Origin of the sequence: Nocardia sp. NPDC005998 (assembly GCF_040614395.1) — a bacterium.
GTDB lineage: Bacteria > Actinomycetota > Actinomycetes > Mycobacteriales > Mycobacteriaceae > Nocardia.
On the sequence record NZ_JBEXUI010000001.1, the window covers coordinates 74,451 to 129,820 of the forward strand.

At 66.9% G+C, this 55,370-nt stretch carries 57 protein-coding genes, 1 tRNA gene and 1 pseudogene (1 of these 59 only partly in view); 36 read left to right on the forward strand and 23 right to left on the reverse strand.

Going from position 1 to position 55,370, the window contains the following annotated elements; all coding sequences use genetic code 11:
* The 8 genes from ABZ293_RS00335 to ABZ293_RS00370 form a co-directional block, all read left to right on the forward strand.
* The coding region (locus tag ABZ293_RS00335) for a hypothetical protein (RefSeq protein ID WP_355176492.1) at window positions 1-448 on the forward strand (448 nt) is incomplete at its 5' end.
* On the forward strand, window positions 400-3,045 hold the full coding sequence (locus ABZ293_RS00340) for a tetratricopeptide repeat protein (RefSeq protein WP_355176494.1): 2,646 nt from the start codon (window positions 400-402) through the stop codon (window positions 3,043-3,045). The genes ABZ293_RS00335 and ABZ293_RS00340, both read left to right, overlap by 49 nt.
* 80 nt (window positions 3,046-3,125) lie before the next feature.
* A complete protein-coding gene (locus tag ABZ293_RS00345) occupies window positions 3,126-3,383 on the forward strand; it encodes a hypothetical protein (protein ID WP_355176496.1) in 258 nt (85 codons plus the stop codon).
* Window positions 3,384-3,636: 253 nt separating this feature from the next.
* Complete coding sequence (locus ABZ293_RS00350) at window positions 3,637-4,686, forward strand: DUF5336 domain-containing protein (RefSeq protein WP_355176498.1); 1,050 nt, start codon at window positions 3,637-3,639, stop codon at window positions 4,684-4,686.
* Window positions 4,687-4,769: 83 nt separating this feature from the next.
* Complete coding sequence (locus tag ABZ293_RS00355; RefSeq protein ID WP_355176500.1) at window positions 4,770-6,335, forward strand: DUF6350 family protein; 1,566 nt, start codon at window positions 4,770-4,772, stop codon at window positions 6,333-6,335.
* Between the two features lie 125 nt (window positions 6,336-6,460).
* On the forward strand, window positions 6,461-7,093 hold the full coding sequence (gene purN / locus ABZ293_RS00360) for a phosphoribosylglycinamide formyltransferase (RefSeq protein ID WP_355176502.1): 633 nt from the start codon (window positions 6,461-6,463) through the stop codon (window positions 7,091-7,093).
* Between the two features lie 80 nt (window positions 7,094-7,173).
* Window positions 7,174-8,751 (forward strand): bifunctional phosphoribosylaminoimidazolecarboxamide formyltransferase/IMP cyclohydrolase, encoded by a 1,578-nt coding sequence (gene purH, locus ABZ293_RS00365; RefSeq protein ID WP_355177108.1) that lies wholly within the window; start codon window positions 7,174-7,176, stop codon window positions 8,749-8,751.
* A gap of 312 nt (window positions 8,752-9,063) precedes the next feature.
* Entirely contained in the window at window positions 9,064-9,228 is a 165-nt protein-coding gene (locus tag ABZ293_RS00370; RefSeq protein ID WP_355176504.1) for a hypothetical protein, read from the forward strand.
* A gap of 229 nt (window positions 9,229-9,457) precedes the next feature.
* Here the strand turns inward: ABZ293_RS00370 and ABZ293_RS00375 are convergent, their stop codons facing one another.
* The gene (locus tag ABZ293_RS00375) at window positions 9,458-9,910 is read right to left on the reverse strand and encodes a hypothetical protein (RefSeq protein ID WP_355176506.1); all 453 of its coding nucleotides are present in this window, start codon (window positions 9,908-9,910) and stop codon (window positions 9,458-9,460) included.
* A gap of 253 nt (window positions 9,911-10,163) precedes the next feature.
* Here ABZ293_RS00375 and ABZ293_RS00380 point away from each other — a divergent pair, with 253 nt between their 5' ends.
* On the forward strand, window positions 10,164-10,742 hold the full coding sequence (locus ABZ293_RS00380; RefSeq protein WP_355176508.1) for a LysM peptidoglycan-binding domain-containing protein: 579 nt from the start codon (window positions 10,164-10,166) through the stop codon (window positions 10,740-10,742).
* A gap of 64 nt (window positions 10,743-10,806) precedes the next feature.
* Here the strand turns inward: ABZ293_RS00380 and rpsR are convergent, their stop codons facing one another.
* The 4 genes from rpsR to rpmB are packed head-to-tail and all read right to left on the reverse strand — an operon-like array spanning window position 10,807 to window position 11,818.
* Window positions 10,807-11,061, reverse strand: a complete 255-nt coding sequence (gene rpsR, locus ABZ293_RS00385; protein WP_355176510.1) for a 30S ribosomal protein S18 — start codon at window positions 11,059-11,061, stop codon at window positions 10,807-10,809.
* A 33-nt stretch (window positions 11,062-11,094) separates the two neighbouring features.
* On the reverse strand, window positions 11,095-11,400 hold the full coding sequence (gene rpsN, locus ABZ293_RS00390) for a 30S ribosomal protein S14 (protein WP_355176512.1): 306 nt from the start codon (window positions 11,398-11,400) through the stop codon (window positions 11,095-11,097).
* A complete protein-coding gene (rpmG, locus tag ABZ293_RS00395; protein WP_354957193.1) occupies window positions 11,400-11,570 on the reverse strand; it encodes a 50S ribosomal protein L33 in 171 nt (56 codons plus the stop codon). Before rpmG ends, rpsN begins: the two co-directional genes overlap by 1 nt.
* A gap of 11 nt (window positions 11,571-11,581) precedes the next feature.
* The gene (rpmB, locus tag ABZ293_RS00400; protein ID WP_354957194.1) at window positions 11,582-11,818 is read right to left on the reverse strand and encodes a 50S ribosomal protein L28; all 237 of its coding nucleotides are present in this window, start codon (window positions 11,816-11,818) and stop codon (window positions 11,582-11,584) included.
* 143 nt (window positions 11,819-11,961) lie between these two features.
* Between rpmB and ABZ293_RS00405 the strand changes: the two genes are divergently transcribed.
* The 3 genes from ABZ293_RS00405 to rpmF are packed head-to-tail and all read left to right on the forward strand — an operon-like array spanning window position 11,962 to window position 13,743.
* Complete coding sequence (locus tag ABZ293_RS00405) at window positions 11,962-13,290, forward strand: GTP-binding protein (protein ID WP_355176514.1); 1,329 nt, start codon at window positions 11,962-11,964, stop codon at window positions 13,288-13,290.
* Window positions 13,287-13,568, forward strand: a complete 282-nt coding sequence (locus ABZ293_RS00410; RefSeq protein ID WP_355176516.1) for a type B 50S ribosomal protein L31 — start codon at window positions 13,287-13,289, stop codon at window positions 13,566-13,568. Before ABZ293_RS00405 ends, ABZ293_RS00410 begins: the two co-directional genes overlap by 4 nt.
* A gap of 1 nt (window position 13,569) precedes the next feature.
* A complete protein-coding gene (gene rpmF, locus ABZ293_RS00415) occupies window positions 13,570-13,743 on the forward strand; it encodes a 50S ribosomal protein L32 (RefSeq protein ID WP_355176518.1) in 174 nt (57 codons plus the stop codon).
* Window positions 13,744-14,378: 635 nt separating this feature from the next.
* On the opposite strand, the gene ABZ293_RS00420 is transcribed toward rpmF, so the two are convergent.
* From ABZ293_RS00420 to ABZ293_RS00445, 6 genes are all read right to left on the reverse strand, one after another.
* Window positions 14,379-15,395: a glycoside hydrolase domain-containing protein gene (locus ABZ293_RS00420; RefSeq protein WP_355176520.1), complete on the reverse strand. Its 1,017-nt coding sequence runs from the start codon at window positions 15,393-15,395 to the stop codon at window positions 14,379-14,381.
* 445 nt (window positions 15,396-15,840) lie between these two features.
* Window positions 15,841-16,713: an MHYT domain-containing protein gene (locus ABZ293_RS00425; RefSeq protein WP_355176522.1), complete on the reverse strand. Its 873-nt coding sequence runs from the start codon at window positions 16,711-16,713 to the stop codon at window positions 15,841-15,843.
* On the reverse strand, window positions 16,706-17,263 hold the full coding sequence (locus tag ABZ293_RS00430; RefSeq protein ID WP_354958393.1) for an ATP/GTP-binding protein: 558 nt from the start codon (window positions 17,261-17,263) through the stop codon (window positions 16,706-16,708). The genes ABZ293_RS00425 and ABZ293_RS00430 overlap by 8 nt, the downstream gene beginning before the upstream one ends.
* 91 nt (window positions 17,264-17,354) lie before the next feature.
* Window positions 17,355-17,729 (reverse strand): DUF742 domain-containing protein, encoded by a 375-nt coding sequence (locus ABZ293_RS00435; protein WP_354958386.1) that lies wholly within the window; start codon window positions 17,727-17,729, stop codon window positions 17,355-17,357.
* Window positions 17,730-17,736: 7 nt separating this feature from the next.
* The gene (locus tag ABZ293_RS00440; protein WP_040695425.1) at window positions 17,737-18,144 is read right to left on the reverse strand and encodes a roadblock/LC7 domain-containing protein; all 408 of its coding nucleotides are present in this window, start codon (window positions 18,142-18,144) and stop codon (window positions 17,737-17,739) included.
* The gene (locus ABZ293_RS00445) at window positions 18,141-20,972 is read right to left on the reverse strand and encodes an ATP-binding protein (RefSeq protein WP_355176524.1); all 2,832 of its coding nucleotides are present in this window, start codon (window positions 20,970-20,972) and stop codon (window positions 18,141-18,143) included. The genes ABZ293_RS00440 and ABZ293_RS00445 overlap by 4 nt, the downstream gene beginning before the upstream one ends.
* A gap of 371 nt (window positions 20,973-21,343) precedes the next feature.
* On the opposite strand from ABZ293_RS00445, the gene ABZ293_RS00450 reads away from it, so the two are divergent.
* The 8 genes from ABZ293_RS00450 to ABZ293_RS00485 all read left to right on the forward strand — a co-directional run bounded on the left by ABZ293_RS00450 (window position 21,344) and on the right by ABZ293_RS00485 (window position 29,459).
* Window positions 21,344-22,030, forward strand: coding sequence for a response regulator transcription factor (locus tag ABZ293_RS00450; RefSeq protein ID WP_354958384.1), 687 nt, complete (start codon window positions 21,344-21,346; stop codon window positions 22,028-22,030).
* 7 nt (window positions 22,031-22,037) lie between these two features.
* Window positions 22,038-23,513, forward strand: a complete 1,476-nt coding sequence (locus ABZ293_RS00455; protein ID WP_355176526.1) for a HAMP domain-containing sensor histidine kinase — start codon at window positions 22,038-22,040, stop codon at window positions 23,511-23,513.
* 70 nt (window positions 23,514-23,583) lie between these two features.
* Window positions 23,584-25,053, forward strand: a complete 1,470-nt coding sequence (locus ABZ293_RS00460) for a trypsin-like peptidase domain-containing protein (RefSeq protein WP_355176528.1) — start codon at window positions 23,584-23,586, stop codon at window positions 25,051-25,053.
* Between the two features lie 80 nt (window positions 25,054-25,133).
* Window positions 25,134-25,628, forward strand: a complete 495-nt coding sequence (locus ABZ293_RS00465) for a MogA/MoaB family molybdenum cofactor biosynthesis protein (RefSeq protein ID WP_354958381.1) — start codon at window positions 25,134-25,136, stop codon at window positions 25,626-25,628.
* A 697-nt stretch (window positions 25,629-26,325) separates the two neighbouring features.
* Window positions 26,326-26,994 carry an MspA family porin gene (locus ABZ293_RS00470; protein WP_355176530.1) on the forward strand — a complete coding sequence of 223 codons (669 nt, stop codon included), beginning with the start codon at window positions 26,326-26,328 and terminating at the stop codon, window positions 26,992-26,994.
* 62 nt (window positions 26,995-27,056) lie between these two features.
* A complete protein-coding gene (locus ABZ293_RS00475) occupies window positions 27,057-27,728 on the forward strand; it encodes an MspA family porin (protein ID WP_355176532.1) in 672 nt (223 codons plus the stop codon).
* Window positions 27,729-28,040: 312 nt separating this feature from the next.
* On the forward strand, window positions 28,041-28,715 hold the full coding sequence (locus ABZ293_RS00480) for an MspA family porin (protein WP_355176534.1): 675 nt from the start codon (window positions 28,041-28,043) through the stop codon (window positions 28,713-28,715).
* A 75-nt stretch (window positions 28,716-28,790) separates the two neighbouring features.
* Window positions 28,791-29,459, forward strand: coding sequence for an MspA family porin (locus ABZ293_RS00485; protein ID WP_355176536.1), 669 nt, complete (start codon window positions 28,791-28,793; stop codon window positions 29,457-29,459).
* 133 nt (window positions 29,460-29,592) lie between these two features.
* Here ABZ293_RS00485 and mscL read toward each other — a convergent pair whose 3' ends face one another.
* The 4 genes from mscL to ABZ293_RS00505 form a co-directional block, all read right to left on the reverse strand.
* Window positions 29,593-29,997: a large conductance mechanosensitive channel protein MscL gene (gene mscL, locus ABZ293_RS00490; RefSeq protein WP_355176538.1), complete on the reverse strand. Its 405-nt coding sequence runs from the start codon at window positions 29,995-29,997 to the stop codon at window positions 29,593-29,595.
* Between the two features lie 112 nt (window positions 29,998-30,109).
* Window positions 30,110-30,799: an SAF domain-containing protein gene (locus ABZ293_RS00495; protein ID WP_355176540.1), complete on the reverse strand. Its 690-nt coding sequence runs from the start codon at window positions 30,797-30,799 to the stop codon at window positions 30,110-30,112.
* A 111-nt stretch (window positions 30,800-30,910) separates the two neighbouring features.
* Complete coding sequence (locus tag ABZ293_RS00500) at window positions 30,911-31,207, reverse strand: FmdB family zinc ribbon protein (RefSeq protein ID WP_355176542.1); 297 nt, start codon at window positions 31,205-31,207, stop codon at window positions 30,911-30,913.
* A gap of 69 nt (window positions 31,208-31,276) precedes the next feature.
* A complete protein-coding gene (locus ABZ293_RS00505; RefSeq protein WP_355177109.1) occupies window positions 31,277-31,864 on the reverse strand; it encodes a 5-formyltetrahydrofolate cyclo-ligase in 588 nt (195 codons plus the stop codon).
* An 86-nt stretch (window positions 31,865-31,950) separates the two neighbouring features.
* Between ABZ293_RS00505 and ABZ293_RS00510 the strand changes: the two genes are divergently transcribed.
* The 6 genes and pseudogenes from ABZ293_RS00510 to ABZ293_RS00535 form a co-directional block, all read left to right on the forward strand.
* Window positions 31,951-32,907: a UTP--glucose-1-phosphate uridylyltransferase gene (locus tag ABZ293_RS00510; RefSeq protein ID WP_355176544.1), complete on the forward strand. Its 957-nt coding sequence runs from the start codon at window positions 31,951-31,953 to the stop codon at window positions 32,905-32,907.
* A gap of 126 nt (window positions 32,908-33,033) precedes the next feature.
* Window positions 33,034-34,293 carry a gephyrin-like molybdotransferase Glp gene (gene glp, locus ABZ293_RS00515; RefSeq protein ID WP_355176546.1) on the forward strand — a complete coding sequence of 420 codons (1,260 nt, stop codon included), beginning with the start codon at window positions 33,034-33,036 and terminating at the stop codon, window positions 34,291-34,293.
* A 12-nt stretch (window positions 34,294-34,305) separates the two neighbouring features.
* The gene (locus ABZ293_RS00520) at window positions 34,306-34,956 is read left to right on the forward strand and encodes a GNAT family protein (RefSeq protein ID WP_355176548.1); all 651 of its coding nucleotides are present in this window, start codon (window positions 34,306-34,308) and stop codon (window positions 34,954-34,956) included.
* Between the two features lie 370 nt (window positions 34,957-35,326).
* Complete coding sequence (glpR, locus tag ABZ293_RS00525) at window positions 35,327-36,505, forward strand: gephyrin-like molybdotransferase receptor GlpR (RefSeq protein WP_355176550.1); 1,179 nt, start codon at window positions 35,327-35,329, stop codon at window positions 36,503-36,505.
* Between the two features lie 134 nt (window positions 36,506-36,639).
* Window positions 36,640-36,712 (forward strand) — tRNA-Ala (locus ABZ293_RS00530).
* Window positions 36,713-36,933: 221 nt separating this feature from the next.
* Window positions 36,934-37,088 (forward strand): annotated as a pseudogene (locus tag ABZ293_RS00535) (Tn3 family transposase); the annotation flags it as partial.
* 22 nt (window positions 37,089-37,110) lie between these two features.
* Here the strand turns inward: ABZ293_RS00535 and ABZ293_RS00540 are convergent.
* Window positions 37,111-38,697, reverse strand: a complete 1,587-nt coding sequence (locus ABZ293_RS00540) for an FAD-dependent oxidoreductase (protein ID WP_355176552.1) — start codon at window positions 38,695-38,697, stop codon at window positions 37,111-37,113.
* Window positions 38,698-38,805: 108 nt separating this feature from the next.
* Here ABZ293_RS00540 and ABZ293_RS00545 point away from each other — a divergent pair, with 108 nt between their 5' ends.
* Complete coding sequence (locus tag ABZ293_RS00545) at window positions 38,806-39,291, forward strand: MarR family transcriptional regulator (protein WP_355176554.1); 486 nt, start codon at window positions 38,806-38,808, stop codon at window positions 39,289-39,291.
* 333 nt (window positions 39,292-39,624) lie between these two features.
* On the opposite strand, the gene ABZ293_RS00550 is transcribed toward ABZ293_RS00545, so the two are convergent.
* Both ABZ293_RS00550 and ABZ293_RS00555 read right to left on the reverse strand, forming a co-directional pair.
* Complete coding sequence (locus ABZ293_RS00550; protein WP_355176556.1) at window positions 39,625-40,548, reverse strand: NADP-dependent oxidoreductase; 924 nt, start codon at window positions 40,546-40,548, stop codon at window positions 39,625-39,627.
* A 73-nt stretch (window positions 40,549-40,621) separates the two neighbouring features.
* Complete coding sequence (locus tag ABZ293_RS00555) at window positions 40,622-41,347, reverse strand: SDR family oxidoreductase (RefSeq protein WP_355176558.1); 726 nt, start codon at window positions 41,345-41,347, stop codon at window positions 40,622-40,624.
* Window positions 41,348-41,395: 48 nt separating this feature from the next.
* On the opposite strand from ABZ293_RS00555, the gene ABZ293_RS00560 reads away from it, so the two are divergent.
* The gene (locus tag ABZ293_RS00560; protein WP_355176560.1) at window positions 41,396-42,292 is read left to right on the forward strand and encodes a LysR family transcriptional regulator; all 897 of its coding nucleotides are present in this window, start codon (window positions 41,396-41,398) and stop codon (window positions 42,290-42,292) included.
* 204 nt (window positions 42,293-42,496) lie between these two features.
* Here the strand turns inward: ABZ293_RS00560 and ABZ293_RS00565 are convergent, their stop codons facing one another.
* Window positions 42,497-43,480: a YafY family protein gene (locus ABZ293_RS00565; protein WP_355176562.1), complete on the reverse strand. Its 984-nt coding sequence runs from the start codon at window positions 43,478-43,480 to the stop codon at window positions 42,497-42,499.
* A 104-nt stretch (window positions 43,481-43,584) separates the two neighbouring features.
* Between ABZ293_RS00565 and ABZ293_RS00570 the strand changes: the two genes are divergently transcribed.
* The 5 genes from ABZ293_RS00570 (at window position 43,585) to ABZ293_RS00590 (ending at window position 50,034) form a co-directional block, all read left to right on the forward strand.
* Entirely contained in the window at window positions 43,585-43,983 is a 399-nt protein-coding gene (locus ABZ293_RS00570) for a VOC family protein (RefSeq protein WP_355176564.1), read from the forward strand.
* A 365-nt stretch (window positions 43,984-44,348) separates the two neighbouring features.
* Entirely contained in the window at window positions 44,349-47,612 is a 3,264-nt protein-coding gene (locus ABZ293_RS00575; protein ID WP_355176566.1) for a BTAD domain-containing putative transcriptional regulator, read from the forward strand.
* A 73-nt stretch (window positions 47,613-47,685) separates the two neighbouring features.
* Window positions 47,686-48,114 carry a DUF4267 domain-containing protein gene (locus tag ABZ293_RS00580; protein WP_355176568.1) on the forward strand — a complete coding sequence of 143 codons (429 nt, stop codon included), beginning with the start codon at window positions 47,686-47,688 and terminating at the stop codon, window positions 48,112-48,114.
* On the forward strand, window positions 48,101-48,574 hold the full coding sequence (locus ABZ293_RS00585; RefSeq protein WP_355176570.1) for a DUF2871 domain-containing protein: 474 nt from the start codon (window positions 48,101-48,103) through the stop codon (window positions 48,572-48,574). The genes ABZ293_RS00580 and ABZ293_RS00585 overlap by 14 nt, the downstream gene beginning before the upstream one ends.
* Window positions 48,571-50,034, forward strand: a complete 1,464-nt coding sequence (locus ABZ293_RS00590) for an amidase family protein (RefSeq protein ID WP_355176572.1) — start codon at window positions 48,571-48,573, stop codon at window positions 50,032-50,034. The genes ABZ293_RS00585 and ABZ293_RS00590 overlap by 4 nt, the downstream gene beginning before the upstream one ends.
* 82 nt (window positions 50,035-50,116) lie before the next feature.
* On the opposite strand, the gene ABZ293_RS00595 is transcribed toward ABZ293_RS00590, so the two are convergent.
* From ABZ293_RS00595 to ABZ293_RS00605, 3 genes are all read right to left on the reverse strand, one after another.
* A complete protein-coding gene (locus ABZ293_RS00595) occupies window positions 50,117-50,809 on the reverse strand; it encodes a type 1 glutamine amidotransferase domain-containing protein (protein WP_355176574.1) in 693 nt (230 codons plus the stop codon).
* A gap of 83 nt (window positions 50,810-50,892) precedes the next feature.
* The gene (locus tag ABZ293_RS00600; protein WP_355176576.1) at window positions 50,893-51,072 is read right to left on the reverse strand and encodes a hypothetical protein; all 180 of its coding nucleotides are present in this window, start codon (window positions 51,070-51,072) and stop codon (window positions 50,893-50,895) included.
* A 405-nt stretch (window positions 51,073-51,477) separates the two neighbouring features.
* Complete coding sequence (locus tag ABZ293_RS00605; RefSeq protein WP_355176578.1) at window positions 51,478-52,239, reverse strand: SDR family oxidoreductase; 762 nt, start codon at window positions 52,237-52,239, stop codon at window positions 51,478-51,480.
* A gap of 160 nt (window positions 52,240-52,399) precedes the next feature.
* On the opposite strand from ABZ293_RS00605, the gene ABZ293_RS00610 reads away from it, so the two are divergent.
* Window positions 52,400-52,975 (forward strand): helix-turn-helix domain-containing protein, encoded by a 576-nt coding sequence (locus ABZ293_RS00610; RefSeq protein ID WP_355176580.1) that lies wholly within the window; start codon window positions 52,400-52,402, stop codon window positions 52,973-52,975.
* 342 nt (window positions 52,976-53,317) lie between these two features.
* Here ABZ293_RS00610 and ABZ293_RS00615 read toward each other — a convergent pair whose 3' ends face one another.
* Window positions 53,318-53,917, reverse strand: a complete 600-nt coding sequence (locus tag ABZ293_RS00615; RefSeq protein ID WP_355176582.1) for a helix-turn-helix domain-containing protein — start codon at window positions 53,915-53,917, stop codon at window positions 53,318-53,320.
* A 72-nt stretch (window positions 53,918-53,989) separates the two neighbouring features.
* Between ABZ293_RS00615 and ABZ293_RS00620 the strand changes: the two genes are divergently transcribed.
* Window positions 53,990-54,943, forward strand: a complete 954-nt coding sequence (locus ABZ293_RS00620; RefSeq protein WP_355176584.1) for a TauD/TfdA family dioxygenase — start codon at window positions 53,990-53,992, stop codon at window positions 54,941-54,943.
* A gap of 5 nt (window positions 54,944-54,948) precedes the next feature.
* Window positions 54,949-55,370, forward strand: partial view of a DUF3159 domain-containing protein gene (locus tag ABZ293_RS00625; RefSeq protein WP_355176586.1) — the 5' portion only. It continues 214 nt past the right edge of the window; the window shows 422 of its 636 coding nt (coding positions 1-422); the start codon lies at window positions 54,949-54,951; its stop codon lies off the right edge, out of view.

Sequence of the window (55,370 nt, forward strand, 5' to 3'; positions counted from 1 at the left end):
TCTGGTGCTGGTGTGGGCGGTGTCCCGATCGGCACCGACTCTGTCGCTGCATCGTTCGGTGGAGGTGTGGCTGGTGCGCCGTTCGGCATCGGTCCGGCCGCTGCATCGTCTGGTGCTGGTGTGGGCGGTGTCCCGATCGGCACCGACTCTGTCGCTGCATCGTTCGGTGGAGGTGTGGCTGGTGCGCCGTTCGGCATCGGTCCGGCCGCTGCATCGTCTGGTGCTGGTGTGGGCGGTGTCCCGATCGGCACCGACTCTGTCGCTACATCGTCCGGCACTGGTGTGGCCGCCACTCCGTTTGGCAGTGGTGCGTCTGGTTTCCCGTTTGGCACCGACCCAGGCGCTGCAGCACTCGGCGACGACCCGACCGTCGCGCAGTTCGGCACCGGTATCGCAGCGATGCCTTTCGGTACCGGCGGGCCCGCCACGCCGCTCGGCGATGACGTGACAGTTGCGTCGCCCGGCGCTGATGTGGCTGCACCCACCGAAACAGCAACCGCACACCCCGCCCTGGCCATTTCCGCCCCGTCGACCAGCTTCGTCGGTCGCAGCCGCGAATTCGCCACTCTTGGCACCCGCCTCGCCGAACCTGGGCTGACCACCCTGGTCGGCGTCGCGGGCAGCGGAAAGTCCCGCCTCGCCGCCGAACTCGCCCGCGCCGCCGCCAACTCCGGTCGAGCGGTGGTATTCGTCGAACTGGCTCCGCTGGCCAAGGCCGAGGATGTGCTACCCGCGGTGGTCGCGGTGCTGGAAGCGAATGGGCTTACCGCCGATATCGCGATCGATCCCGATGATCCGCTGCCAGGAATCATTGCGGCGCTGGGCAGTTCGAGCGTCGCGGGTAACTCCGAAGCGCGCAGCGATTCGGATGTGCTGAGTGATTCGGGTGTGCTGAGTGATTCGGGTGTCCGCGGTGATTCAGGTGCGCGTAGTAGTGCAGGCACGCACCGTGGCTCTCGTACGTCGAATGACTCAGGTGTTCTGGAGAGTTCGGCGGCGCGGGGCGATTCGCGTGCAGTGTCGGATGCCAAGGGCGGTTCCGGTGTACGGCGTGACGTCGACGGCTCGCCTCCAGCATCGATATCGGCGAACTCGGCTGCTGGCCGCGATGATGCCGCGCGGCGAGTCCTGCTCGTGCTCGATAACGCCGAGCACATTATCGATCCGGTCGCCGAATTGGCGACGGCAGCAGTGGATTCCAGCGTATTGGTCACCTCGCAGCGGGCGTTGGGGGTCGCGGGCGAGTCGGTCTATCCGTTGGCGCCATTGGAACGCGGTATCGGGGTCGCGCTGTTCATCGAGCGGGCGGGGTTGCACGGGTTGGTGACTGCTGGCGAGCGGGAGGATCTGGTGCGGATCTGCGCGGCGGTCGACTGGCTGCCGCTGGGGATCGAATTGGCCGCCGGTCTCACTCGCACGCTGACGATTTCGCAGCTGGCCCAGCGCATCGACGATCGGGTGCGGCTCTTGGTGGGTGGTGCGCGCGATGCCGGGGGCGGGCGGCATACGAGTCTGCGGGTGGCCCTCGACTGGAGCTATGAACTGCTGGCCGAGCGGGAGCGGGCGGTCCTGCGCAGGCTCGGCGTATTCGCCGGTGGTTGCACATTGGAAGCGGCCGAGGCTGTTGCGTCCGGAGATATTCCGAGGGAAACGCGCGATAGTGCAGGCCTCGTGGTCGGCGATATCGCTCCCGCACTCGCGGATCTGGTGAACCGAAGCTTGGTCACCGTCCAGAACTACGGTGCGACAAGGCGATTCGCTCTCCTGGAGACGATCCGCGACTACGCCCTCGCGCAACTGGCGGAAACCGGCGAGACCGATCCATTGCGCGCCAAGCATGCGGACTGGTGCTTCGATCTGGTGCGCCAGCTCGGCAAGCCCGACGATTTCGCGACGGCCGAATCGGTGGCCGCGGTTTTCGCCGAATGGCCGAATATCCTGGCCGCACTCGAGGGCGCCCCTGGAACACCGAGAGCCGCCGCGGGTCTGCGACTCGCCACCGCAATGCACGTCCCCTGGCTGGCCAGGGCATGGTTCCGCGAGGCACGTCGACACTATGGCGCACTGATCGAGTCGCTGCCCGCAACATCGATCGCCGAGCCCGGCGATACCGCAGCCGAGCATTCCGGCAGCACGCCCGCTGACACCAGCGCCGCGCAGCGCAGCGGTCCGACCGCAACCGCGACCGTGTCACCCGCCGAATTGGCCCAAGTGCTCAGTCATTACGGCTTCCATACCCTGATGACCGGCGACTTCGACTCCGCCGCAGCGCAATTGGCCAGGGCGAGCGAATTGGCCGCGCCGCTGGACGATATCGAACTCGCCCAGACCGTGCGCTACTACCAGGGCATTGTCGATATCGAACGGGCCGAGCTGCCGGCGGCGGTCGCTCGATTGCGCGAGGGTGAGCGGCAGGCGGTGCGGATCACCCAGGCGTCCTCCTTCGCGGACGCGCTCGGCACCGCACTGCTGTACTCGGGTGATGCCGCGGGCGCCCTCGCCGCCTATCAGCGCTCCACCGAGGTGGACCGGGCCAATGACGATGAGCACGGCCTTTCCCGCGGCCTCAGCAATCAGGCCAAGGCGCTGCTCGATCTCGGCCGCACCGAAGACGCGCTCTCGCTGGCCGAAGAATCCGACCGCTACGCCCGCCGCCTCGACGATCGGCAGATCCTGCCACTGAACGACCTCACCCGCGCCGCCGTCGCCCTGGCGGCCGGACAGCTCGACGCGGCCGAATCCTATTGCCGCGCCGCTCTCGCCCACGAGGATGAGGCGGGTCTGGCCCGGCTCGAGTTGGCCGATGTGCTCATCGCCAAGGGCGAACTCGACGAGGCCGCCGCGCTACTCGCCGAATACGATGCGGCGGCTCCCGGTGGCGTCCCCGGCTTGGCGGCGCGCGCGATCGAGGCCGCGCTGCGGCACGCACAGGGTCGGCCGCAGCAGGTCGAGCGCATCCGTGCCGAGTATCGGGCGGCGGGTTTCGGCTGGCAGCGCTATGTCGGCAGGCTCGAACAGCTCGAAAAACCTAGCGGTACCTCGTGAAATGCGGATGAAATCGCGCTGAGACGGGTGCACGAGACGCTGGTCATCGCCAACGCACACCTGAACAGAAAGCGCGAACAATGATCATCAACCGCACCGCCCCCGCTCGAATCGCGGCCATCGCCGCCCTGACCGTCGCCGGGTTCATCGGCGGCATCGCCCCCGCCGTCGCGGGTCCGTTCGGCACCGGATCGGCACAGGCCCAGCCGGGCAACCTCGGCCCGTTCGAGTACGAGGCCCAGTGCCTCGCGCGCGGCAACCAGGGCATCCAGAACGGCGAATGGCCGGACTACGACTGCGTGGGCAGCTACGGCGCCTGGTATGTCGTGCCCCGCTAGTGCCGTCGGGGGTTATCGCATCGAGGGGTTTCGGCCCGGAGCGTCCGACGCTCCGGGCCGAATCGCGTTCCCATCGGAGGTGGTAGCGCAGAATTGTTATCGGCGGGCGCGGATTTGCGGAGAACCAGCGTAGACGGTGTTTTTCGGGCGCCCGGCCGGTTCGTTGAGGGTGACCGGGGCCAACGAGTGCAGTAGCGTCAGAAGAGATCCAAGCCGTCAAGACACGTACGACTCGACCTAGGAGACGACGACCATGTCATACCCGACCGGGGGCTCCGGGTACAACGCACCCGCGACGCCACCCGCACCTTCCAGCACCGGCCAGTCGGCCGGTACCGGCACCGCGTCCACCGCCAAGGGCCTGCCGTATTTCCTGGTGGTCGGCGTCGCCGGGCTCGGTGTGATCAATTTCCTGCTCGGCTTCCTGCCGTTCTTCGGCCAGAAGCCGAGGAAGCTCAGTGGCGGCGTGACGGTCGACGGCAGTGACACGCTCAGTCTCTTCCAATACTTCGGCGCGGCCGGGCTGCTGGCGATCCTGCTCCTCGGTGGCCTGCTGGCCGGACTCTCGTTGCTGCCCAAGCAGAATTGGATCGGCGCCGCGGCCGCGGCATCGGCGGCGGGCTTCTTCGGCACGCTGTTCCTGTCCTTCACTACGCCCGACGATCTGAACGTCGAGCTGAAGTGGGGTGCCTACCTGCTGCTATTCCTGGCCTTCGTACAGACCGCCGTCGCGGTCGTCGCGGTGCTGTTCGAATCCGGCATCCTGACCCCGCCCGCGCCCAAGCCCGCCACCCCGCAGGGCCCGCCGAGCGGTTTCGGCACCGGTGGTTACGGCCAGCCGAGCGCGTTCGGCCAGGGCCAGCAGCCCTCCGCCTTCGGCCAGAGCCCGAGCCCGTACGGCCAGGGCCAGCCGAGCCAGCCGTCGTACAGCCAGCCGGGATTCGGCCAGGGCGCTCCGCAGTACCAGTCGCAGCAGCCCTATGGTCAGGGCCAGCCGTCTTATGGTCAGGGCCAGCAGCAACCGTCTTACGGTCAGCAGCCCTCCTACGGTCAGCAGCAGCCCGGATACGGTGCGGCACAGCCGGGTTCGCCCTACGGTGCGGCGCCCGCCGCGCAGCCGCGCCCGGATGAAAATGCCACCCAGCACTTCGGCGCCCAGCAGCCCGGACAACAGCAGTACGGCGCACCGGGTTTCGGCCAGAGCCAGCCGGGTCAGCAGAGCCAGCCCTTCGGCGGTGAGACCGGCTCGGACCCGTCCTCGGACGCCACTCACGCATTCCGTCCCTCGGAGGACAACAAGTAATTCCCCGGCTCTCCCGGCGCGCACCAGACCGGGTCGGCGCGCCTGACCCGCTCGCGCCGGGGGAGCTGCCACGCTGAATTTCCATGAGCGCCCCGAGATCCTCTCTTGTTCGCCGGACCACCGAGTCCCGCGGCGCGCCGGAACCCTCGGCGCGGAGTGACCGAGCACCGCGCGGTTCCCACACCGATGGTCTCGACGAGGCCGGGTTTCTGTCGCTGACCCCCGAGCGCGCCCGCGTACTACTGCTGATTGCCGCCCGCCCGACTACCTACGCGCTGCTCGCCATCACGATCCTGGCCCTGGCCACCCTGCTCTCCTCGGGCAGCAGCCTGGCTGGCACCTCGGGTGCGATTGCCGCGGGTTGGTTTGCGATACACCAGGTTCCGCTGGTGATCGGCAAGACCTCGCTCGGACTCCTGCCGCTGCTGCCGACGGGGCTGCTGGTCTGGCTGTCCGCCCGGGATTGTGCCCGCGCGGTCGAACCGGAGAGTTCACGCGCCGATCTCGGATGGATCGTCGGCGCCGCGCTGGCGGGTCCGCTGCTGGTCACGGCCGTCTGTCTGGCGGTCGCCGAGGACGCCTCCGGTGTCGTGCCACTGCAGCCGCCGAATACCCTCGCCGCCTTCGGCTGGGTCAGCGCTCTGTATTCGGTCGCGGCGGTGGGCGGCATCGCGAGTCGGAACCGGCGCAGGCTTTTCACATTGCTGCGCCTGCCCGATTGGGCGATCGCGGGCACTCTCGGCGCGGGCCGGTCGGTGCTGCGCCTGCTGGCCTGCGCCACCGTGGTGGTCATCGTCTCCTTCTTCGCGCACTGGTCGCACATCGGTGATACCTATCAGACGGCGGGCAATGCGGCGGGCGTGATCGGGCTGAGCGTGCTCGCACTGGCATATCTGCCGAATGTGGTGCTTGCGGCCGTCGGGGTGGTTGTCGGCTCCGGTGCGCATTTCGGCGATGCCTCGATCGGAGTGTTCTCCGTTGTCGGCGGGCCGATTCCGGCCGTGCCGGTCATGGCGGCGGTGCCGACCGGACCCGCCACGGGTTGGTGGCCGGTGCTGCTGCTGATCCCGGCGGCCGTCGGTGTGCTGGGCGGTGTGGATATCGGACGGACCTCCCACGACCGGGCCGCCGCACCGTGGGCGACACTGACCTCGGCGGGGGTGGCCACCGTGGCCTTGGTGCTGCTGGGCGCGGTGGCGGGCGGTGACCTCGGCACGTTCGGTCATATGGGCGTGGACCTGCCGATCTTCGCGGTGGTGACCTTCGGCTGGCTGGCCGTCGCGGGTTACGTGGGCCTGATGTTCGCGCGTTGGCTCGTCGTTCCGGTCGGCACACCGGTCATCGACTACCACGACGATTACGACGACGACTATGTCGATGACGACCAGTACGAAGACGACCACTATGACGATCATTACGACGACTACGACGATGATCAGCAGGAGCGCGACGATTACGACGATTACGACGACGAATACGAGGACTACGACGGCGCCGACTTCGAGGTAGAGCTCGACGGCGAACTGGTCGAGGAGCAGACGTCCATCGTCACCGCGCGCACTCCGGGCAGCAATACCGTCCCCGACATCGTCGATGCCGAAGTGGTCGAGGCGGACCTGCTGGAAAGTGACCAGGTGGACGGTCGTTAGGCTTTACCCGGCGGTGTCGCACCACCGTCGCCGTTCCGACCGACACCAGGAGTAGACCGCTGAGCTTGCCCGCCCCGCCGACTTCGTCGGCTGCCATCCCCCAGCCGTCCCCGAATGCCCCGAGCGTGCCCCCCACGGCACCGGCAACCGTCGTCGTGCTGGCCTCTGGCACCGGGTCATTGCTGCACGCCCTCATCGAGGCCGCGGCCGCTCCGGACTACCCGGCGACCATCGTCGCCGTCGGAGTCGACCGGGTCTGCCAGGCTACCGAACACGCGGCCGCCGCGGGGATCCCGAACTTCCGGATGGTGTTGCGGGACTTTCCCGATCGCGCCGCCTGGGATGTCGCGATGACCGACGCGGTCGCGGCCTACGAACCCGATCTGGTGGTCTCGGCCGGATTCATGAAGCTCCTCGGCCCGGCCTTCATGGCCCGCTTCGGCGGCCGCATCATCAATACCCATCCTGCGCTGCTGCCCGCATTCCCGGGCGCGCACGGGGTTCGCGACGCGCTCGCCTACGGGGTGAAAGTCACCGGTTCGACCGTGCACCTGGTCGATTCCGGAGTCGATACCGGCCCGATTCTGGCGCAGGAGGCGGTGCCGGTGCTGGATGGTGACGACGAGGCCACGCTGCACGAGCGCATCAAGGTTGTCGAGCGACGGTTGCTGGCGGAGGTTGTCGCCGCCGTCGCGACCAGAGGCATTGTCTCCGACGGACGAAAGGCAGTAATTCCAGATGAGCGGGTACTTCGGTGAGTGAGCGCAGCGAACGACCAATTGATCCAGCTGAGCGCAGCGAACGACCAATTGATCCAGCTGAGCGCAGCGAACGACCAATTGACCCAGCTGAGCGCAAGGGGATTTCCAGGGCGCTGATCAGCGTCTACGACAAGACCGGCCTGATCGAGCTGGCGAGCGGACTGCACGCCGCCGGTGTCGAACTGGTCTCGACCGGTTCGACCGCGGGCAAGATCGCCGACGCGGGCATTCCGGTGACCAAGGTCGAGGATCTGACCGGATTCCCGGAGACGCTGGACGGCCGGGTCAAGACCCTGCACCCGCGGGTGCACGCGGGCATCCTCGCCGATACCCGCAAGGCCGAACACGTCGACCAGCTGGTCGAACTCGGTGTCGAGGCGTTCCAGCTCGTCGTGGTGAATCTGTACCCGTTCACCCAGACCGTGGCCAGCGGCGCCAGCAATGACGAATGTGTCGAGCAGATCGATATCGGCGGTCCGTCCATGGTGCGTGCCGCCGCCAAGAACCACCCGTCGGTCGCGGTGGTCGTCGACAGCGTCGACTACGACGACGTGCTCGCCGCGGTGCGGTCGGGCGGCTTCACCCTCGCCGAGCGGACCGTATTGGCGGCCAAGGCATTCCAGCACACCGCAAGCTATGACGTCGCGGTCGCGAGCTGGATGTCCAGCGTGCTCGCCCCCGGCTTCGAACCGAATGAGGCCGCAGCACCGCAGTTCCCGGGCTGGATCGGTGGCACCTGGGAGCGCGCCTCGGTGCTGCGCTACGGCGAGAACCCGCATCAGGCCGCCGCGCTCTACACCCACGACGGCAGCACGGGGCTGGCGCAGGCAAAGCAGTTGCACGGCAAGGAAATGTCGTACAACAACTACACCGATGCCGATGCCGCCTGGCGCGCCGCCTACGACCACGCGGCACCCGCGGTCGCGATCATCAAGCACGCCAACCCGTGTGGCATCGCGATCGGCGCCGATCTCGCCGAGGCACACCGCAAGGCGCACGCGTGCGACCCGGTGAGTGCCTATGGCGGCGTGATCGCGGCCAATGGTGAGGTCACCGTCGAGATGGCCGAACAGGTCGCCGAGATCTTCACCGAGGTGATCGTCGCACCGTCCTACGCCGACGGTGCCGTCGAGGTGCTGCAGCGCAAGAAGAATGTGCGCATCCTGGTCGCCGAGCCGCCGCGCCGCGGTGGCGCCGAGCTGCGCCCGATCAGCGGCGGCGCACTGCTGCAGGTGCGCGATATCCTCGACGCACCCGGCGACGACCCGGAGAACTGGACCTTGGTCGCGGGCGAGGCGGCCGATGCGGAAACCCTCGCCGACCTCGAATTCGCTTGGCGCGCCTGCCGTGCCGTGAAGTCCAATGCGATCCTGCTCGCCCACGACGGCGCCTCGGTCGGCGTCGGCATGGGCCAGGTCAACCGGGTCGACGCGGTCGGTCTCGCGGTGCAGCGCGCCGGTGATCGCGCCAAGGGTTCGGTCGCCGCCTCGGATGCGTTCTTCCCGTTCTCCGACGGCCCGCAGCAGCTCATCCAGGCCGGAATCCGGGCGATCGTGCAGCCCGGCGGCTCGGTCCGCGACCAGGACACCATCGACCTGGCCAGGGAAGCGGGAGTCACCCTGTACCTCACGGGTTCTCGCCACTTCGCGCACTGAGTTACCGCTAGAGGGCGGGCGCCACCCGGCTCCCGCCCTCGCCGCGCGGCGAAGCACCTCGAATAGTGGCTGTTGGCGGCGGGGTCAGAGAGTGATCTGACAGCCCGATGAGAGCTGAGGTGCAGCGCGGATCAGCAGGGGCGACGCCGCAGGTTCGGCTCGGCGCGCGGGCCCGGGGGTGTACAGGCACGATCAACCCCCGACCGCGATATCGTCATCGACTTCTGGAGCCGCGCGGGAATCCCGCTGCTGCCGCTCCCGTTCTTCGGAATCGCCCGCACCGCGCCGGATCTCATCGCGGCAGGCCACCAGGTGACGAATGCCGCCTTCACGCCCACCTACTACGTGACGGGTGGACCGGCCTCCGTCGGCAATATTCCGCCGCCGCTGGCCTATATGCTCTGGGACCCAACACTTTTCGTGGACGCCATCCGACTGACTCCGCAACAGAATGCGACAGTCTCGGGTCCGGCCTGAACGTATGGTGCGACGACCCGTCGGTCCAGACGCCCGCACAGATCGCCGTCTCGATCAGGGCCGCTGGCGGTGGCATCGGTGGCCGCATCGGTACCTCCGATGACGTCGCCGCGCCCCTGCGCGTCATGGCGCAAAAGACCTGGGGCCCAGTAAAATCCGGCAGCGACCCGAATTCGCCGCGCTATCGGACGCGCTCGCCGAACCCATGATCTCGGCGCTTGCTCGCCTGCTAGACGGCGCTGAGCACCTGTCGGCTGCCCAATGGGGCCTTCAGCGGCACTTCGAGAGTCCCGAAGACCGCGATCATCGTGCACATTCGCCCGACCGCATCGGCGCGCGTTCCGGTGCGCAACTCGACGGTGACCGTCGAATTCGTCTCGGCCACAGTCGCATCCACGCCGTAGCACTCGGGCGATCCGGTCTCGAAGTTGACGGCGATCCGATCGTCGGCCACCCGCGACCACGAGGTGAACGGAATCGGATGCCCGCCGATAATGGTCGGATCAGCGACGAATATCCGGCCCGCATCGGCGGGCCTGCCCTCGGTCGGTGTGGTCTTCGCCGCACTGATTGTCGTCTTCTCCTGTGCGCCACCATTATCGGAGCCACCACATCCGGTGATGGCGAGGCCGACGAACAGGGCGACGGCGACAGCGGCAGGCCCAACCGACATCCGATACATGCCGAACACCCTAATCGACCCGCCGACGGGCCGGGATGCGGCCACCCAGCAAACCCTGAGACCCGTCGCGTCGGATTGTGCGACAAGATGATAGAGCGACGCAGCCCACACAGTGAACTTTTGGCTAAGCCTGCGCGTAATACCTCCGCGCGGCCCGCGCGCACAGTACATTCGGGGCCGATGCGCGCCAATCAGGGTTCGCGGCGCGGATCGAGTCGGATGCTTTGCAAGCTAAACCTTCGAAAGGAACAACGTGGGCGACACGCTGCGCGTAGGTGAAGAACTCGGGCTCGGCCAGGCGCTGGTCGGTGGTGCGTACACCCTCACCCTGCAGGCCGATGGCAACCTGGTGCTGTCGGAACCGGACGGAAATGTCGTGTGGTCCACCCTGACTCACGATCAGGGGGTGGAGCGGGCCGTCCTGCAGGAGGATGGCAACTTCGTGCTCTACAAGGGTGAGGGCGCCGCTTGGTCCACCGAGACCAATGGCAGCGAGCCGGACCGGTTGACGGTGCAGGCCGACCGCAATGTGGTGCTCTACGGCAGGGACGGCAGCGCGCTGTGGGCGTCGGACACCCAGACCGACAACCCGCTGCCCGCTCCGGAGGAGCCGGTCGTCGAGGCGGTCGCCGAGGAGGTCGCCCCGCCCGCCGAAGAGGTTCCGCCCCCGCCGCCCGCGGCGCAGACCTACACGGTCGAGCCGGGCGACACCCTGTGGGCCATCGCCGAGCGCTTGTACGGCGACGGCAACCGCTACCAGGAGATCGCCGATGCCAGCGGCATCGACAACCCGGATCTGATCAACCCCGGCCAGGTGTTGACCATCCCGTAGGCGGCACCGAACGACGAAGGCCCCCGAGGCATCGCTTCGGGGGCCCTGGTACGTCGGTCGCTGTCTACCGGCTGGTGAACGGCAACAGTGCCATTTCGCGGGCGTTCTTCACCGCGACGGCGACCTGGCGCTGCTGCTGCGGGGTGAGCCCGGTGACCCGGCGGCTGCGGATCTTGCCGCGGTCGGAGATGAAGGTGCGCAGCAGGTTGATGTCCTTGTAGTCGACCGTCTCGACGCCCGCCGCGATCAGCGGGTTCTTCTTCGGGCGACGGGCCTGCTCGGCGCGAACCTTCTTCGAGGGTGCTCGCTTGACTGCCATATGACGGGTTTCCTTCTCGAGATCAGTGGTTGTCTACCAGCTCGATTTGTGTACACCGGGGAGTTCACCCCGATGGGCCATCTCGCGCACGCGTACGCGGGAGAGTCCGAACTTCCGGAGATGACCCCGCGGTCGTCCGTCCGCGGCGTCCCGATTGCGCAATCGTACCGGACTTGCGTCGCGGGGCAGCCGCTGTAGCGCCGACTGTGCTATGGCGCGCTCGCGCGCGGAAGTGGTCGGCTTGCGGATCAGTTCCTTGAGTTCGGCGCGGCGCGTCGCATAGCGGGTGACGATCTCTTTGCGCTGCTCATTGCGGGCGATCTTCGACTTCTTGGCCATCAGCGCTCCTCGCGGAAGTCGACGTGCCTGCGCAGCACCGGATCGTATTTGCGCAGCATCATCCGGTCCGGATCGTTGCGCCGGTTCTTCCGCGTGACGTAGGTATATCCCGTTCCCGCAGTGGATTTCAGTTTGATGATCGGCCGGATCTCGGTCGATTTCGAAGCCATGGGTGCTCCCGTCAGATCTTGTCGCCGCAAGACCGGATCCGGGCCACCACGGCCTCGATCCCGTCCCGGTCGATGGTCTTGATGCCCTTGGCGGAGACGGTCAGCGTGATGCGCCGATCCTCGCTGGGCAGGTAGTAGGTCTTGCGCTGGATATTGGGATTCCAGCGGCGGCTGGTCCGTTTGTGCGAATGCGATACGGACTTGCCGAATCCGGGCTTGCGCCCGGTGACCTGGCAGTGGGCCGACATTTGAGTTCCCTCCAATCGGGGATGGCAGCCGACGGAGTCGGCGGCGCGAGCGTGTCAGTTGACAATCATTTTCGACAACGGCTACTGGGCAAGGTACCGTTGCTCAATAGTAAATGAAAATCATTGTCGAAAGGAGTGCTGTGGTGGATCCCACCCCGTGCCCACCAGGGAGGCAGTCCGACCGGAGAACGCCCGTCGTGGTGGTCACCGGATGCTCCGGACCGGCCGCGGCGGGTGTGGAACGGCTGGCCGCGGTGCTGCGTGCGACGCCGGGCACCGTCACCATTCGCCACGATCTGAGCGGGCTGAGTGAGGGCATCGTGCACCGCACGGTGCACATCGGCGAGCAGCGGACCTCGACCGTGCTCGAGCTCGCACACGGCTGCGTCTCCTGCACCCTGCGCATCGATCTGCTGCCGCTGCTGTGCGCACTCGCAGCCCGCGATTCGGTGAACCGTATTGTGCTGGAGCTCGATCCGGCCTTCGAGGCGGAGACGGTATGCCAGGCGATCGAGAATATCGCCGTCACCGGTGTGGTCGGCCGGGTCGATGGTCCGGCCGGTCGCGATGTGCGGGTCGAGGCCGTACTCGCCGGTGTGGACGCCCGAACCTGGTTGGCCGACGCCACCGGGGAGGACACCCTCGCCGAGCGCGGAGCGGCGAGCGTGGACGACGACCGGACGGTGGCCCAGGTGGCAGTCGGTCAGGTCGACTTCGCGGATGCCGTTGTGGTGCTCGGCAATTCCGGCGAGGCCATCGATCGGGCGCGGCTCGGCGCGGTGCTATCCCGGTTGGTGCCCGAGGCGCCGGTGGCCTGGGTCGACGATATCGATCTGCTGGACACGACCGAGGTCGAAGCGCTGCTCACGCGCATTCCGGCCAACTCCCGGCGCGGTCGCGTCTTCGACGCGCACGCGCCGCTGCTGCCTGGCCAACCGCCGCTCGGCACCGACTATGGAGTGGCCCTTTTCGAATTCGCCGCGAGCCGCCCGTTCCATCCGGCCCGCCTGCACGAAGCCCTCGATGTGCTCTTCGACGGCGTCGTGACCGCGCGCGGGCGGATCTGGCTGGCTACCCAGCCGAATGAGGTGGTGTGGCTGGAGTCCGCGGGCGGCGGATTGCGCGTCGGCGGTGCCGGACCATGGCTGGCCGCCATGAGTCCGGCCGAGCTGGCACAGGCCGATCCCATGCGCCGGGCCATGGCCGCGCTGCGCTGGGACGAGCAGTTCGGCGACCGGGATATTTCGCTGGTGATCCTGGCTCACGACGCGGACCCGGGCGATATCCGCCAGGCCCTGCACTGGGCGCTAGTCGAGGATGACGAACTGCGCCTGGTGGAATGCGCGCCCGAGCGGGTCGCGCAGTGGGAGGACCCGTTCGGCGAGTGGCACGCCGATCCGTGTGCGCCCGGCGAAGCCACCCGCCTGCCGATGGACGGACAGGCGAAAAGTCCGAGAGGAGAGGTGAAATGAAGAGTGGGATACATCCGGACTACCACCCCGTGGTGTTCGAGGATTCGAGCACCGGAAAGCGCTTCCTGACCAGATCCACCGCCACCAGCACCCGCACCGTCGAGTGGACCGATGGCAACAGGTACCCGCTGCTGGTCGTGGACGTGACCGCCGATTCGCACCCGTTCTGGACCGGTGCGCACCGCGTACTGGACACCCAGGGCCGGGTGGAGAAGTTCGAGCGCAAATACGGTAAGCGGACGAAGGCAACGTCCCAGCCCGGACGAGGGGCGGGCTGACATGGCGGTGCCCAAACGCAGAATGTCGCGATCGAACACCCGCAGCCGCCGCTCGCAGTGGAAGGCCACCCCACCCGACCTGGTGCCGGTCAGTGTCGCTGGGGTAGTGCACATGGTGCCGCGCCGCTTGGTGCGGGCGGTCGAACGCGGACTCGTCGACCCAGAGCGACTCTGACGCCGCGGTTAGCGCGACGGAACGAGCCCGATCAGCGATCGCCCGCGCGTAGGCGCACCCAGCGAACCCGACGATCGCCGAAGCCCGTGCGCCGCAGGCATGAACCTCAGCCCACGGGCGGGTATGCCTCAGGTGCTGAGCTACCCGCCCGAGCCGACCAATCGCGCGCTTCGGTGCGGCTCAGGCCGGCGCCGACGGCGGGGCGGAGTGGATTTCCGCGAGCGACTTGTTCTCATATGCCTTGTCGAGCACCACGTTCACGGCCATACGAACTCCTTCGAACGAACCGGTATGTGCCAGCAGACGATAACTCGCGCGCTGCAGTCATGGGACGTGAATGCGCACGGTCGGTGATCGACCGACCGGATCCGCTGGATCAGATCTGCACATTGGTTCCGGATCGGAACCAGGGCTGTGGCAATCTCGTAGCTAACGAAGTGATTCACACCACATGGCAACTTTCGCCGCGGCCCGATTGCGTCCGGGTTGCTCGCAGGTCAATTACGTACTGAGAGTTGGTTTTTCGTATCCGTAAAAGTCCTGGCGCAGTGATGATTTCGTGCTCTCTCGCCGGTACCCTCATCCGAGAGGGCGGGTTCTCGGAACCCCGGTTCGCCGGATTACCGAGAACCCGCTCATCGCCAAACTTCTGGCCCTTCGGCCGATTTCTCCGCCTCCCGGCTTCCGGGCAATCCCGGCAACAGCGATTCCAGGCGGGCCAGCTGCTCACCCACGAAGTCGGCCGGACCCTCGATCAGGGAGAACGGCCACGGCCAGTGCGGTCCGTCCAACCGCTTGATCTCCTCGACCAGATCCGCCGTGGTGGCTTCGAGTTCGCTGACCTCGGTACGCAATTCGCCGATCTGCCGGCGCAGATCGGCCGATTCGGCCGCCAACTCCTGGATCCGCTGCAGCGCCGCCGCCACCCCGTCCACCAGGGTGTGGTTGCGGCCCTCCGCATCGGTGCCGAGCTGCGGCCAGCCGGACAGGCCGGGACCGCGCAGCTGAATCTGGATATCGCGCAGTACCGCATCTTGTTCCGGCGTCACGTCCGGTTCCTCCTGTACAAAGTCCCACTGGCCGAAATCTATTGTCTCGGACTCGTTTACATCGCAGAGCACACCGCCGACAACCACCTGCCGCGATGTCTGATGGATATTGCGCCTGGTCTCGACATTGGTGCCGGACCAGGCACCGGTCTGCCACGACCACGTGGCGACACCCGCGTCCAGTGCCCGGCTGACCGACCAGAACCCGCCGTAGATACCGATATTCGCGGAGCCGAGTACGGTGGCCGCGCCCTCGAGATAGGCATTGATCGCGAGCTGATCCTGGGGCGTCGAGTCGAAATCCGCGGAGAAGTAGATCGGCCGATCCGACCGGCCGCCACAGCGCAGCACCTGTGCCAAACCCGCACGGGCATCGATGATTCCGGCGTCGTAGCCGTCCAGCATCCTGGTTGCGGTGGTTTCCCAGTTCGACACGATGGAAATGTCGTGCGCGCGTAGGTCGTCGGCCTCGGCGGGAGTCAGCTGTTTGCCGGGCAGCGTGGGACCGCCATCGGAGAGATAGCGCACCACGAAGTCGAATCCGGCCGCTTGGACGGCCGCGCCGCCGGGACGTCCCGCGGCGTAGTCCAGACCGAAACGCATATCTCTCACTGTAGGTGGGTCGTTGGCCGAAATCGGCGGCATTGCCGAACCCGCCAACAGCGACACGGCCGGTCAGCTGATCGTGCCCACCTCCGAGGTAAGGGGATTCGGGCGGATGTTCGTCGCGACCGATATGGCGCGGTCTTCGCGGTGTGGCAAATCGCCGGACGGCATGCCGTCCTACTGGCTGGTCTGGTTCCAACACGACGACGTGGACGCCGCGATCGCCATGACCCCCGAACTGGGCGGCACAGTCCGGCAACCGATCTCGGATTCCCCCGCCGGGCGCTCGGCCGTCGTCGCCGGTCCGCAGGGTGAGGCGGTCGGCATCATCGACCCGAGTAAGACTATCGGCGAGATGCCAACGCCCAAGCCCCGATGCAAAGGCCACTTACGCAAAGAGCCGCATACACAAATGGGCTCGAGTCAATGGGCTCGAGTCGGCTCAGCGCACCGACTCGAGCCTGGACCGGCGCGCATCGTGCTGGGACCGGCGCGCATCGTGCTCGGACCGGCGCACGTCGTCCTCGGACCGGCCCGTGGCCGCGATGGCCGCAGCGGTCTCGCGCCGGTCGGGCGCGATGAGCACCGCGGTGATCGGCACGGTCAGTGCCAGCGAACCGATCACGAACATCGGAAATACGAATTCGAACAGCGTGAGCCCGTCCGGCGCCTTCCCGGCCGTGTCGATCGCCGGATCGATGGCTGCGATGCCCGCGTAGTACATGCCCGCCACACCGACGGCGAACAACAGCACCGTGGCCGCGCGCGCGAGCGGGTTGCGCAGTGCCTGGAACGACCACAGTGTCCCCACGCCGGTCACCAGCGCGATAACGAGCACGACGGCCGAAAGCCACGGGGAGATCTCGACCGAACCCTGAATGCGGATGGACCCGAGCCCGAGATAGAGAGTCGAAGCGCAGCCGATGCCCATCACCAGTCCGCCCGGAATCAGCCGGGCCAGCAGCAGGCGGCGGCCGATGATGAGCAAGGCGATGAATACCGCGCCGAACGCCGTCACCATGGCCGCGATCATGCGGCCGCCGTCGAAGCGCACCGCGGTGCCCGCGATATCGAGCCCGAGCAGCACCACCGAGGTGGCCAACCAGACGCCGACACCGCCGATCGACACCGCGGCCGAGATCACCCATACCAACCGGAACCGGGCCGAGCGCGCGGCGTGTAGGACACAGGCCAGCCCGACCACGGCGCCGAGCATCGAAACACCGAAGGAGAGTGCGGCGACCCAGTACCCCATGGAGAACTGGTCCACCGCAGCCCCGCTGTTCGCCGCAGCGAACAACCGGACGTCATGCATGTTGCGCGGATCCTTCCAATTCGAGCGCCTTCAGCTGGGCGATCGCATATTCGGTGACGGCCGCCAGCGCTTGGCGGACCTCCATGGCATTGCGCGCGTCGATATCCACGATGGGCACGCCCTCGCGCACCGAAAGCGCTTCGCGCAGTTCGGCGATCGGGAAGCGGGGGGCGTCGGGGAAGCGGTTGACGGCGATCAGGAACGGCAGGTTGCGCGCCTCGAAGAAGTCGACCGCGGCGAAGCTGTCCTCGAGCCGCCGGGTGTCGATGAGCACCACCGCGCCGATGGCGCCGCGGATCAGGTCGTCCCACATGAACCAGAAGCGGCGCTGGCCCGGGGTGCCGAACAGATAGAGCACCAAATTGCCCGGCAGGATGATACGGCCGAAATCCATGGCGACCGTGGTGGTTTCCTTCTCCGGGGTATCGGCGAGATCGTCGATACCGTCGGAGAAACGGGTCACCATGGCCTCGGTGCGCAGCGGGACGATCTCCGAGACCGCGCCGACGAAGGTCGTCTTGCCCGCGCCGAAGCCACCGGCGACAACGATTTTGGTCGAGGCGACACGGGTGTCGGCCTCGCCGGGTGCTGGGTTGCCGGGTTGTCCGGCGTGCCCGTAATTTCCGGCGGTCCCGGCAGTCTTATAGGGCACGGAGTCCACGCAAAGTCCTCTCCATCAGGGAACGACGCTCATCGAAGCTCGCCTCTTCGGTCAGGGTCGAATGCACGCGCAGGGCGCCATCGACGACCAGGTCGCCGACCATGACCCGCACCATGCCCAGCGGCCGATCCATGTGGGCGGCGATCTCGGCGACCGAGAGCCGATGCGTGCCCAGACGCAGGATCTCGGTGCGCAGATCGCCCGCTGGCCATTCGAGATGCGCAGTGTACGACAGTGTTTCGATAACCGCTTCGAGCGGGAGGTCGACCGCGGGTTCGGTGCGCCCGGAGGTCAGGGCATAGGGTCTGACACGGGTGGTCGGCCGGTTGGGCCCTTGGCCGAGTGGACTCGACATCGTTGGATCAGACTGCGGTCCGGGCGGTGGCTGTGACCACCGTGCCCACACGATCGACGAGCAGGGCCATTTCGTACCCGATGCGGCCGATATCGTGCGACTTATTGGCGAGCACGGCCAGATGTGATCCGTTGCCGACGCTCATCACCAGCAGATAGCCGCGCTGCATCTCCACGATCGACTGCATCACCTTGCCGCCGTCGAACAGCGAGGCCGCACCGGTGGCTAGGCTCGCCAGACCGGCGGTGACCGCGGAAAGCTGTTCGGCCCGGTCGGCGGGTAGATTCGGGCTGGTCGCCTGCAGCAGGCCGTCCGCCGTCACCAGCACCGCATGTGACACGCCAGGCACATCCTTGGTGAAGCGGGCGACCAGCCAGTTGAGGTTCTCGTCCGTGGTGCTGTTGGGGTTGGTCATACAAGCCCTCCGTCGTTGTACTGCGCTTCGGCCCGCCCGCTGCGGACCCCACTGAGATGCCTGGTCAGGTTGTTCCGGATCTCCTCCGGATCACGTACGCCGGGTTCTTCCGCCGGTGCGAGGCCACCGGGCACCAGCTGCGCACCCGGTCGGCGGATCGGCAGTCCGCCGACGGTGCGGGCTTCGGCGGTCGGATGGCTGGCCTGTTCGGCGGCCGTCCAGCCCGCGTCGGCGGGTGACGTCCATGCCGACGGCGAGGGTGCCGCCGCCGCGGGCTCGACCAGCCACTCCGAGACCATCCGCTGGTAGATCGGGGTGGGTGTTTCGCCCTGGACCGGCTGTAGTCGGGTCGAGGTGGTAGTGCTGGATTCGGCCTGCACCGGTTGCAGTCGAGTCGAGGTCGTCGTCGCGGGTTCCGATGCGGCGGCGGGCCTTCGGGTCGGCAGCGACGGCCGCACGGCCTGCGGCGTGATGGGCTGTGGACCGGTGAGATACGCGGTGGCCTGCGGTTCGGCGGGTTCGCGGGAGACGGTCGGCGTCGATCCGGTCGTGGTGGGGTCGTCGGGCTGTTCGGCCCAGAGATCGGTGACGGCGCCGAGGGGCACCTGCGGTTCCACATCGATCACCGAATTCGGTCCGGTGGCAGACTCATTCGTCGAGGTCGGTGGTCCGAACGGGGTGAGGCGCGGCCGGTCGGCCTCGCCCCAGCCACCGGCCGGATGTTCGGCGAATACGTCGACCGAGGTTTCGGTGTTGTCGTCCCCGGGTACTGGTACCTCGGGTGCGTCAGCAACGCGCATGGCGGGACGACGTTGCGGCAGCCCAGAACTGGTAACTGCGAACCGCGACGGCTCGCGCTGCGGCAGGCTCGGCACCGGCACCAGCGTGCGCGGCGGCTGTTGGTGCTGCGGCGGTGCGGGCAGTGCGGCCATCATCGGCGCCTCGATGGCCCGCTGGTTCGGATCGGTTGCGTCGAGCGGCGGGGCGACGAGCGCACCCGGCAGGTGCACGCTGGCGGTGATGCCGGGCTGCTGTGCCATGGTCGAGGTGCGGCGCAGGCTCACCGTGATGGTGTGCCGCTTGGCGAGTCGGCCGACGACGAAAAGACCCATGCGGCGGGCGGTTTCGACGGTCACCTCACCACCGGAGGCGAGCCGGTCATTGGTGAGCTGCAGATCCTCGAGTGACATGCCGAGGCCGCGGTCGGTGATCTCGATCAGGTAGCCGCCGTCGACCGCGCGCGCCACCATCACCGCGACCGGTGTGGTCGGTGGGGAGTAGCGCAGCGCGTTATCGATGAGTTCGGCGAGCAGATGTTCGATATCGACCGCGGGTTCACCGGGGACGATGCCGTCGGGCACCGCGCCGATCTCGACGCGCTGGTAGTCCTCCACCTGGGAGACCGCACTCCAGAGCATGTCCGACAGCGGCACCGGATGCAGCTGGCCGCGGCGCAGCGCGGTACCGGCGAGCACCAGCAGGTTGTCGCCGTTGCGGCGCATGCGGGTGGCGAGGTGGTCCAGGCGGAACAGGCTCTGCAGCCGCTCGGCATTGTCCTCGTCGTGCTCCAGATCCTCGATCAGCGCCAGCTGCTGCTCGACGAGGGATTGGCTGCGGCGGGACAGGGTTTCGAACATGTTCCCGATCTGCAGTCGCAGTCGGGCCTGGTCGGCGGCGAGGTTCAGCGCCTGCTCATGGATTTCGTCGACGGCGCGGGCCAGCTGGCCGACCTCGTCGGTGGTGTGCACACCGACCGGGGTGATCTCCGGGGTGGCGCCACCGCTGCGCACGACGGCGAGTTCGTCGGGCAGCTTGACGTGCGCGACCTCGAGGGCATCGCGGCGCAGCCGGCGCACCGGAACGACCAGCGTGCGCGCGACGGCGAGGGCCAGGGCCAGACCGGCGAGCAGCATGCCGATGACGATCGTGGTTTCGCGTAGCGCGCCGGTCTGCGCCTCGGTGGTCCGATTGGCCAGCGCCCTATCGATGGTGTCGGCGAGGGCGTTGGTGGTCTTCTCATAGATATCCGCGCTCGCCTGCAGGGATTCCAGCACGGCCGGATTGGATGTCGGATCGCCCGCGTTCTGGCTGAAGGCCCCGAGCCGGATACCGACCGCGTCCAGCAGCGGACGCATATTGGGCGCGTTGTCCGGCAGGATGATGCCGTAGGTATTGACCATGGTCATCTCGGCACCCGCCGAGGTGAGCACCTTCGGGCGCACGCTCGGATTGTGACCCGCCTCGGGGGAGCTGATCAGCATCCGCTGCTGGGTCAGCACGCGGCGCGCGTTCTGGATCGCGCCGATCTGCAGGAAGTACCGCTGGATGACGAGGTCTTCGACCGAGGGCGAGAGCGCGAACGCGTTGCCGATGCGGACGGCGATCTCATCGGCCTGTTCGCCGACCATCATCGGCGATCCGTTGCGCAGGCTATTGCGCATGGTGGTGCCGGTGGCGACGGCCGAGGCCAATTCGGCGGTGACCCTGCTGCTCGCCCTGGTGGTGCGCATCCCGGCCTCGAGATCGGCGAGCGCCTGATCGAATTTCGTCAACGCCGCGTCGGTGGCCGGGTCCGCGGTGTTACCCCAGGAGGATGTCGCCGCGACCGCGAGTTGTTCGGTGGCGGTACCGAACTTGACGATCGGGCGAATGATGATGACCTGTTCGGTCGCCGCGTCCAACTGCGACATGGTGCGCAGTTCGTTGTTGATCCGGAGCACGGCGAACACGGTGGCCAGCAGCACGGGCAGCACCAGCACGATGCCAACCTTGCGAGTGACCGACCAGTTGGACAGACTGAATTGCCAGGACCGCGGTGCAGCTTCCATCCGCTTCCGTTGCCTCCGCTTCACGAGCTTGCACGAGTGCCCCCGGATGGCGCGTGGCTGTTCGGTTTTGATTCAACCCGCTGAGAACCAACTAGAGGTCTTCTTTTTACCGCACGGAACATACCGCGCAGAGTGACCAACGGCAATCTGGGGCACTCGCTCTGTAATTCACTCGAATATGGCTACTCAGAACGGGTTTCGCCGTCCAAAACGGTTGCGTTTTGCACCGAGATCTGTACGTGATCACAAACCTGCTGGTCACTCGACCACCCCCTAGCGGGGCCGATCCTTTCGAGTGACCGCAAGCGGTGTCGGCGTGTCGAACGTCTCCCTCTCAGTCGACTCTCAGTCGATGCGGTCAAACTGGGGGCATGCGCATTCTGGTAGTCGACGACGATCGTGCCGTCCGGGAATCGCTGCGCCGGTCACTGACCTTCAACGGCTACTCCGTCGATCTCGCGGTCGACGGAGTCGACGCGCTGGAGAAGGCAACCGCGCAGCGACCGGACGCACTCGTACTCGATGTGATGATGCCGCGGATGGATGGGCTCGAAGTTTGCCGACGGTTGCGCAGTACCGGAGACGATCTGCCGATTCTGGTTCTGACGGCGCGAGATTCGGTATCGGAACGGGTAGCCGGACTCGATGCCGGTGCCGATGACTATTTGCCGAAACCATTCGCGCTGGAGGAATTGCTGGCGCGATTGCGCGCGTTGTTGCGCCGCAGGGCCGCCGATCCCGGCGAGGTTTCCGAGACCATGACGTTCGCCGATTTGTCGCTGGACCCGGTCACTCGCGAGGTGACCCGGAGCGACCGTTCGATCAGCCTGACCCGCACCGAGTTCTCACTGCTGGAAATGCTGATGGCCAATCCGCGCCGGGTGCTGACCCGCAGCCGCATCCTGGAGGAGGTCTGGGGCTACGACTTCCCGACTTCCGGTAACGCACTCGAGGTCTACATCGGCTACCTGCGCCGCAAGACCGAGGCCGAGGGCGAGGCCCGGCTCATCCACACCGTGCGCGGCGTCGGCTACGTCCTGCGCGAGACACCTCCGTAGGCGGGTCATGGCACGCGCGATCCCCAAGCGACAACTGGTCGCCACGCTCGGTCCGCCGGATTCGGCGGAGATGCGCCCGCCCATGCCGCTGACCAGATCGGTCTCGCTGCGCTGGCGGGTGACGCTGCTGGCCGCGTCGGTGGTGGCAGTGGCCGTCGCGGTGACGTCCATCGCGGCGTATGCGATGGTCGCGCGTTCGTTGTACGACGATGTCGACTCGCAGTTGAAGGCGCGCGCGGCCACCATGATCAATAACAACTTCGACAGCCTCGGGTTCCAGTCGATCGTGATCGCGGGCCTGTACTCCAATGACGTCGGGGTCGCATTGATATACGCCAATCACAAGGCGTATATGCCACCGCAGCAAACGATTCCGCCGGTGGGCACGCAAGAGCTCGCGGTCGCCGACGGTGAGTTGCCGTCGTCGCTGCGCACCGTGAGCAATCAGCGTGTACTCGCCGCGCCGACACATTCCGGTGCGACGCTGATCGTTTCGCAGCGGCTGCAACCGACCAGGGAGGTGTTGGACCGGCTGGCGTGGTTGCTGTTCGTGGTCGGCGGTTGCGGTGTCGTGCTGGCGGCGGGCGCCGGTACCGCGGTCGGGCGCACCGGGCTGCGACCGATCGGGCGGCTGACGGCCGCAACCGAGCGGGTCGCCCGCACCGACGATCTGACGCCGATTCCGGTTACCGGCGACGATGAACTCGCAAGACTTACCGAGAGTTTCAACACCATGTTGCGCGCACTCGCCGAATCGCGGGATCGCCAACGCAGATTGGTTGCGGACGCCGGACATGAATTGCGGACGCCGCTCACATCTTTGCGCACCAATATGGAACTGCTTATCGCATCCAGTCGCCCTGGCGCACCGCAGATTCCGGAACAGGATATGGCCGAACTGCGCTCGGATGTCATGGCCCAGATCGAAGAGCTGTCCACCCTGGTCGGCGATCTGGTCGATCTGGCCCGTGAGGATGCGCCCGAAACCGTCTATGACCGAGTCGATCTCGGTGAGGTGGCCGAGCGCGCGCTGGAGCGGGCCAGGCGTCGCCGCGGTTCGATCGAGTTCGTCGCCGAACTGCGCGCATGGTTCGTCTACGGGCACGAGGCGGGGCTGGAGCGCGCGATCCTCAATGTCTTGGACAACGCCGCCAAATGGAGCCCGGCCGGGGCCCAGGTGAAGGTGACCATGCGCGAGACCGGGCGCGGACTGCTCGAACTGGCCGTCGACGATGCCGGACCCGGCATTCCGTCCAATGAGCGCGAGCTGGTCTTCGAGCGGTTCTATCGGACGACGGCCTCGCGGTCGATGCCCGGGTCAGGACTCGGCCTCGCCATCGTCAAACAGGTGGTGACCAAACACGGCGGCACCATCACCATCGATACCTCACCGCGCGGGGGTGCATTGATCCGTATCGTATTGCCGGGTGAAGGTGATGGTGGGCCGATACCGGGTACGCCGACCGATATCTCGGAAAACTGAAAGCGCGGTCTCAGTCCGCTCTCAGTCGTCGACGCCAAGCTGGTCGATGACGTAAGGAGATACGAGAAACATGACCGAGGATTCGAAGGAAGGCGCGACGCCGCAGCCGGATAACTCCAATGCCGCCGCCGGTCCGCATCCCACCCAGCAGATCCCGGCCGTGCAACCGGGTCAGCCGGATCAGGCGTACCCGCACTCCGGATATGTGCCCCAGCAACCACCAAAGCCTCCGTCGATTTGGCAGCAGCGCAGGTCGCACAATCCGACCCAGCCCTTTCCCGGCCCCGAATCGGGTCCGGAGTACGCCCAGCCCTTTCCCGGCCCCGAATCGGGTCCGGAGTACATTCAGCCGTCCTTCGCGCCGCCGGTCCCACCCGGCGGGCCGTATCCGGGTGCCGCCTTCGGCGCGCAGCCGCAGCCGGAACCCGCGCGCCGCCCGGTCCGCACCGGTTTCGTCGTCGGCGCGGTCGCGCTCGCACTCGTCAGCGGCGGGGTCGGCGGCGCGGTCGGCTCGCTGGTCACCCGCTCCGATAACGGCCGTGCAGTGGTGACGAATGCCCTGGACGCGCCCAAGCCCAATGTCAGCAATGTCACGAACGCGCCAGCCGGTTCCACCCAGGCGGTGGCGCAGAAGGTATTGCCGAGCGTGGTGATGATCAAGGTCGCCAGCAGCCGTGCCCAGGGTGAGGGTTCGGGTGTGGTGCTGTCCTCGGACGGGCTGATCCTCACCAATAACCATGTCGCCTCCGGCGGTGGCGCCAATGCCAGGATGGAGGTCGCCTTCGCCGACGGCACCACCGCGCCCGCCACGCTGGTGGGCGCCGATCCGGTCTCGGATCTGGCCGTCATCAAGGTGCAGGGCAAGGACGGTTTGACCCCGATCGAACTGGGCACGTCGTCCAATCTCGCGGTCGGCCAGCCGGTTATCGCGATCGGCTCGCCGCTCGGTTTGGCGGGCACGGTGACCACGGGCATCGTCTCCGCGCTCAATCGCCCGGTCTCCACCAACGGTGAGGGCACGCCGAGCCAGGTGCAGCCGGTCATCGACGCGATCCAGACCGACGCCGCGATCAACCCGGGCAACTCCGGTGGCGCGCTGGTCGACGGCAGCGGCAAGCTCATCGGCATCAATACCGCGATCGCCAGCCTCGGCGGCGAGGCGACCGGTCAGCAGAGCGGTTCGATCGGCCTCGGCTTCGCCATCCCGGTCGACCAGGCCCGCCGGGTCGCCGACCAACTGATCAAGACCGGCCATGCCACCTACGCCCAGATCGGCATCAAACTGCGCCCGCAGGACACCGCCGCCCGGGTGCTCGAGGCGACTCCCGACGGCCCCGCCGCCAAGGCGGGCATTCCGGCCGGGTCCATCATCACCAAGGTGGACAGCCGGACCATCGACTCCGGTGACGCGCTGATCGCCGCGGTCCGCTCACATCAGCCAGGAGACAAGGTGAAGGTCACCTACACCGATGAACAAGGCAATAACCCCAAGACCGTCGAGGTGACCCTCTCCGGCGCGCCCGCGGACGGTGGGCGATGATGCGCGTCCTGCCGGGCGGATTGACGGCGCGACCGGGAGCCGACGCCCACCTCGTCGGCCTGGACGCTACGGTTACCACCATGGAAATCGATGCTCCTGTGGCGGGGCGTGCACTGGTGGTGGTCGTCGACGATCGAACGGCGCATGGAGGTGTGGACTCGCTCGGGCCGCTGGTCACCGAGCTGCTCACCGAGGCGGGTTTCCTGGTGGACGCTTCGGTGTCCGTACAGGCCGATGAGGTGGAGATCCGCAATGCGCTGAACACCGCGGTGATCGGCGGCGTTGATCTGGTCATCTCGGTCGGCGGCACCGGCATGTCCCCGCGCGATGTCACGCCGGAGGCCACCTCGCAGGTGCTGGACCGGGAACTGCCCGGGATCAGCGAGGCACTGCGCTCCTCGGGCCGGGTCGCCGGCTCGCTCGACGCCGGTCTGTCGCGCGGTCTTGCTGGCGTCTCCGGCTCCACGTTGGTGGTGAACCTGCCGGGCAGCCGGGCGGCGGTCCGCGACGGTATGGCAACCCTGAGTCCGCTCGCCAGCCGAGTGATCGGCGAATTGTCCGGATTGGCCGAATAATTACTGCCACGGACTCCTCGGACGACCCTCGCCCGGCGACACGCCGGGCGAGGGATGCCGCGCGTCTGGCAAAAATTTTCGGTGACGTTCTCCCGGAAACGACCGGCGACGAGCGCGGTGATGGTGCCGATACCGAATCGTCATCTGACGACTGGCTCCGCTCGCAGGTGCCGCCCCATCACGGCTGAAGACTCATCTACGGTCCAGCCACGTATCGCGGTTCGATGTCGCCGCTTCTTCCACTGTGAATTCCTCACTCTGAAATTTACTCGAGCTTTAACTACGATGCTGTCCCGTAGTTGCCTTCGGCATTGATGTGACTGCCGACACCTTCTGTGCCGCTTCGGCTGGAGCTTCTTTCTCGTTTATGCACGTCAAGCAATATGAGCATTTGAGATGGTGTGATCTAGATCACATTGATCTTAACAGAAACTTACGTTGCCAGACCGTTACTGGTCGGTTTAATCTCGCCTCGAGCCACCCACGCCGCTGGACCTCGCGGGCCCGGGTACGGCACGTACGTTTGCCGACTCGGCGGAACCTGGCTCGGTTCCGTTGCCAGCACTGACCGTTGCGCCGAAATAACAGCCGGTTACACATCGGCAACAAACGGGGCACAAACTGAGCTGGGCCTGAGAGGACCACCGTCCAGCCTCGATGGTCGAGGCTGACTAGTTAGAACCTGATGAGGGGAAGTATGAGCGAGAACCGCACCCTGCGCAGCGGTGCCCGAATTGCGGGCGTCGGCGCTGCCGCGGCCGTGGCCTTGGGCCTGCTTTCGACCGGTGCTGCCAATGCCGATACCTTCGTGCCGTTGCCGGACGGCCAGAAGGCCGGGCCCGATGTGACCCTCACCCGCACTGGTGAACACGCCCTGATCTCGCCGTCGCTGGCGGCCAATGGCGCCGGTCGCGTGGTCTGGGTTTCGGGCAATGCCATCGCCGATGTGGCTGTTACGCCGGAAGGCACGGTCGGCCCGAACAATGGCGCCTCCGGTGCCCCGGGTACCAACAACTCCTCGACGCACGGCGCATCGCAGCTGAGCACCGGCTACATCGTCGGCTGCCAGGTCAGCATCGCCAGCGATGCCATCTCCGCCGGTGTTTCCGGCAGCATCAACCTCTCGGGTGGTTCGCTCGGTGGTTCGATCGGTGTCAATCTCGGCCCGGGCGAGGTCAAGTTCGTTCAGATCGACTACAAGGACATCCTGAAGCCGGGCCATTACTCGGTCGAATACCAGGATGCCGAGATCGAGATCCAGGGCTGCGCGGGCTACGCCCAGGCGCGTGCCTACACCGTCGTCGAGATCATCGGTGACCACTACTCGAAGACCACCCTCTACGGGCAGCCGTTCAGCATCGGCTGATGTCGGTCGAATCCAACGAACATTCTTCTCGCTCAAGCGAATCAACCCTCGAGGGAAATAGCATGATCAACCGTAAGAACGTGGCACGGGTGGCCGGTGTCGGCGCCGCTGCCACTGTCGCCCTTGGCCTGTTCTCCACCGGCGCCGCAAACGCCGATACCTTCGTTCCGCTGCCGGGCGGCTCGATTACCAAGACGCTGTCCGACGGCACCGTCGTCACCATCAGCCTGACCGGCGAATCCGCCAACATCAACCCGTCCATGGGCTCCACCCCGCTGCACCGCAACGCGTGGGTATCGGGTAGCGCTCAGGTCACGGTGTCCGGTGACGGCAGCGGCGCGATCTTCCCGGGCTACACCGTCGGCTGCCAGGTGAACATCGCGGGTGGCGGCGCCACCGGTGGCGTCGAAGGCACCGCCGACTGGAGCGACGGGCAGAGCGTCAAGCCGGGCGTCGGCGCGAGCAGCGGTGGCAACCTCACCCTCGGCCCCGGCCAGTCGCAGTCGTTCTACGTGCTCGATCTCGAGCAGGCCGACGACTTCGGCAATGAGGCGCACAAGAAGCGCAACAAGTTCAAGAACGGCAGCGGCTCGGTCACCTGGGCCGATGAGACCATCGGCCTGACCGGCTGCGCCGGTTACGCTCAGGCGCGTGCCTTCGTCAGCGTCGAGGTGGAGACCGACAACGTCATCACCTGGACCACCCTGTGGGGCCAGCCGTTCAGCCTCGGCTGATCGGTAGGGGCATCGCACGCTGAAAACCCGAGCGGGCTCGTCGCATTCGCGGCGGGCCCGCTTTTTTCGTTGTGAAACCCCCTGATGCCCACCATGATTCGCGGATCGTAGCGGATCGCACGGTAACATGTGCAAAATCTCACAGAGATTCGGCGGAAACCACTAACATTGTGCGCACCCAAGATCGTCCACCGACGAGATTGTTGGCAATCCGCTTGATGGCCAAGGTATTTCCATCGAGCGGTGTCCGCATGAAAGGGTCTTCGGCCTCGGTACCCCGAGGTCGTCCGCTAGAACCTGATGAGGGGAAGTATGAGCAAGAACCGCTTCAGCGGTCTGCGTCGAGGTGTCCGCATCGCGGGCGCCGGTGTCGTCGCCGCTGTGGGAATGGGCCTGCTTTCGACCGGCGCTGCCAACGCCGATGTCTTCGTGCCGTTGCCGGACGGCCAGAAGTTGGGTCCGGGCGTGACCGTTGGCCGGACGGGAGAACACGCCTTGATTTCGCCGTCATTGGCCGCGAACGGTGCGGGCCGAGTCGTCTGGGTTACGGGCAATGCCATTGCCGATGTATCCGTAACGCCCGAGGGCACCGTCGGTCCGAGTAATGGCGCTTCCGGAGCGCCGGGTACCAATAACTCCTCGACGCACGGTGCTTCGCAGTTGAGCACCGGCTATATCGTCGGATGTCAGGTGAGTATCGCCGATAACGCGATCTCGGCGGGCGTTTCCGGCAGTATCAACCTCTCGGGTGGTTCGCTCGGTGGTTCGATCGGTGTCAATCTCGGCCCGGGCGAGGTCAAGTTCGTTCAGATCGATTACAAGGACATCCTGAAGCCGGGCCATTACTCGGTTGAGTATCAGGATGCGGAGATCCAGATCCAGGGCTGCGCGGGTTATGCCCAGGCGCGTGCCTACACCGTTGTCGAGATCATCGGCAACAACTACTCCAAGGTCACCCTCTATGGAGCGCCGTTCAGCATCGGCTGACCGCGGTGGGATCTCGAAATCTCCACTCGCCGAATCGAACTCATCGAACTCAATCCGCTAGGGGTAACAACTATCATGATCGATCGTAAGTTTGCGGTGCGCGCGGCCGGGCTCGGTGGCGCCGCCGCCGTGGCACTGGGCCTGCTGTCCACCGGTGCGGCCAATGCCGACACCTTCATTCCGCTGCCGGGCGGACAAATCGTCAAGACACTGTCCGACGGCACCGTTCTCACCATCCGGCTGGTCGGCGAATCGGCCAATATCAGCCCGTCCATGGGATCCACACCGGTGCACCGCAACGCATGGGTCTCCGGTAGCGCGCAGGTCGAGGTCACCGATGGCTGGAACGGTGCGATCTTCCCGGGCTATATCGTCGGCTGCCAGGTGAATATCGACGGCGGTGGCGCGAACGGCGGCGTCACCGGCGGTCTCGACTGGAGCGGCGATAACGTCAAGCCGAAGGTCGGCGCCTCCAGCGGTGCCAACCTGAGTCTCGGTCCGGGGCAGGCGCAGTCGTTCTATGTGCTCGATCAGGAGCAGGCCGACGACTTCGGCAATGAGGCGCACAAGAAGCGCAATAAGTTCAAGGGCGGCAGCGGTTCGGTCACCTGGTCCGATGAAACCATCGGCCTGACCGGCTGCGGTGGCTACGCGCAGGCGCGTGCCTTCATCAGCGTCGAGGTGGAGACCGACAATGTCATCACCTGGACCACCCTGTGGGGCCAGCCGTTCAGTCTCGGCTGAGCATTCCGCTCGAATATGTGAACGGGCCCGTCACCAGCTGTGACGGGCCCGTTTGCCTTGTGGCGCAAACCAATGCTGTATTTGCTCGTGGCCGTGCCGAATTCGGCTCGAGTTGCAGTGTGGGAGAATTCGGTCAGAACTCGTGTCGTCCGCCGCCGCTGCGCTGGCCATCGGTGAGTAGATCGCGGATCTGGACCAGCACCTCGGAATCGGTGGGGGTGGTGTCCTTGGTGCCGAATCGCTTCTTCACGTGCGTCGCGGGCAGCACCAGCACGAAGTACAACACCGCGGCGATGATCAAGAAGTTGACGGCTGCGGTAATGATCGGGCCGACCTGTACAAAGGTCGCCGGTTTGTCGGCAACCAATCGGAAACCGAGGCCGAGTTCATTACTGCCGTCGAAGACGGCGAGTATCGGATTGACGATGCCATCGGTGAACGCTGTGACGACCGCGACGAATGCGGTTCCGATCACCACGGCTACCGCCAGGTCGACGACGTTTCCGCGGAGTAGGAAATCCTTGAAACCCTTGAGCATTGCCAATATCTCCTCTTCGGATGGGAGCTGAAAAGCTGTGCTCGGCGGTCCGGGCTGCCGTATTCGACCGATGCTAGTTGACCTTGATGGCAAATGCTCGGCTACACGATTGTCAATGAAGAACGACGGTCAGGGCGGTGCGCAGCGAGGCCGCGGCGACCGCGGTGGCGTGTTCGGCGTCCATCGCGACCAGTACGACCCGCTCGGGCGTGCCGCGCCGGTCGCCAGGGCCGGATACCAGGACGACCGCGGCGTCGAGCGCGAGCAACCGAGCGGGCCGGCTGCTCTGTTCCTCCGCGGCGACGACGTCCACCCGATCGCCCGCCCGCAGGATCTCCGTGACCGCGGTATCGGCCAGCCGAATGGGCACGATGCGGGCGTCACGGGTGCCGGTGGCGACCGCCGCTAGCCGGGGCCCGACGATGCGCAGATCGGTGAACACCTCGCCGGTGCGCATGGCGCCGGTCAGCGTCGCGCCGACCAGGATGGCCATATCGTCGACCGCGCCCGCGGGCAGCGTCCGGGATTCGTGGGGTGCCGAGCGCAGATCGGCCGCCTCCAATAGGTGCCCCGGCGGAAGATCGCGTCCGGCGACCATAACGTCGGTGCGTTCACGACCGGTATCACCGCGCAGGAAGAGAATGACCGCGAGTGTGGTGAGTGCCGCCGCGAGCAGGCGTCGGGCGAGCAGGCCATCTGCCCATGGCGGGCGATTGCCGAATGCGCAGCGCAGGGAGTTGCCGCGGCCGAGTTCGGCGAAGGAGCGGGTCTTGCCCAGCGGGATGATGCCCAGGGGAGCCATGTCCGCAGCCTATGGCGACAATCACAGCGACCCGCCCGGGAAACAGTGCTGCCTGTGGATAACAACAGCCCTGGGGATAACTCCCGCAGGGCTGCTTCAACCTGGTGAAACTCAGCTGGCGACGGCCGTGCTCGCGGTGCTCGAGCTGGTCGAGGAACCGGAATCCGAGCTCGATGCGGAGCTGCCGGAACCGCCGTCCGACTTCGCAGGCTCGCTCGCGGTCGATGCGCCGCCGCGGCTGTCCGTGCGGTAGAAACCGCTGCCCTTGAACACAATGCCCACGGAATTGAACAGCTTGCGCAGCTTCCCGGAGCACTCCGAGCAGACGCTCAGCGCCTCATCGGCAAAGGACTGAACGATGTCGAAGCGGTTGTCACACTGGGTGCACGCATATGAATAAGTTGGCACTGGATCCTCCGCAGGGTTCGTCAATCTGGCACTCTACAGCCGACAGTGCCAACACCGCCAATCGGCATTTCATTCCGCATCCTCGTCGCGACCCAATCGATGCAGCCCACCATGCGGTGTGAGTGCCCAGCCCATGCGCAGATCGTGCGGTTCCTCGGGCAGCCGATCGAGCAGTTCGTCATCGCGGACCACCGCGATCAATCGCGCCGTCGGCCGGGCCGCGGCCAGCGTCCGGTCGTAGTATCCGGCGCCCCGGCCGAGCCGGACGCCGCGGCGGTCCACCGCCAGCGCCGGGACCAGGATCAATTCCGCCAGCGTGATCGCATCGGCGAGCACCTCGCCCGCGGGCTCGAGCAGCCCGAACCTGGCGCGCCGCAAGTCATCGGTACCGGTGAATTCGGCCCACTGCAGCGGTCCCGGCGGTCCGGTGACCGGCAGCAGCACCCGGGCGCCCGCCGCGCGCAGCGCCGTCAACAGCGCCGTCGATCCGGGTTCTCCGCGCACCGGCACATACGCGCACACCCATTCGGGAACGTCCAGTGCGGCGACGTTGTGGGCCAGCTCACGCGCCTCGGTTTCGTGCTCAGCGGTGGTCATCGCGGCCCGTCGAGCGTTAATTTCCACACGCCAGGCATGTTTGTCACGCTCGCCGGGCATCTCCACGGTGATCACCTTAAGCTCACCGGGACCCGAGTCGGCGTGATGGCCGCCTCGGGCCTGTGATGGATGGATAGGGTAGGCGTATGACAGCAATGGCGGGACAATCCGCGAATGGCGCGGTCGTTTCGTGTTTCCGCACGGCCGTGGTGCCCGCGGCCGGACTCGGGACGCGGTTCCTGCCCGCGACCAAGACCGTGCCCAAGGAGCTGCTGCCGGTGGTGGACACTCCCGGCATCGAGCTAGTCGCGACGGAGGCCGCCGACTCCGGTGCCGAGCGACTGGTCATCGTGACCTCGCCCGGTAAGGACGGTGTGGTCGCCCACTTCGTCGAAGATCTGGTGCTGGAGGGCACGCTCGCCGAGCGCGGCAAATTCCATCTGCTGGAGAAGGTGCGCAAGGCGCCCGCGCTGCTGGATGTCACCTCGGTGGTCCAGGAGGAGCCGTTGGGCCTCGGACACGCCGTCGCGCAGGCCGAGGGTGTCCTCGATGAGGACGAGGACGCCATCGCCGTGTTGCTGCCCGACGATCTGGTGCTGCCGTGCGGGGTGCTCGATGTGATGAGCCGGGTGCGGCGCAAGCGCGGCGGAACTGTGTTGTGCGCCATCGACGTTCCCAAGGATGAGGTCAGCGCCTACGGTGTCTTCGATGTCGCGCCGGTGCCCGATGCGGTGAACCCGAATGTGCTGCGGGTCAACGGAATGGTGGAGAAGCCGGCACTGGCGGACGCGCCGTCGACCTACGCGGCCGCGGGCCGATACCTGTTGGACCGCGCCATCTTCGACGCGCTGCGCCGGATCGAACCGGGCGCGGGCGGCGAACTGCAACTCACCGATGCGATCGCACTGCTCATCGAGGAGGGCCATCCGGTCCATGTGGTGGTCCACCGTGGGTCGCGCCACGATTTGGGCAACCCGGGCGGCTATCTTCGTGCTGCGGTCGATTTCGCTTTGGAACGAGAGGAATACGGCCCCGCCCTGCGGGAGTGGCTGCAGCATCGGCTCAGTTCGGACTGGGACCCACAGCTGACGACCTACGACTGATAGCGGCGGGCGTCGGGTTTCGCCGATTGTGGACCGTCGGGTACGAATGATGGTCCACCTTGCGCACGGAACGTGGTTGCGCGGGTAGCGGAATCGGGTCGGTGCGGAGAGATCAGGAAGGGCTGGATGCGCTCGGTTGAGGATCAGCAGATCAAGGTGACAGCTGCGGCGGTCGCGCCCCGGCCGGTCCGGGTCGCGATCTCCGAGGCCCAGGGCCTGCTGTGCGCCGAGGATGTCGTCACCGAGCGACCCCTGCCCGGATTCGATCAGGCCGCCATCGACGGCTACGCGGTGCGCAGTGTCGATGTCGCCGCCGCCGGTACCGATATCCGCAATGAGGACGACGAACTGGTCGACCTGACGCTGCCGGTGGTCGGCGAGGTGGTCGCCGGATCCAAACAGCCGATCCGATTGCAGCCGCGCCAGACCGTGCGGGTCGACACCGGTGCGCCGCTGCCGACACTCGCGGATGCCGTGCTGCCCTTGGACTTCACCGATGGCGGCCGGGCCAGGATCAAGGTGTACGAGCCGGTGCGATCCGGTGACTATGTCCGGCGCATCGGCGACGATGTGCAGCCCGGCGATGTGGCGGTGCGCGCGGGCACCATTATCGGTCCGGCGCAGGTGGGCCTGCTCGCCGCGGTCGGCCAGGACAAGGTGCTGGTGCATCCGCGGCCGCGGTTGTCGGTGATCTCGGTGGGCGGCGAGTTGATCGATATCGATCGCACGCCGGGCCCCGGACAGGTCTACGACGTCAACTCCTATGCATTGGCCGCCGCCGCACGCGATGCTGGCGCGGATGTGAACCGCGTCGGCATCGTGAGTTCGGATCCACGGCGGCTGCGCGATGTGGTGGAGGGGCAGCTGGTGCGTTCGGAGGTCGTGGTGATCGCGGGCGCGATCGGCGGCTGGGCCTCGGAGCAGGTGCGCGAGGCGCTCGAGGGTCTGGGCGATCTCGAAATCGCCCGGGTGGCCATGCATCCCGGCTCGGTACAGGGTTTCGGGCGGCTCGGGCGCGATGAGGTGCCGACCTTCCTGCTGCCGTCGAATCCCGTTGGGGCACTGGTGGTTTTCGAGGTCATGGTGCGACCGTTGATTCGAATTGCCTTGGGGCGCAGACATCCGATGCGCCGCATCATTCGCGCCAGGACGATCACGCCGATCACCTCGATCGCCGGGCGCAAGGGTTATCTGCGGGCCCAACTCATGCGCGATGAGGCCACCGGCGACTATCTGGTGCAGCCGCTCGGCGGCGGCGCCGGTGGTTCGTCGCATCTGCTCGCCACGCTGGCCGAGGCGAACAGTCTGATCGTGATCGACCCGGACGATACTGAGATCAGGACCGGTGACGAGGTTCGTGTCGCATTTCTCGCACAGCGCGGCTGAGGCGTGGAGACGATGAACGTGTTCCGGGGCACGCAGCATCCCGGATGGCCCGCGCATCTGGGACCGGTGCGGGTTGCGGCGGGCGAGGTCAGTCTGCGTCCGGTGCGGTTGCGCGACGCGGCGGCGTGGAGCCGGATCCGGTTGCGCGACAGGGCGCATCTGGAGCCGTGGGAGCCGACCGGGCGCGGTGCCTGGGAGGCACGCAACCATGCGTCGAACTGGCCGTCGCTGTGGTCGAGTCTGAAGGCCGAGGCCAGACGCGGCGCGATGATTCCGCTCGTGATCGAGGTCGACGGTGCCTTCAGCGGCCAACTGACCGTCGGCAATATCGTGCGTGGCGCCCTGCGTTCGGCGTGGATCGGCTATTGGGTGGCCAAGGATTTGGGCGGTCAGGGGGTGGCGACGGCGGCGCTGGCGCTCGGGCTCGACCACTGCTTCGGGCCCGTCGGATTGCATCGGGTGGAGGCGACGGTGCGGCCGGAAAACCTGGCCAGCCAAGCGGTTCTGCGCAATGTCGGTTTCCGCGAGGAGGGTCTGCTGAAGCGCTACCTCGATGTGGACGGTGCCTGGCGGGACCACCTGCTGGTCGGCATCACCGTCGAGGAGGTGGCGGGCACCGTCGTGGACCGGCTGGTGCGCGACGGGCGGGCCACCTTGCCCTGACTGCCGGATGCCGGCACGTCCGTACCGTTTTCGACGCGCCCGGCGGTCGCGACGCGCGGCAATAATGGTGGGAATGTGACAGGTGTGGCGTATGTGCACGGCGCGCCTGACCGAACTTGGTGCGACACCGAATTAACCTACGGACGTCGGAGGTGCGTCCTGCGCCACCGGCAGTGACCGTAGCGATTGGCTTGCAGGTCGCTCGAAAGGATGAGCTGTGAGGCGCTCGGTGACCAGTGCCGAATACGCCCCGCGGCGACCGGACGTCCGCCCGTCCGAGGCGTTTTGCGGCGAGCGAACGCACCGCGACGGGGCGCGGTGCGGCCCGGTCGAACAGACGATGCGGCGGGGACGGAGGTGCTGAGGCGAGATGCCGAATTCGATCCTGTGGATTGGCTTGGTCGTGCTCTGGGTCTTCGTGCTGTTCCCGATCCTCGCCGACCGGCATCCCAGGATCAGGCAGACTACCGACGCGGCGTTGGCAACCCGCGTATTGCACCGCGGAGGTTCCAAGCGGCGCGCGAAGAGTGGACCCGCCGCCGGACATGACAGTGATCCGGACTACCGCCCGACCCGAGTGCAGAGAAAGCTATCCCACAGCGATGATGCGGAGGACCGGATGACGACACCGGCCGACGAGCAGGTCACCGAGGACGACGATGCCACGGCCGACCCGCCCGAAGCCACGTCGGCGGTATCCGATACCGAAATCGACGACAGGGAAGGTGAAGTCGACGAGTTCGACCCCGCCGAGGACGAATGCGACGATGCGGACGGTGACGAATACGACGATGCGGACCGTGACGAATACGACGATGCGGACCGTGACGAATACGACGATGTGGACGGTGAATTCGACGGCGCTGCTGGCGAACTCGACCGCATCGATTCCGACGATGCCGAGATCGCAACGGCCCGAACGGCTGCGAAGCAACGTGCGACGGCCGATGATGACCTGGTGGCGGCAGAGCACACCGAAACGACCGGTGCCCGGATTCCCTCGGCCCGGACGGCGCCACCCGCTCGTCTCGACGAATCCGATTCCGACGATTCGGATTTCGTGCCCACTCGGCGTGGCCGCGGTGGCTTCGACCCCGAGGCCGACGCCATCGCGCGCGCGGCCCGCTACACCTTCCGTCAGCGCGCGGTACTCGGCCTGATCCTGGCCGCCGTCACCTTCGGCGGACTCTCGGTGGCACTCAGCCCACTGTTCTGGTGGGGCTGTGGTGGCTCCGCGCTCGTCCTGGTGACCTACCTCGCCTACCTACGCAAGCAGGTGCGCATGGAAGAGGAGATCCGGCGCCGTCGCCTCGCCCGGCTGGCCCGCAGCCGCGGCGAGCATGTCGAAGAGGAACGCGAAGCCGAGCGGCGCGCCCAACAGCGTGTCATGGACCGCGACACCGCCCGCGCCCTGCGCCGCCGCTCCGCCCTCATCGAGTCCGATGACGAAGACCCCATGTTCGAGCACCTGGAAACCTTCGATGCCGCCACCGCCCGCGCCCTGCGCCGCGGCCACGGCGGCGATATGCGCCGAGCCGCAGGTGCCTGATCATCCGGTCGCCCGATCCGGACACCGCGTCCGGTCGAGCACTCTCCCTCGCATCTGCCCAGCTCAGCCACACGATTCGGAGTCTGCCCACCCCGCCTGATACAGTGTCACAGCGCGGTTCCCCGGAGCCGCACGGGGCTATAGCGCAGTTGGTAGCGCGTCTCGTTCGCATCGAGAAGGTCAGGGGTTCGATTCCCCTTAGCTCCACTCGTTCGAAATCCGCAGTTCACAGACCTGCGGATTTCGTTTGTGTACGGTATGCGAACCGCACGTTCGGACTGCGTGAGACGTCCTGGCCGTGTGGATGTGTTCGCTTCTCTGACAAACGCGACAGGTTCGTGGCGCGGGTCGGCTATCCGGACCACCGCCGCAGATCTGCTCCGAGCCACGAATAATGCTCCTGGGCAGACGTTTTCAACCGAAGCCGGTCGGATCCTGATTATCGGCGCAGGATCGCCTGCCGCTCAACAAGGGCGAGTCCGTTCACGCCCTCGAGCACGACCTGATCTACGCCCATGAGGGAGCCTTCCGCGCCCGGTACCTGGAAGATCAGACCGAGCCGGCGTGGTGTCCGACGTTGGCCCTGGGCAGCACCGACTGGATGATCACCAGGCTGGCGTTGCCGAACCGCTTGGCGAACTTGGCGCCGAGTGGATTGTCGGTTGGATCGAGGCATCAGGACCCGACACGGCAGCGATGTACCCGTCAGGCCGGATGAGCACCGTGGTGTCGCCGGTGATGTCGTAGTTGCGGTGGGCACGGCCGTCGGTGTCGATCATCGTGTCGGGACCTGTTGCGGTGTGGTCGGTGGTGATCCGGATCGTCCGCGGCGCGGTGGCCAGCGGGTTGTCGGCACCGGTTCGGTGAACAGTGGCGCCGTGGTCGAAGCTGAGCAGGGTCCAGTGCGGGCCGCGCAGCAGATCGAATACCCGCACCTCGTAGCCGGCCGAGACGTCGACGCCGACAGCGTCCGGAGCTCGGTCGCCCGCGCGAACGCGAGCGTTGCCCGACCCCGGTCTGGTGAGGGGGCTGTCGGGGTAGGCGATGGTGAGTCCGGTGGTGAAATTGTCGGTCAGCCTGCCGATCGCCGATGCGCCATCACCGGTGCGCGCGGAACGCATGAGCGCGTGCATGCGAGAGGTGCTGTCGTCGAGGACCGCCTGCGCGACCGGGCGGCGTTCGAGTTCGTATGTGTCCAGCAAGGTTTCGTCAGCACCATCGAGGACGGTGGCGAGTTTCCAGCCGAGGTTGTAGGCGTCCTGGATGCCGGTATTCATGCCCTGCCCACCTGCGGGCGAATGGATATGGGCGGCATCGCCGGCGAGGAATACCCGGCCCACGCGGTACCGGTCGGCCAGGCAGACGTTGATCCGATACAGCGACAACCAGCCCGCGTCTTCGATGCCGACCTCGGGCAGTCCGGCGTGTTCGGTGAACAGCCGACGGAACAGGTCCAGCGTCGGCGTCACCGGGGCGGGGTCATCGGCGGGAACCGACGCCTGGAACTGCCAGACATCGGTACTGGGAAGTGGGAACAGCGACAAGATCCCGCGCTCGGGACTCATCCACACGTGCTGGCAGTACCTGTCCAGGCCCTCGATACGTACGTCGCCGAGCCACCAACGGTGATCACCATAGGACGTGCCGTCGAGGGCGACGCCGATCTGCTCCCGCACCGCGCTACGCCCACCATCGCAGCCGACGACAAAGCGGGCGCACACCCGCCGATCACCGCTCGCCGTCGACACGGTCGCCTCGACAGTGTCGCCCGTCTGCGCGAGGGCCGTCACCGCTGTCCCCCACTCGACCCCGCCGCCGAGCTCGGTGAGCCGGTCGCGCAGGACCTGCTCGAACAACGGCTGCGACAGCCAGACCGGCGCGTACGGCACCCCCGGATCGGGCATACCCACCGCGGCCTCCACTGCCTCGGAAACCGCACGGTCACGGTCGTAGTGCCGCGTCGGCACATGCACCCTGCCCAGCTCCAGCACCCGATCGATCACGCCGAGATCGTCGACGACCTCGAGCGCCCGCGGCTGAATCGTCTTCGCCCGCGATGCGGTACTCGCCGCGGCAGCGCGCTCGATGATCCGGAAGTCGACGCCCCGGCGGGCCAGGTCGATCGCCAGGGTCAGCCCGGTCGGCCCGGCACCGACGATGAGGACATCAGTCGAAACAACATCACGCTGCATTCTTCTACCTACCTTAGGTATCTATTATTGGATGACACGCCCTCCGGGGTGGCCGATCGGGATGTGGGTACAATATACCTAACTTAGGTAGCTAATCAAGGTGGGTGGATGAGCAGCGACAACGATGCATTGCAGGGACTGCTACCTCGCATGGCACAGGTGAGCAACACGCTGGGCCGCGGGCAGCTGTTCGAAACCGCCACAGCCGCAGCCGGAATCAGCCTGGAACGGCCCGCGGTGACAATCCTGGTGATCCTCGAATCCGCCGACCGCCCGCTACGGGTCGGGGAGATCGCCGAACGGATGCAGGTCGTCGGCCCGCACGTCACCCGCCAGCTCAACGGCCTCGAGCGGCGCCGACTCATCCAGCGTGTCCCGGACCCCGACGACCAACGGGCCCGCCTGATCACCCTCACCCCGGATGGCGAGACGCTGATCGGTCGCTACCTGCACGTCATCAACGACTGGTTCGACCAAGCCCTCGCCGGATGGTCCGAATCCGACCAGCGCGACCTCGTCCACCTGCTCGGCCGCCTCGTCGACGACCTCTCGGCACACTTGAACACCATCGTCGACGACACTCTCACCGAATAGGAGTGCCGCAGCATCCGCCGAATATCGGGCGACTAGAACATAAGTGGTTGGTAGATAACGGATCTCACATTCGCACCGCTGCCTGGAGGGGCATACCAGGGTGTTCCGTCAGCCGATCGGCCACCGGAACACCCCGCGCGACGGCTGTCGCCCCAGCTCGCGACTGTTCCGTAGAGGTGTTCCGCGAACCGTCCCGGTCAACCCCCGCTATGTGGAACAGTTGCGGCACGGGTGACCCGTTCCGTGTCGGATACTGCGGTTGTGCCACGTTAGGCCCACAAGCCCGCATTGCGCGAACACCCGATCAAGCAGCCCCGCCAGCTCTGGTGCCGGCTAGGGTCTCAGCACGATTTTGCCGTGGGTGTGTCGGCGTTCGAGTTCGGTGTAGGCCTGACGAACCTGCGTCAACGGGTAGATGTTCGCGATCGGGACTTCGAGGTGTCCGTCGGCGATCAGGGCGGCCAGTTCGGCGAGTACCTCGGCGCCCGCCCTGCCGTTGGGCCCGGGTTCGGTCTTGACCCCATACTTTGCGGCTGCTGCGAAATCGACGATGGTGTCGATCCGTTCGATTGCGACGCCGAGAGCGAGGGCCAGTTCGACGTACCCGCCGCCGTAGGTGTCGATGAAGGCATGGACGCCGCCCGGTGCGGCGGCCTCGAGCCGGTCCATAACGCCGTCACCGTATGCGACGGGGATCACGCCGTGGCTGTGCAGCCACTCGTGGTTGCCCTCGCTGGCCAGGCCGATGACCGTGGCTCCGGCACGGCGCGCGAGCTGAACGGCGAACGAGCCGACTCCTCCGGCTGCTCCGGAGACGACAACGCTCTCGCCCTTCTCGAGCTGTACGGAATGCACTGCCCCCCATGCAGTCACGCCGGCGATGTATAGGCCGCCCGCCACCTCCCATGGGACGTTCGTCGGTTTGGGGGTGAGGTTGTCGACGTCGACGAGGACCAGCTCGGCCTGGGCGGCTCGCTTCTCGGAGAATCCGATCACCTCGTCGCCGGGCGAGAATCGGTCGGCTCCGGCGCCGATCTCGACGACGACTCCGGCGAGATCGCTGCCCTGCCCGGAGGGAAAGGTCGAGGGAAAGATGTCCGTCATCGCGCCGGTGCGTAATGCCGCCTCACCGGGGTTGATGCCTGCCGCTCTCACCTGCACGAGGACCTGCCCTTCCTCGGGCACGGGGCGGTCGACCTCGTCGATCCGCAGGACGTCGATTCCGCCGAATTCGTCGTACCTGACTGCCTTTGTCATTGTCTTGCTTCTCCTTCGGCGCGCCAGGCGCGGCCGACTTCGGGAACGGGAATGGTGGGCACCGGTGTGCCCGTCACCAGGGCACCGTTCCGGCGTCGTCGAAGAATCCGCCGGTCGGTCCGTCGTCGGGCAGGGTCGCGAGGTGAATTGCGATGGCCGCACCCTGTTGCGGTGTACGGACGCCGCGAAAGCCGTTGAGGTCGGTGGCGGTGAAACCGGGACAGCCGGAGTTGATCAGGATGTTGGTATCACCCAGTTCCTTGACGTATTGGATAGCGAGGGCGTTGAGGAAGGTCTTCGAGGCCAAGTAGGCGGCGGGAACCGGGCCCATGTCGATGCCGGGCGTGGTTTGCAGGGCGAGCGAGCCGACGCTGCTGGACATGTTGACGATCCGCGGTGAGGCCGAGGCGCGCAGCATCGGCAGCATCGCGTTGGTGACCCGGATGACGCCGATCACGTTGGTTTCCACGACAGCTCGCACGGTCGCGGGATCGAGCGTGGTCGGTGTCTGCGGCATACCGCCGGTGATCGCGGCGTTGTTGACCAGAACATCGAGCCCTCCGGCATGGTCGGCGATCAATTCGGCTGCCGCGGCCACACTCGCGTCGTCGGTCACGTCGAGCGGGACGCCGAACGCATCGGTCCCGGCCGCCCGCAACTTCTCCACCGCGGTCTCGCGGCGTTGCCGATCCCTCGCGCCCACACCGACTCGCCAGCCGAGGGCGCCCAGGCCCGCCGCGATCTCGTATCCGATTCCCTTGTTTGCGCCGGTCACCAGCGCGATTGTCTGTTCACTCACGCCGTCGATCATGCGGCGGACTCGGGTGGGGCGGCCAAGACCGATCGGGTGGGCGGCGATACCGTGCGGGTATCGATCGTGGTAGGCGCCGGATACGATGCCATGGTGGAGACGCGGGAGTTGCGATACTTCGTCGCTGTCGCCGAGGAGTTGCACTTCGGGCGGGCGGCACAACGGCTCACGATGGCGCAACCGCCGCTGTCGCGGGCGATCCAGCAGCTGGAACGGCGGCTCGGAGTCGTTCTGCTGCAACGTAGTTCCCGTGCAATCACGTTGACCGAAGCCGGGTCGGTGCTGTTGCGGGAGGCCCGGCTCGCTCTCGAAGCGGTCGAAGCCGCCGAGCGCCGCACCCGCCGCGCCGCTGCCGACCGGCCCGGTCTAGTGCTGGCCATCAAGGCGGGAGCGTCGAGCGAACTGTTGTCGAAGCTGCTGGACGCCTACGCCGCCGAGCCCGGCGCTGTCGCCGTCGAGGTGGCACTGTGCGGGCCCGGCGAACCGGAAAGCCTGCTCCGCAACGGAAGTGCCGACGTCGCTCTGCTCCACCGGCCCTACGACACGACGGCGGGATTCGACACCGAGGACCTGCACACCGAACAGCAGATCGTGGTCCTGCCCGCGGGGCACCCCCTCGCCGACCGACCGCACGTGTCCATGGCCGAGGTCAACGCCCTGACGGACCTGCCGCTGCCGCGCTGGCCGCGACGGGATGGAAGTTATCCGGACGGCCCCGGCCCGCAGGTTCGCGACCATACCCAGTTGACCCAGCTGATCGCGCTCGGACGGGCGTGCGCGGTTATGCCCGAGTCGCTCCGAGCCCAGCTGAGCGACTCGTATGCGATCGTGCCGGTGCCGGACGCACCGGCCGTCACGACCGTCATTGCCTGGCCACCACACAGCAGATCCAAAGCCGTCGCCGACCTCGTCCGTACGGCGATACGCCTCTAGCCGATAACATCCGCAAATCACCACAACGACAAAGCGCTGGGACACCTGGCCAGGCCAACATCGTTGGGCTACCGGCGAGGCGTTCAGCGAACTGCTCGACACCCAGGTCATCCTCCCGACCCAGACTGAACCCGGGCAGGCCTGCCAAGCCGCGACGTCGGTCGCGACCCAGGCTCTGTCCCATCGGCCTGCGAACTAGCCGGTTTAGGTGTGGGTTCGGTATCTGCCGTCGGCGGCCGCGGTCAGTCGGCGAGCCAGGGTGCGCACGGCGTCGTTGAGGATGTCGGGGTGTTCGATGACGAACGGGCGGTTCAGGCCGGCGAGAAGTGGGGGAATCCAGTCGAGTTGTTCGGCCCGGATTCGGACCCGTACCCATGGGTCGGTGTCAGAGGGTGGTGAGTCGATCTCCTGCACGGTCGCGGTCGCGGCGGGCAGCAGCGGGCGGATCTCGGTGAGCGTTCCCTGAACTCGGACCGACACATCGTGCCGATAGGGTGCAGTGGCAAGTGCGGATAGCAGATGTGCGGCCGGCTCGAATCCGGTGGGCGGAGTGAATGTTCCGGGCCGTGTGGTCACTGCGGTGATGCGGTCGAGCCGGAACTGGCGTAGTTCGTCACTGCTGCTGTCCTGTCCCGTCAGGTACCACCGGCCGGAGTGCTCGACGAGCCCGTACGGGTGCACGGTGCGCTCGCTGGGCCGCCCGTTGCGGTCGGTGTAATCAATTGCGACCGGTCGGTGTTCGCGGGTGGCTTCGGCGAGCAGGAGGAGGACGGAGCTCTCGACAGCGACGTCCGGGCGGGCGTCGGCGGTGAATTCGGCGGTGTCGATCAGTGCGTCCAGCCGGGCCGTCAGACGTGCGGGCAGGACGCGGCGGAGTTTGGCCGTCGCGCTGTCGGCCGCGAAGGTGGCAGTTGTCGACCGGCTGGTGAGGAGTCCGAGCAATACGGCCACCGCTTCGTCGTCGGTCAGCATCAGCGGTGGCATGCGGTATCCGGGGGCGAGCTGGTAGCCGCCGTAGCGGCCCCGCACCGATCGGACGGGGATATCCAGGTCGGTGAGGTGGGTGACGTATCGCCTGACGGTGCGTTCATCGACGCCGAGCCGTCCGGCGAGTTCGCCGACGGTATGGGTGCCGCCGGCCTGCAACAGCTCGAGCAGGGCCAGCACTCGGGCGGTGGGGTGTGTCATCTCCGAAATTCTTGCATCTATACCGGGCGGAAACTGTCCGGTATTGACTCTACCGTGGCATGCGGCGGCGGAACTTCCGCCGTATCCGACAGCAGGAGTACGCGATGAAGCTCGTCTCGATCCGTCTGATCACCGATGACATCCACCGGTTGGTCAGCTTCTATCAGCACGTGACCGGTATCGAAGCAACCTGGGCTACACCGGATTTCGCCGAGATCGTCACACCGGCCGGCACCCTCGCGATCGGAAGCACCCGCACCGTGGCGCTGTTCGCGGCAGGCAGCGCGCGCCCAGCCGACAACCACACCGCGATCATCGAATTCCTGGTCCCCGACGTCGATGCCGATTACCGGCGGTTGCGGGAGGCGGTCGAGGATTTCGTCAACGAGCCCACGACGATGCCGTGGGGGAACCGGTCGTTGCTGTTTCGCGACCCCGACGGCAACCTGATCAACCTCTTCACCCCGGTCACCGCGCAGGCCATCGCGAAATTCGCCGGCTGACAGCCGCTCATGCGCTCGTGCAGGATGCCCGAGAAGGTGGACCGATTGAGGAACAAGCACTGTGTCGCGGTGGCCAGCCGACGGTTGCGTGGAGTCATCTTCGACCGAGGTGTCCAGGCACGCTAGTAGTCCCATCGTTCAACGGCCTTCTGGCCACCGTCGCGGACGTATCGCTTCCACTCGTCATCATTCGATCGACCAGACGCTCCGTGTCATCGGCTGCGGTCTGCGCTGACCGCGCTGCGCCGCGCGGTATGGCCACTTGATCGCCGGTTCGATAGCCGTAATGCGGCGAGGTCCCAGGTTCGTCCAGGTTGACGAGGGGGTCGGGCGCCACGCAGGATCAATCGCGAGATGGACGATTCATGCTGGTAAGGCTATTGGGCCCGGTGATGGTGGAGGCCGCGGACGGGACGACGGTGTCAGTCGGGGGGCCGCGGGTGCGGGCACTGCTGGGGTTGCTGGCGCTCGAAGCCGGGCGAGTGGTGCCGGCGGCGCGGCTGGTGGACGGGGTGTGGGGGGAGGACCCGCCGGCGGGGACCGGGAATGCGTTGCAGACCTTGGCGAGTCGGTTGCGCGCGGCGGTACCGGGGGCGGTGCGGAATGACGGGGGCGGGTATGTGCTCGAACTCGCGCCCGAGGACGTCGATGTGCATCGGTTCACGCGTGAGGTCGAGGCGGGGCGGGCATTGCTGGCGGCCGGTGCGGCCGAACGAGCCATCGCGTGCTTCGATGCCGCGCTTGCGTTGTGGCGCGGGGAGCCGTTGATCGATGCGGGGGAATCGGAGGTATTGCGCGCCGCGGCACTGCGATTGACCGAACAGCGGCTCGAGGCAATCGAACTGCGAGCGGACGCCTTTCGAGCCATGGGCCGAGGCGGCGAGGTATTGCGTGAGCTCCGCACGGAAGCAGCCGCACATCCGTTCCGGGAGACGCTGGCCGCACGACTGGTGCGGGCACTGGCGGCAGCGGGACGAACATCCGAGGCGATACAACAGTTTCAACGAACCGAGACCCTGTTACTCGACGAGCTCGGCACGACACCCGCCGAGGTGCTGCGCTCGGCCCTGGCCGAAATTCACACGAGCGCACCTCGTAATCCCGCAGTCGACGAACCTGCCATCGAGACGACGCCCGGATCGGGTCGACCGGGAGTTACGGCAGCATCCCCGAACAGCGGGACACCAAAGGTGTCCGCGCCGCTGCTGCCCAGGCGGTTCACCAGCTTCGTCGGACGCGGACGCGACGTGGAAGGAGTGCGACGGGCGCTACGCGAGGCCCGACTGGTGACACTGTCGGGTACCGGGGGCGTGGGGAAGACCCGGCTGGCCGCCGAGACAGTCGGGGCGCACGCCAAGGACTGGGCGGACGGTTACGCTTTCGTCGAACTCGCCGCACTCGAGCGGGAACGGGCCGACCGGCCGGCCATGAACGCGGTCGGAGTGGCGATAGTGAATGCGCTCGCTCAGTTCGGGCGACCCGACGAACTGTCGACGGAATGGGCCGATGTACTGGAGCGCACGCTGTCCGGCCGCCGAGTTCTGTTGGTACTCGACAACTGCGAGCATGTCGTGGAGGCGACCGCGCGCCTGATCGACGATCTGTTGCAGCGGCTGCCGCTGCTGCGGGTGCTCACCACGAGCCGGGAGCCGATCGGCGTGGACGGCGAGCGACTGTACCCGGTCCGGACCTTGGACCTGCCCGAAGCCGACGCGGGTAGCGCGGCGGTCACCACATCGCCCGCGGTCCGGCTGTTCATCGACCGTGCCACCGCGGCAGTCCCGGATTTTGTACTGTCCGAGAGTAATTCCGCGGATATCCGCGCCATCGTGCGCAGCCTGGACGGCATGCCGCTGGCTATCGAACTTGCCGCCGCTCGCCTGCGGAGCCTGCCGCTGCCGGACCTCAGCGCGCGGCTCACCGATCGCTTCCGGCTGCTCACCAACAGCACTCGCCACGCGGTCCCGCGCCATCGCACCTTGCACGCGGCCGTCGCCTGGAGCTGGGGACTGCTCACCGATGCGGAAGCCGCAGCAGCCCGGCATTTTTCGATTTTCGCGGGCGGCGCGACCTTGGACGCCATCACCCGGGTGTGTGGTCCGGACGCCATTGACACGGTCGCCTCACTGGTGACGAAGTCGTTGGTGGACTTCGATGGACAGCGCTATCGAATGGCCGAGACCATCCGTGCCTATGCGACAGCGGAATTGGCCGCCGCCGGCGATGCGGCCGAGGTCGCCCGCATTCATGCCGACTGCTTCCTGGAATTCGCTGACGCCGCCGCCCACGGATTACGCACAGCCGCACACCCTGATTGGCTCGCGCGGCTGATCGCCGAACACGGCAATTGCGAAACCGCGCTGCGGTGGGCGCTGGACGTCGGCGACGGTGAGCGTGCGGTTCGCCTGTACGCGAATCTCGTCTGGTATTGGCTGCTGCGCGGGTTACATGGCGACATCTCCGAACGCCGCCGCGAGGTCCTTGCCCTGCTCGGCGACACACCGCCGCCAGGGTGCACCGGGGCCTATCTGGCCTGCCGGTACGCCGAGGAGCTGCCGCCGTACTTCACCAACATCTGGTGGGGCCAAATCCGGGAGAACACGGGGCAATTCGAGCGACTGACCCGAGCGGCCCTCACCGAGGATCGGCCCCCGCACCCGATGTTCGTGCTCATACTGGCGCTGCGTGACCTGCTCGGCGACGACGACAGCCTGTTGACCGCGTGCACCACCTCCGACGATCCATGGCTACGCGGAAATGCGCTGATAGCACGAGGTTTCGATGAACTGGGCGGCGACCATCCGGCCCGCGCCCTGCCCACCCTGGAGGCGGCGCTGACCTGCCTGAGCGCGCACGGTGACAACCGGTCACACAGCCGCGCCCTGATCTCCCTGGCCAGTTACCGGACCCGGATGCTCGGCCTGGACAGCGCCCGCCTACTGATCGCGAGCGCGCTGGAACTGCTCAGCGCCGACCTGGGCGCCGCTGAGCGCATCGGCGTGCTGCTCTTCACGGCGGATGTGCACCTGGTCGGCGGCGATGCCGACGGCGCGGCAACCTATATCGACCGGGCCGAGGCCCTGATCACCCCGCACATCATCCCCGCGCCCGGGCGCTTCCTAGCGGCGACGCAGGCGCACCTGGCCCACCTGCGCGGCGACAACGACCGCGCGATGGAACTGTACCGGCAGATGTCCGAGCATCCGCTCCCCGCCGGCCCACCACCCGCAGGACGCCACGATACCGTCCGCTTCGTGAACCTGGCCTTCGTGAGCACCGCGCACGCGGCGGCCCTGGTCGCGGCGGGCCGGCCGGACGACGCGCTGCGAGAGCTGGCCATGCCCCGCGATCTGGCCGCCCAGACCTCGGCGGCGCTGCTGGCCGAGGTCGGTATCGGTTACGCCCTGGTCGCTCTGGCGAAGGGCGCCCCGGAGCGCGCGGCCCACATTCTCGGCGCCACCGACCGGATCAACCGGAGAGCCGGGGTGATCCGCATCGGCCCGTTCCGGCGGCGGGCGCTCGATCAGGCGGAAGCGGCGCTCGGGCCCGTGCGCCTGGGCGCGGAATTTCTGGCGGGCGCCCGGCTTTCGGACGAGGCGGTGCTCGAACTGCTGCGCACAGTTCGCTGACAACGACTGTCAGCGAACGGTACGGCCAGCACTGGATGCTCGGGACGCGTATCCCACCGATCCAGGAGTGTTCATGTCCGTTCCCTCGAACGCGGAATCAGTTGTTTCCGTGCGTGGTTCCCGCCGGCTCGGCAAACGTCTCGGTACGGCCGGCGCCGTACTGGGAGCCGGGTTCATCATGTCCGTCGGCGGCGGTTATCTGCTCGCCCCGCAGCGAATGGCCTCGGAGTTCGGCCTCACCGACGGTGATGCCGACGGCTTCCTGAATGTCAAAGGCGTCCGCGATGTGGTCACCGGCCTGATCCCGCTCGCTCTGCTCGCGGCCGGGCAGCGCCGCGCCGTCGGCGTCTCCCTGCTCACCATCGCCGTCATCCCGACCGGCGATATGCTCACCATCCTGGTGCGTCGCGGGTCCACCGCCACCGCCATGAAGGTGCACGGCCTCACCGCCGCCCTGGTGGCCGCGACCGGCGCGCTGCTACTGCGCCGTGAAAACCGTTGAGCGCCCGATGAAGACGCTGTTCAATACCGCTCACATCTATATGATCATCGGCCTGATCGCCGGGTTCTACTACCGCGAGATCACCAAGGTCGAACATTTCACCGGGCAGTCGCAGCTCGGTGTCGTACACACCCACGTGCTGGCGCTGGGCATGCTGTTCTTCCTCATCGTGCTGGCCTTGGAGAAGCAGTTCACGCTCAGCGCCCGGAAAAGCCTGTACGGCTGGTTCTTCTGGCTCTACAACATCGGCCTGGCCATCACCATCGCGGCCATGACGCTGCACGGCACCCTCACCGTGCTGGGCAAAAGCAGTGGTGAGGCAATCGCGCTCGGTGCGGGTGTGGGCCACATCCTGCTGACCGTCGGGCTGATCCTCTTCTTCATCACGCTCGGCAAATCCATCGACGACAGCCGAACACCGCGCACCGCAGCGGTATTCGCCGAACAGGAGGCATCATGAACACCGGCCAGGACAGCGCGCTGTGGACGCGGGACGCGGTCTCGCTCGCGGCGCTGATCGCCGAGGGCGCGGTCACCGCGGCCCAGGTCGTCGAGGCGCATCTCGAGCGCATCGAGCAGGTCGATTCCGAAATCGGCGCGCTCACCACGGTATTCGCCGAGACCGCGCGCGCGGAGGCGGCCGCAGCCGACCGCAGGGTGCCGACCGGGCCGCTGCACGGGGTTCCGGTCACCATCAAGAACAACCTCGATGTCGCGGGCAGCCCGACCACCTGGGGCGTGGCGGCCCTGGGACAGGCCGTCGCGGCAGCGGATGCACCCGCGGTGTCCGCATTGCGGCGAGCCGGGGCGATCGTCATCGGGCGAACGAACATGCCGGACTTCGCCACTCGCTGGCACACCGACAACGACGAGGCGGGCCCGACGGTGAATCCGTGGAACCCGACTCGCAGCCCGGGCGGTTCCAGCGGCGGTGACGCCGCCGCGGTAGCGGCGGGCATGACACCCCTAGGCCTGGGCACCGACTTCGGCGGTTCACTGCGCGTACCCGCCGCGTTCTGCGGAGTCGCCTCCCTGCGCACCACGCCCGGCCGGGTGGCGGTGGCCTCGAGCCTGTCCGGGGCCGCACCCGCACCGACGAACCAATTGTTCGCGGCACCAGGGCCGTTGGCGCGCACCGTGCGCGATCTGACGACCGCCTTCGAGGTCCTCAGCGACAGCGCTGACCTGCGCGATCCCGGATGGATTCCGGTGCGTGACGTGACCGATACCGCCCTGCCCGCGGTCGCCGTCACGCTCGGTGACGATATCGATCCGCAGGTGCGGGCCGCGCTGCTCGGCTGCGCCGACGCCCTCGAACGCGCGGGATATCGGGTAGTCGAACTGGATCCGCCGCAATTGGGCGAGGTGGCGGCGGACTACGGCAGATTGGTGTCCACCGAGGTGGTGGTCCAGCGCCGCGAAGCCATGCGGCTGGTCGGCAGCGCCGGGTTGAACACTTTCATCGACGCGGCGATCGACCTGTTCCCGCCGCTGGATCTGGCGGGCTACATGACCGCGCTGGGGGAGCGCCTCACCCGCCGCGCGGCCTGGTCCCGCTTCCTCGCGGAGCATCCGATCGTGCTCGGCCCGGTCTCGGACGAACTGCCCTGGCCGGTTGGCTACGACCTCGGTGGCACCGCACAGGTCGCGACCATGTATGCGGCACATCGCCTCACGATCGCCGCCAACTACCTGGCCCTGCCCGCGGTTACGGTCCCTGCGGGCGTCTCGGCCGAGGGCCTTCCCATCGGGGTCCAGTTGATCACCGCCCCATTCGCCGAGCGCCGCGCGCTGACTGCCGCCGCCCATATCGAAGTGGCCTTTCCGATGCCCACACCCATCTCCCCGGTAAGCGACCCGGCCACCCGGGACCCCGCCGGGGGCCCGGCTCCGTCCAGTGGCTCGGGCACGACGCGGTGAACATTTCCGTGGCGAAGGGAATCCAAATGTCACACAACACATTGCGATCCGCCGTGCGCGGACGGGTACTGCTGCGGCAAAACTAGTTCAGCACCTTCAGCAATTCCTGGGCCAGCGGCTCGGCGGACGCGGGGTTCTGTCCGGTGTACAGGTTGCGATCCACGACCGTGTAAGGCTTCCAGATCTCGCCGCGGGTGAAGCGGACGCCAAGAGTAACCAGTTCGTCCTCCAGTAGCCACCGGGCTTTGGCGGCCAATCCGACGGCCTCCTCTTCGTCATTGGTGAAGCCGGTGACCTGGTAGCCGGCGAACGGGGAAACGCCTCTCCAGCGGGTGGCCAGCAGTGCGGCCGGCCCGTGGCAGACGATGGCCAAGGGCCGGCCGGAGGAAAGGGCCGCGGTCAGCAGCCGGCCCGAATCGGCATCGTTGCACAGGTCCTCCATCGGACCGTGGCCACCGGGGTAGTAGACGGCCGCGTAGTCCTCCAGCCGAGCGTTCGCCAGCTCGATCGGCCGCCGCAACTCCTCGGCAGACCGCAGGATTTCCTCCTCCGCGAGGGCAATCTGTTCACCGCCGGCCATCGAGGGACGCAGACTCATCGCGTCGACGTACGGCACTACGCCGCCGGGCGTGGCCACCACAACCTCATGGTCGGCTCCGGTGAGCGCGGTATACGGGGCCGTGAACTCTTCGGCCCAGTAGCCAGTCGGATGCCGGGTGCCGTCCTCGAGCGTCCAGAAACTTGCGCCGGTCATTACGAAGAGGATCTTGGCCATGGAACTCGCCTCCCTGTCATGGTGGGACCGGTATGCCTGAACTGCGTAAATGCCACTGTAAGCGGTTTCGCCCGGCGCGGGCTTCACTCGAAGACGATGACCTGGCGTCCGACGATGTCACCGCGACCGAGGGCTTGCAGGTTCTCGTTGATGTCTTCGAGCTCGACCTTGGTGACGTTGTGTTTGATGAGGCCGGCTTCGGCGAGCGAGAGCACCTCGACGAGGTCCAGTAGCCGTCGAGGAGTTGGTAGTCGCTTCGGCACATGCCCGCCGCGGCGACCTTCAGGAGAATTTCGTCCGGCGCGGGCTCGGGCACCGGAACCTCTTCGATCCGAAGCGGTTCCTGGTACCCGTACATGCGGGCTGCTCGCATCTGCATCACGTGTGCCTCGCTTTCGCTGACAGGCAAGAAAGCGACTCAGACCATGCGGCGTGCCGGGATCGGGTTCTGATGTCGGCCGCTGCTTCCGACCATCATCTTCGCACTTCTGGAGCTGACCTGGAAGGTTTGGCTCCCGATAATGAGCGCGCCGCTTTGCAGCGAGGGCGGCAGGCCGGTTTGCACCCTCCGGCTTCCTGATCTCGGGGGCGAGTGTGCAGCGGATCCAGAGGCCACCAGAATCTCTCGAACGCTTACCGATTCGGGCGGACACCCGCGGGTCAGCGCATCACACTTGGGCCATGCCGCCGTCGACGAAGAGTTCTACGCCGGTGACGAAGCTCGATGCGTCGCTGGACAGGAACACCGCGGCCTGCCCGATCTCACGCGGATCGGCGATCCGGCCGGTGGGATTTCCTGCCCCCATCTGCCGGATCGCCGCATCGACTTCGTCCGGCGTGCGCACCATTGCCATTGCGCTGCGCAATGATTCGGTGTCGACGGCGCCGGGGCTGAGGATGTTCATGCGAACACCGGAACCCTTCACATCCTGAATCCACGCCCGCACGAAGCATCGGATCGCGGCTTTGGCGCCGCCGTACATGCTCATGCCCTGGGGCGGCTCGATGGTGGCGGTCGAACCGATGATGACGACGGCGCCGCCGTCGGGAAGCAGGCGCAGCGCGGGCTGAACCGTGAACAGCACACCCTTGGCGTTGACGTTGAACGTCCGGTCGAATTGTTCCTCGGTGATCTCGCCCAGTGGGGCATGAGCGCCGATACCGGCATTCGCCACGACGACGTCGAGCCGCCCGTGCAGCGACTCGATTTCCCGATAGACGGCTTCCATATCGGCCAACCGGGTTACGTTCGCGACGATGCCGGTGCAGTTGCCGCCGATCTTGGTCGCGGCGTCGTCGATCGCCTTCTGCTCGAGGTCGGTAATGACCACCGTAGCGCCCTGGGCGATGAATTCCTGGGCGATGCCCAGCCCGACGCCAGCGGCGCCGCCGGTGACAACGGCGACTTTCCCTTCGAGTGCGAGAGTCATTGTGTCTCCTCAGATATCAGTTTCAGCAGTTCCGCATGGATGGGCGCGGCCGGAGCTCGATGTGCGGGCGGTGCCGTATCGTGTAAGTGGAGGCGCCGCCACTTACACGATAAGCGGAGCCGTCCCCACTTAGCAAGAGGTCGAGCGAAGGAAGCCGATAATGCCCAGAGCCGATGGCCGCCCACTGCGGGCGGATGCCCAGCGAAACCGCGACAAGATCCTGTCTGCGGCCGTGCGTGTGTTCGCCGAGGACGGCCTCGACGCCCATCTCGATCGGATTGCGAAAGAGGCCGGGGTCGGCTCCGGCACGCTGTACCGAAACTTCCCGACACGCGAAGTGCTGATCGAGGCCGCATACCGGAACGAACTGGCCAAGCTGTGTCACGCGGCGCCGCAACTGCTCGAGTCGATGCCACCGGAGCTAGCGCTGCGCGCCTGGATGGGACGCTTCATCGATTACGCCACCGCCAAACTCGGGATGGCTGACGCGCTGCGGGCCCTCGTGGAGTCCGGTGTCGATCCGTATGTCCGCAGCAAGGACATGATGCTCGACGCGCTGACCTCCTTGCTCGAGGCCGGTTCGCGGGCGGGCGCGATTCGCGCCGATATCGGCGCGACCGACATGTTCGCGGCACTCACGGGAATCGCGCTCGCGTCCGGAAAGGCCGAGCAGCGCCAGCAGGCCGAGCGGCTGCTCGATCTGACCTTCGACGGACTGCGCGCATCTCGTCACTGACCGGCCCGCGACCTCGACACACTCCGCCAACCGGGTTGCGCGGGTGGGCGTCTCAACGTCTCCGCCGACAGGAGGGGCACGAATTCTGCCGCCTCGCGGACCTGTTCCGGTTCAGTTCTTGATGAACTCGAGCAGGTCGGCGGTGAGTTGCCGCATGTGGGTCAGGTACCTCGGTGGTAGTCCGGGCCGAAATGCTTTCGGATAATGAGGAACTCGTCGGCCCGTTGATCTTCGGATGTACCGCATGACCGGTTCGAACCGCGCGGGGGCGGCAATTGAGGATGTCCTGGATCTGGCCGTCGGTTCGTCGTCGACGTGTGCGGACAGTGGGCGCGATCCGGGCTATTGGTTTCCGTCGGTGGGGAAGGGGTGCGGGCTGCCGCACAGGATCCGGACGGCTTCGGCGTTGATTGCCTCCCGCAGTTGAGCATTCGGGACGCTGTCGAGCCCGGCGGCGTTGCGCAGGAAGGGCTCGAACAGTTGCCAGCCGAGTACGAACGCCGCGACGTGTGCAGCGGAGAGGGCGGCGTCGCGGTCATCGGCTCGATGTGCGCGGGCATGGTCGATCAGGGCCGTGATGACCGGAAATCGCCGCTGCATCTGTCCGACCGGATAGCCGTCCAGAATGCACCGTGCCAGCACGACCCAGTGTCGGCGCAGTCGTGGATCGTCCGGCGATAACGCGCCGCTGTCGGCGAACTCGGCCGTCTCGGCGGAGAGGTGGTCGAGTACGGCCGTCACCAGCTTGTCCTTGGCGCCGAAGTGCCGGAAGACCAGCCCATGGTTCACCCCCGCCCGCTCGGCGATGTCCCGGATCGACGTCGCGGCCGGGCCGCGTTCGGCGAACAGATCCGCGGCGTGGGTGAGCACCGCGGACACGACGGCGTCGCGACCGAGCGGGTTGTTGGCGTCGGAAGACGTCCTTGCACCCTCTGTAGTCATGTGACTACAGTAGCTCATACCAGCTGTAGTCGATTGACTACAGCCTCACTTTCTCCGAGAAAGAAGGTCGCCATGTCCGTCATTGCCGATAAGGACCCGGCCGCTGGCTTCACGCCCCGCACCGTTCAGCTCCCCGGATATCCGGTCTGGTCCGGTCCTTTCACGCATATCGCCGCCGAGCGTGACCGGCTCGCCCAGCTGAGCTGGCAGCATTTCGACGCCCGCCAGGTCGGCGCAACCCTCGGCGCGGAGATCTCCGGGGTGGATCTGACCACCGAATTGCCGAATCCGGTGATCGTCGAACTGCGGCAGGCGCTGCACGAGTACAAGGTGCTGTTCTTCCGCGACCAGGCGCTCGCCCCGCAACGGCACGTGGCCTTCGCCCGACGGTTCGGCACGCTCGAGGTTCACCCGTTCATCCCCTCCAACACCGACCAGCCAGAACTTGTGCGATTCGAAAAGAGCGCCCAGGTCGGCGGTTTCGAGAACGCCTGGCACCACGACGTCACCTGGCGCGAGCAGCCATCGATGGGCGCGGTCCTGCATGCGATTTCGGTGCCCCCGATCGGCGGGGACACGCTGTTCGCCGACATGTACGCCGCCTACGACGCCATCGACGAGGAAACCCGGGGGCGAATCGAAAACCTCGACGCCGTCCATGATTTCACTCGCGCGTTCGGGCATATGCTCAACGATGAGCAGCGGGAGAAGATGCGCGCCGAGCATCCGGCGGTGGCCCACCCGCTGGTGTGCACGCACGCCGTCACCGGCCGCAAGCACCTCTACGTCAACCGGGTCTTCGCCGACCGCATCCATGGCCTGGACCTCGACGAGGGCCGTGAGCTGATCGACCGGTTGTGCCGGAAGGCCGATGCTCCCGAGCATCAGGTTCGGCTGCAGTGGGAGCCCGACACCGTCGCGTTCTGGGACAACCGCGCCGTCCAGCACTACGCCGCCAGCGACTACTGGCCCCAGGTGCGCATCATGGAACGCGCCTCCATCGTCGGCCCCCGTCCCGCCCGCTGACCCGAATGACACTCGACGACAGCCGGTCCGGGACCCCGCACGACTCGATGCGAGTGCGGTCAGCCGCCAGGGTGCTCGGGCAGGCCGTCATCGCGCATGGCGGCGTTCGGCACCTCGTCGACGCCGTCACACCGGTCGCGGTATTCCTGGTCGGATATCAACTGTTCGGGACCGGTCCATCGGTCGCGGCCGCATTGACCGCGGCGGCCCTGCTCGCCGGATGGCGGCTGCGGCGCGGTGATTCAACGAAGGTTGTTGTGGCCGCCCTAGCTGCCGTCACTGTCTATTCGGCGCTGGTGCTGTTCACCGGTGAGGGCCGTGCCTTCTTCCTACCCGAGATCGTCGGCTGCGCGGTCTCGACCGTCGCCTTCGGCGCCACCCTGATCCGGGGCCGTCCGTTGAGTCTGCTTGTGTGTCAACGCATCCG

Excerpts from the sequence above, each read along its gene's own strand:
- rpmG (WP_354957193.1), bottom strand. The coding sequence starts at position 11,570 with ATGGCTTCGAAATCGACCGAGATCCGGCCGATCATCAAACTGAAATCC.
- ABZ293_RS00610 (WP_355176580.1), top strand. The coding sequence starts at position 52,400 with ATGCCCAGAGCCGATGGCCGCCCACTGCGGGCGGATGCCCAGCGAAAC.
- ABZ293_RS00605 (WP_355176578.1), bottom strand. The coding sequence starts at position 52,239 with ATGACTCTCGCACTCGAAGGGAAAGTCGCCGTTGTCACCGGCGGCGCC.
- ABZ293_RS00455 (WP_355176526.1), top strand. The coding sequence starts at position 22,038 with ATGGCACGCGCGATCCCCAAGCGACAACTGGTCGCCACGCTCGGTCCG.
- ABZ293_RS00520 (WP_355176548.1), top strand. The coding sequence starts at position 34,306 with ATGAACGTGTTCCGGGGCACGCAGCATCCCGGATGGCCCGCGCATCTG.
- ABZ293_RS00465 (WP_354958381.1), top strand. The coding sequence starts at position 25,134 with ATGGAAATCGATGCTCCTGTGGCGGGGCGTGCACTGGTGGTGGTCGTC.
- ABZ293_RS00440 (WP_040695425.1), bottom strand. The coding sequence starts at position 18,144 with ATGACCAACCCCAACAGCACCACGGACGAGAACCTCAACTGGCTGGTC.
- rpsN (WP_355176512.1), bottom strand. The coding sequence starts at position 11,400 with ATGGCCAAGAAGTCGAAGATCGCCCGCAATGAGCAGCGCAAAGAGATC.
- ABZ293_RS00545 (WP_355176554.1), top strand. The coding sequence starts at position 38,806 with ATGAGCAGCGACAACGATGCATTGCAGGGACTGCTACCTCGCATGGCA.
- ABZ293_RS00460 (WP_355176528.1), top strand. The coding sequence starts at position 23,584 with ATGACCGAGGATTCGAAGGAAGGCGCGACGCCGCAGCCGGATAACTCC.
- ABZ293_RS00495 (WP_355176540.1), bottom strand. The coding sequence starts at position 30,799 with ATGGCTCCCCTGGGCATCATCCCGCTGGGCAAGACCCGCTCCTTCGCC.
- rpsR (WP_355176510.1), bottom strand. The coding sequence starts at position 11,061 with ATGGCAGTCAAGCGAGCACCCTCGAAGAAGGTTCGCGCCGAGCAGGCC.
- ABZ293_RS00450 (WP_354958384.1), top strand. The coding sequence starts at position 21,344 with ATGCGCATTCTGGTAGTCGACGACGATCGTGCCGTCCGGGAATCGCTG.
- ABZ293_RS00470 (WP_355176530.1), top strand. The coding sequence starts at position 26,326 with ATGAGCGAGAACCGCACCCTGCGCAGCGGTGCCCGAATTGCGGGCGTC.
- mscL (WP_355176538.1), bottom strand. The coding sequence starts at position 29,997 with ATGCTCAAGGGTTTCAAGGATTTCCTACTCCGCGGAAACGTCGTCGAC.
- rpmB (WP_354957194.1), bottom strand. The coding sequence starts at position 11,818 with ATGTCGGCCCACTGCCAGGTCACCGGGCGCAAGCCCGGATTCGGCAAG.
- ABZ293_RS00565 (WP_355176562.1), bottom strand. The coding sequence starts at position 43,480 with ATGACACACCCCACCGCCCGAGTGCTGGCCCTGCTCGAGCTGTTGCAG.
- ABZ293_RS00425 (WP_355176522.1), bottom strand. The coding sequence starts at position 16,713 with ATGCATGACGTCCGGTTGTTCGCTGCGGCGAACAGCGGGGCTGCGGTG.
- ABZ293_RS00615 (WP_355176582.1), bottom strand. The coding sequence starts at position 53,917 with ATGACTACAGAGGGTGCAAGGACGTCTTCCGACGCCAACAACCCGCTC.
- ABZ293_RS00410 (WP_355176516.1), top strand. The coding sequence starts at position 13,287 with ATGAAGAGTGGGATACATCCGGACTACCACCCCGTGGTGTTCGAGGAT.
- ABZ293_RS00355 (WP_355176500.1), top strand. The coding sequence starts at position 4,770 with ATGAGCGCCCCGAGATCCTCTCTTGTTCGCCGGACCACCGAGTCCCGC.
- ABZ293_RS00590 (WP_355176572.1), top strand. The coding sequence starts at position 48,571 with ATGAACACCGGCCAGGACAGCGCGCTGTGGACGCGGGACGCGGTCTCG.
- ABZ293_RS00340 (WP_355176494.1), top strand. The coding sequence starts at position 400 with ATGCCTTTCGGTACCGGCGGGCCCGCCACGCCGCTCGGCGATGACGTG.
- ABZ293_RS00550 (WP_355176556.1), bottom strand. The coding sequence starts at position 40,548 with ATGACAAAGGCAGTCAGGTACGACGAATTCGGCGGAATCGACGTCCTG.
- glpR (WP_355176550.1), top strand. The coding sequence starts at position 35,327 with ATGCCGAATTCGATCCTGTGGATTGGCTTGGTCGTGCTCTGGGTCTTC.
- ABZ293_RS00580 (WP_355176568.1), top strand. The coding sequence starts at position 47,686 with ATGTCCGTTCCCTCGAACGCGGAATCAGTTGTTTCCGTGCGTGGTTCC.
- ABZ293_RS00350 (WP_355176498.1), top strand. The coding sequence starts at position 3,637 with ATGTCATACCCGACCGGGGGCTCCGGGTACAACGCACCCGCGACGCCA.
- ABZ293_RS00475 (WP_355176532.1), top strand. The coding sequence starts at position 27,057 with ATGATCAACCGTAAGAACGTGGCACGGGTGGCCGGTGTCGGCGCCGCT.
- ABZ293_RS00570 (WP_355176564.1), top strand. The coding sequence starts at position 43,585 with ATGAAGCTCGTCTCGATCCGTCTGATCACCGATGACATCCACCGGTTG.
- ABZ293_RS00510 (WP_355176544.1), top strand. The coding sequence starts at position 31,951 with ATGACAGCAATGGCGGGACAATCCGCGAATGGCGCGGTCGTTTCGTGT.
- ABZ293_RS00595 (WP_355176574.1), bottom strand. The coding sequence starts at position 50,809 with ATGGCCAAGATCCTCTTCGTAATGACCGGCGCAAGTTTCTGGACGCTC.
- ABZ293_RS00620 (WP_355176584.1), top strand. The coding sequence starts at position 53,990 with ATGTCCGTCATTGCCGATAAGGACCCGGCCGCTGGCTTCACGCCCCGC.
- ABZ293_RS00420 (WP_355176520.1), bottom strand. The coding sequence starts at position 15,395 with ATGCGTTTCGGTCTGGACTACGCCGCGGGACGTCCCGGCGGCGCGGCC.
- ABZ293_RS00445 (WP_355176524.1), bottom strand. The coding sequence starts at position 20,972 with ATGGAAGCTGCACCGCGGTCCTGGCAATTCAGTCTGTCCAACTGGTCG.
- ABZ293_RS00485 (WP_355176536.1), top strand. The coding sequence starts at position 28,791 with ATGATCGATCGTAAGTTTGCGGTGCGCGCGGCCGGGCTCGGTGGCGCC.
- ABZ293_RS00540 (WP_355176552.1), bottom strand. The coding sequence starts at position 38,697 with ATGCAGCGTGATGTTGTTTCGACTGATGTCCTCATCGTCGGTGCCGGG.
- ABZ293_RS00480 (WP_355176534.1), top strand. The coding sequence starts at position 28,041 with ATGAGCAAGAACCGCTTCAGCGGTCTGCGTCGAGGTGTCCGCATCGCG.
- ABZ293_RS00575 (WP_355176566.1), top strand. The coding sequence starts at position 44,349 with ATGCTGGTAAGGCTATTGGGCCCGGTGATGGTGGAGGCCGCGGACGGG.
- ABZ293_RS00435 (WP_354958386.1), bottom strand. The coding sequence starts at position 17,729 with ATGTCGAGTCCACTCGGCCAAGGGCCCAACCGGCCGACCACCCGTGTC.
- ABZ293_RS00505 (WP_355177109.1), bottom strand. The coding sequence starts at position 31,864 with ATGCCCGGCGAGCGTGACAAACATGCCTGGCGTGTGGAAATTAACGCT.
- glp (WP_355176546.1), top strand. The coding sequence starts at position 33,034 with ATGCGCTCGGTTGAGGATCAGCAGATCAAGGTGACAGCTGCGGCGGTC.
- ABZ293_RS00345 (WP_355176496.1), top strand. The coding sequence starts at position 3,126 with ATGATCATCAACCGCACCGCCCCCGCTCGAATCGCGGCCATCGCCGCC.
- ABZ293_RS00375 (WP_355176506.1), bottom strand. The coding sequence starts at position 9,910 with ATGTATCGGATGTCGGTTGGGCCTGCCGCTGTCGCCGTCGCCCTGTTC.
- rpmF (WP_355176518.1), top strand. The coding sequence starts at position 13,570 with ATGGCGGTGCCCAAACGCAGAATGTCGCGATCGAACACCCGCAGCCGC.